This window comes from Micromonospora sp. DT63, assembly GCF_049841615.1.
Taxonomy (GTDB): domain Bacteria; phylum Actinomycetota; class Actinomycetes; order Mycobacteriales; family Micromonosporaceae; genus Micromonospora.
Genome location: NZ_JBNCKQ010000001.1, coordinates 1,073,221 through 1,130,891, shown reverse-complemented (window position 1 = coordinate 1,130,891; position 57,671 = coordinate 1,073,221). Strand labels below are relative to the sequence as shown.

At 70.4% G+C, this 57,671-nt stretch carries 45 protein-coding genes (2 of these 45 only partly in view); 17 read left to right on the top strand and 28 right to left on the bottom strand.

Features of this window, described 5'->3' with window-relative positions:
• Together ACLQ27_RS05170 and ACLQ27_RS05165 are read right to left on the bottom strand one after the other, a co-directional pair.
• A protein-coding gene (locus ACLQ27_RS05170; protein WP_357492563.1) for a hypothetical protein crosses the window boundary here: on the bottom strand, nucleotides 1-6 show its 5' end (the start). Its footprint begins 441 nt before the window's first position; only the first 6 of its 447 coding nucleotides appear in the window; it begins with the start codon at nucleotides 4-6; its stop codon lies beyond the left edge, outside the window.
• Nucleotides 7-210: 204 nt separating this feature from the next.
• Nucleotides 211-3,012 carry a M14 family zinc carboxypeptidase gene (locus ACLQ27_RS05165; RefSeq protein WP_425865792.1) on the bottom strand — a complete coding sequence of 934 codons (2,802 nt, stop codon included), beginning with the start codon at nucleotides 3,010-3,012 and terminating at the stop codon, nucleotides 211-213.
• Nucleotides 3,013-3,179: 167 nt separating this feature from the next.
• Here ACLQ27_RS05165 and ACLQ27_RS05160 point away from each other — a divergent pair, with 167 nt between their 5' ends.
• Nucleotides 3,180-3,551 carry an effector-associated constant component EACC1 gene (locus ACLQ27_RS05160; protein ID WP_425865791.1) on the top strand — a complete coding sequence of 124 codons (372 nt, stop codon included), beginning with the start codon at nucleotides 3,180-3,182 and terminating at the stop codon, nucleotides 3,549-3,551.
• 45 nt (nucleotides 3,552-3,596) lie between these two features.
• On the opposite strand, the gene ACLQ27_RS05155 is transcribed toward ACLQ27_RS05160, so the two are convergent.
• From ACLQ27_RS05155 to ACLQ27_RS05135, 5 genes are all read right to left on the bottom strand, one after another.
• Nucleotides 3,597-4,922 carry a glycoside hydrolase family 18 protein gene (locus ACLQ27_RS05155; RefSeq protein WP_425865790.1) on the bottom strand — a complete coding sequence of 442 codons (1,326 nt, stop codon included), beginning with the start codon at nucleotides 4,920-4,922 and terminating at the stop codon, nucleotides 3,597-3,599.
• A 120-nt stretch (nucleotides 4,923-5,042) separates the two neighbouring features.
• A complete protein-coding gene (locus ACLQ27_RS05150; RefSeq protein WP_234582764.1) occupies nucleotides 5,043-5,462 on the bottom strand; it encodes a PPOX class F420-dependent oxidoreductase in 420 nt (139 codons plus the stop codon).
• 101 nt (nucleotides 5,463-5,563) lie between these two features.
• Nucleotides 5,564-6,019, bottom strand: a complete 456-nt coding sequence (locus tag ACLQ27_RS05145) for a pyridoxamine 5'-phosphate oxidase family protein (protein ID WP_357574106.1) — start codon at nucleotides 6,017-6,019, stop codon at nucleotides 5,564-5,566.
• Nucleotides 5,991-6,164, bottom strand: a complete 174-nt coding sequence (locus tag ACLQ27_RS05140; RefSeq protein WP_357574105.1) for a hypothetical protein — start codon at nucleotides 6,162-6,164, stop codon at nucleotides 5,991-5,993. The genes ACLQ27_RS05145 and ACLQ27_RS05140 overlap by 29 nt, the downstream gene beginning before the upstream one ends.
• Before the next feature lie 3 nt (nucleotides 6,165-6,167).
• The gene (locus ACLQ27_RS05135; protein ID WP_357492550.1) at nucleotides 6,168-6,578 is read right to left on the bottom strand and encodes a VOC family protein; all 411 of its coding nucleotides are present in this window, start codon (nucleotides 6,576-6,578) and stop codon (nucleotides 6,168-6,170) included.
• A 119-nt stretch (nucleotides 6,579-6,697) separates the two neighbouring features.
• Between ACLQ27_RS05135 and ACLQ27_RS05130 the strand changes: the two genes are divergently transcribed.
• From ACLQ27_RS05130 to ACLQ27_RS05110, 5 genes are all read left to right on the top strand, one after another.
• Nucleotides 6,698-7,591: an NAD-dependent epimerase/dehydratase family protein gene (locus tag ACLQ27_RS05130; protein ID WP_357574104.1), complete on the top strand. Its 894-nt coding sequence runs from the start codon at nucleotides 6,698-6,700 to the stop codon at nucleotides 7,589-7,591.
• Between the two features lie 48 nt (nucleotides 7,592-7,639).
• On the top strand, nucleotides 7,640-9,022 hold the full coding sequence (locus ACLQ27_RS05125; protein WP_357574103.1) for a hypothetical protein: 1,383 nt from the start codon (nucleotides 7,640-7,642) through the stop codon (nucleotides 9,020-9,022).
• A 79-nt stretch (nucleotides 9,023-9,101) separates the two neighbouring features.
• Nucleotides 9,102-10,301, top strand: coding sequence for a low temperature requirement protein A (locus ACLQ27_RS05120; RefSeq protein WP_357492544.1), 1,200 nt, complete (start codon nucleotides 9,102-9,104; stop codon nucleotides 10,299-10,301).
• Between the two features lie 166 nt (nucleotides 10,302-10,467).
• On the top strand, nucleotides 10,468-11,364 hold the full coding sequence (locus ACLQ27_RS05115) for an acetyltransferase (protein ID WP_425865789.1): 897 nt from the start codon (nucleotides 10,468-10,470) through the stop codon (nucleotides 11,362-11,364).
• A gap of 79 nt (nucleotides 11,365-11,443) precedes the next feature.
• A complete protein-coding gene (locus ACLQ27_RS05110) occupies nucleotides 11,444-12,430 on the top strand; it encodes an alpha/beta hydrolase (protein ID WP_425865788.1) in 987 nt (328 codons plus the stop codon).
• A 72-nt stretch (nucleotides 12,431-12,502) separates the two neighbouring features.
• Here ACLQ27_RS05110 and ACLQ27_RS05105 read toward each other — a convergent pair whose 3' ends face one another.
• A complete protein-coding gene (locus tag ACLQ27_RS05105) occupies nucleotides 12,503-13,618 on the bottom strand; it encodes an aldo/keto reductase (RefSeq protein ID WP_357492538.1) in 1,116 nt (371 codons plus the stop codon).
• Nucleotides 13,619-13,727: 109 nt separating this feature from the next.
• On the opposite strand from ACLQ27_RS05105, the gene ACLQ27_RS05100 reads away from it, so the two are divergent.
• The 4 genes from ACLQ27_RS05100 (at nucleotide 13,728) to ACLQ27_RS05085 (ending at nucleotide 15,977) form a co-directional block, all read left to right on the top strand.
• On the top strand, nucleotides 13,728-14,342 hold the full coding sequence (locus tag ACLQ27_RS05100; RefSeq protein ID WP_425865787.1) for a TetR/AcrR family transcriptional regulator: 615 nt from the start codon (nucleotides 13,728-13,730) through the stop codon (nucleotides 14,340-14,342).
• 54 nt (nucleotides 14,343-14,396) lie between these two features.
• Nucleotides 14,397-14,576, top strand: a complete 180-nt coding sequence (locus ACLQ27_RS05095) for a hypothetical protein (protein ID WP_357574099.1) — start codon at nucleotides 14,397-14,399, stop codon at nucleotides 14,574-14,576.
• Nucleotides 14,577-14,688: 112 nt separating this feature from the next.
• Nucleotides 14,689-15,036 carry a PadR family transcriptional regulator gene (locus tag ACLQ27_RS05090; protein ID WP_425865786.1) on the top strand — a complete coding sequence of 116 codons (348 nt, stop codon included), beginning with the start codon at nucleotides 14,689-14,691 and terminating at the stop codon, nucleotides 15,034-15,036.
• A gap of 8 nt (nucleotides 15,037-15,044) precedes the next feature.
• Nucleotides 15,045-15,977 carry a hypothetical protein gene (locus ACLQ27_RS05085; protein ID WP_425865785.1) on the top strand — a complete coding sequence of 311 codons (933 nt, stop codon included), beginning with the start codon at nucleotides 15,045-15,047 and terminating at the stop codon, nucleotides 15,975-15,977.
• 112 nt (nucleotides 15,978-16,089) lie between these two features.
• On the opposite strand, the gene ACLQ27_RS05080 is transcribed toward ACLQ27_RS05085, so the two are convergent.
• The 3 genes from ACLQ27_RS05080 to ACLQ27_RS05070 form a co-directional block, all read right to left on the bottom strand.
• Nucleotides 16,090-16,698, bottom strand: a complete 609-nt coding sequence (locus tag ACLQ27_RS05080; RefSeq protein WP_425865784.1) for a DUF305 domain-containing protein — start codon at nucleotides 16,696-16,698, stop codon at nucleotides 16,090-16,092.
• Between the two features lie 73 nt (nucleotides 16,699-16,771).
• Nucleotides 16,772-17,665, bottom strand: a complete 894-nt coding sequence (locus ACLQ27_RS05075) for a DUF1996 domain-containing protein (protein ID WP_357492530.1) — start codon at nucleotides 17,663-17,665, stop codon at nucleotides 16,772-16,774.
• Nucleotides 17,666-17,898: 233 nt separating this feature from the next.
• A complete protein-coding gene (locus ACLQ27_RS05070; RefSeq protein WP_425865783.1) occupies nucleotides 17,899-19,782 on the bottom strand; it encodes a Xaa-Pro dipeptidyl-peptidase in 1,884 nt (627 codons plus the stop codon).
• A gap of 318 nt (nucleotides 19,783-20,100) precedes the next feature.
• Between ACLQ27_RS05070 and ACLQ27_RS05065 the strand changes: the two genes are divergently transcribed.
• Nucleotides 20,101-23,451, top strand: coding sequence for a S8 family peptidase (locus ACLQ27_RS05065; RefSeq protein WP_425865782.1), 3,351 nt, complete (start codon nucleotides 20,101-20,103; stop codon nucleotides 23,449-23,451).
• A gap of 51 nt (nucleotides 23,452-23,502) precedes the next feature.
• On the opposite strand, the gene ACLQ27_RS05060 is transcribed toward ACLQ27_RS05065, so the two are convergent.
• Nucleotides 23,503-23,988 (bottom strand): DUF2231 domain-containing protein, encoded by a 486-nt coding sequence (locus ACLQ27_RS05060; protein WP_357492524.1) that lies wholly within the window; start codon nucleotides 23,986-23,988, stop codon nucleotides 23,503-23,505.
• An 85-nt stretch (nucleotides 23,989-24,073) separates the two neighbouring features.
• Nucleotides 24,074-25,090: an SEC-C metal-binding domain-containing protein gene (locus ACLQ27_RS05055; protein WP_357492522.1), complete on the bottom strand. Its 1,017-nt coding sequence runs from the start codon at nucleotides 25,088-25,090 to the stop codon at nucleotides 24,074-24,076.
• A 117-nt stretch (nucleotides 25,091-25,207) separates the two neighbouring features.
• On the opposite strand from ACLQ27_RS05055, the gene ACLQ27_RS05050 reads away from it, so the two are divergent.
• Entirely contained in the window at nucleotides 25,208-27,277 is a 2,070-nt protein-coding gene (locus ACLQ27_RS05050; protein WP_357492520.1) for a phosphocholine-specific phospholipase C, read from the top strand.
• A 48-nt stretch (nucleotides 27,278-27,325) separates the two neighbouring features.
• On the opposite strand, the gene ACLQ27_RS05045 is transcribed toward ACLQ27_RS05050, so the two are convergent.
• From ACLQ27_RS05045 to ACLQ27_RS04980, 14 genes are all read right to left on the bottom strand, one after another.
• Nucleotides 27,326-27,817: a DUF2231 domain-containing protein gene (locus ACLQ27_RS05045; RefSeq protein WP_357492518.1), complete on the bottom strand. Its 492-nt coding sequence runs from the start codon at nucleotides 27,815-27,817 to the stop codon at nucleotides 27,326-27,328.
• Nucleotides 27,818-27,929: 112 nt separating this feature from the next.
• Entirely contained in the window at nucleotides 27,930-29,120 is a 1,191-nt protein-coding gene (locus tag ACLQ27_RS05040) for a sensor histidine kinase (protein ID WP_357492516.1), read from the bottom strand.
• A 4-nt stretch (nucleotides 29,121-29,124) separates the two neighbouring features.
• A complete protein-coding gene (locus ACLQ27_RS05035) occupies nucleotides 29,125-29,793 on the bottom strand; it encodes a response regulator transcription factor (RefSeq protein ID WP_425865781.1) in 669 nt (222 codons plus the stop codon).
• 41 nt (nucleotides 29,794-29,834) lie between these two features.
• The gene (locus tag ACLQ27_RS05030) at nucleotides 29,835-30,671 is read right to left on the bottom strand and encodes an aldo/keto reductase (RefSeq protein ID WP_357492512.1); all 837 of its coding nucleotides are present in this window, start codon (nucleotides 30,669-30,671) and stop codon (nucleotides 29,835-29,837) included.
• Between the two features lie 59 nt (nucleotides 30,672-30,730).
• Nucleotides 30,731-32,530, bottom strand: coding sequence for a glycoside hydrolase family 15 protein (locus ACLQ27_RS05025; RefSeq protein ID WP_357492510.1), 1,800 nt, complete (start codon nucleotides 32,528-32,530; stop codon nucleotides 30,731-30,733).
• 22 nt (nucleotides 32,531-32,552) lie between these two features.
• Nucleotides 32,553-33,029 (bottom strand): hypothetical protein, encoded by a 477-nt coding sequence (locus tag ACLQ27_RS05020; RefSeq protein ID WP_357492508.1) that lies wholly within the window; start codon nucleotides 33,027-33,029, stop codon nucleotides 32,553-32,555.
• Between the two features lie 233 nt (nucleotides 33,030-33,262).
• Nucleotides 33,263-33,949 carry a hypothetical protein gene (locus ACLQ27_RS05015; RefSeq protein ID WP_425865780.1) on the bottom strand — a complete coding sequence of 229 codons (687 nt, stop codon included), beginning with the start codon at nucleotides 33,947-33,949 and terminating at the stop codon, nucleotides 33,263-33,265.
• A gap of 62 nt (nucleotides 33,950-34,011) precedes the next feature.
• Entirely contained in the window at nucleotides 34,012-35,226 is a 1,215-nt protein-coding gene (locus tag ACLQ27_RS05010; RefSeq protein ID WP_425865779.1) for an exonuclease domain-containing protein, read from the bottom strand.
• A gap of 14 nt (nucleotides 35,227-35,240) precedes the next feature.
• Nucleotides 35,241-36,113 carry a DUF6218 family protein gene (locus ACLQ27_RS05005; RefSeq protein WP_425865778.1) on the bottom strand — a complete coding sequence of 291 codons (873 nt, stop codon included), beginning with the start codon at nucleotides 36,111-36,113 and terminating at the stop codon, nucleotides 35,241-35,243.
• A 3-nt stretch (nucleotides 36,114-36,116) separates the two neighbouring features.
• Entirely contained in the window at nucleotides 36,117-36,521 is a 405-nt protein-coding gene (locus tag ACLQ27_RS05000; RefSeq protein WP_425865777.1) for a hypothetical protein, read from the bottom strand.
• Nucleotides 36,518-38,959 (bottom strand): AAA family ATPase, encoded by a 2,442-nt coding sequence (locus ACLQ27_RS04995; RefSeq protein WP_425865776.1) that lies wholly within the window; start codon nucleotides 38,957-38,959, stop codon nucleotides 36,518-36,520. Before ACLQ27_RS04995 ends, ACLQ27_RS05000 begins: the two co-directional genes overlap by 4 nt.
• Before the next feature lie 81 nt (nucleotides 38,960-39,040).
• Nucleotides 39,041-39,919, bottom strand: coding sequence for a hypothetical protein (locus ACLQ27_RS04990; RefSeq protein WP_425865775.1), 879 nt, complete (start codon nucleotides 39,917-39,919; stop codon nucleotides 39,041-39,043).
• A 67-nt stretch (nucleotides 39,920-39,986) separates the two neighbouring features.
• Nucleotides 39,987-40,487: a hypothetical protein gene (locus ACLQ27_RS04985; protein ID WP_425865774.1), complete on the bottom strand. Its 501-nt coding sequence runs from the start codon at nucleotides 40,485-40,487 to the stop codon at nucleotides 39,987-39,989.
• An 82-nt stretch (nucleotides 40,488-40,569) separates the two neighbouring features.
• Complete coding sequence (locus ACLQ27_RS04980; protein WP_425865773.1) at nucleotides 40,570-41,130, bottom strand: DUF4352 domain-containing protein; 561 nt, start codon at nucleotides 41,128-41,130, stop codon at nucleotides 40,570-40,572.
• 84 nt (nucleotides 41,131-41,214) lie between these two features.
• Here ACLQ27_RS04980 and ACLQ27_RS04975 point away from each other — a divergent pair, with 84 nt between their 5' ends.
• From ACLQ27_RS04975 to ACLQ27_RS04960, 4 genes are all read left to right on the top strand, one after another.
• Nucleotides 41,215-43,125 carry an N-6 DNA methylase gene (locus tag ACLQ27_RS04975; RefSeq protein WP_425865772.1) on the top strand — a complete coding sequence of 637 codons (1,911 nt, stop codon included), beginning with the start codon at nucleotides 41,215-41,217 and terminating at the stop codon, nucleotides 43,123-43,125.
• Nucleotides 43,126-43,527: 402 nt separating this feature from the next.
• Nucleotides 43,528-49,767 (top strand): protein kinase domain-containing protein, encoded by a 6,240-nt coding sequence (locus ACLQ27_RS04970; RefSeq protein WP_425865771.1) that lies wholly within the window; start codon nucleotides 43,528-43,530, stop codon nucleotides 49,765-49,767.
• A gap of 51 nt (nucleotides 49,768-49,818) precedes the next feature.
• On the top strand, nucleotides 49,819-52,752 hold the full coding sequence (locus ACLQ27_RS04965; RefSeq protein ID WP_425865770.1) for a DEAD/DEAH box helicase: 2,934 nt from the start codon (nucleotides 49,819-49,821) through the stop codon (nucleotides 52,750-52,752).
• Complete coding sequence (locus tag ACLQ27_RS04960; protein WP_425865769.1) at nucleotides 52,752-56,876, top strand: Eco57I restriction-modification methylase domain-containing protein; 4,125 nt, start codon at nucleotides 52,752-52,754, stop codon at nucleotides 56,874-56,876. The genes ACLQ27_RS04965 and ACLQ27_RS04960 overlap by 1 nt, the downstream gene beginning before the upstream one ends.
• Nucleotides 56,877-56,940: 64 nt before the next feature.
• Here the strand turns inward: ACLQ27_RS04960 and ACLQ27_RS04955 are convergent, their stop codons facing one another.
• Nucleotides 56,941-57,141, bottom strand: coding sequence for a helix-turn-helix transcriptional regulator (locus tag ACLQ27_RS04955; RefSeq protein ID WP_357492485.1), 201 nt, complete (start codon nucleotides 57,139-57,141; stop codon nucleotides 56,941-56,943).
• A gap of 185 nt (nucleotides 57,142-57,326) precedes the next feature.
• Between ACLQ27_RS04955 and ACLQ27_RS04950 the strand changes: the two genes are divergently transcribed.
• On the top strand, nucleotides 57,327-57,671 hold the 5' portion of the coding sequence (locus ACLQ27_RS04950; protein ID WP_357492483.1) for a hypothetical protein. 132 nt of this gene lie beyond the right edge of the window; the window shows 345 of its 477 coding nt (coding positions 1-345); the start codon lies at nucleotides 57,327-57,329; its stop codon lies off the right edge, out of view.

The window sequence follows — 57,671 nt, the reverse complement described above, 5'->3', positions numbered from 1 at the left end:
CTGCATGTGCGACCTCCACGAGTGGTGCTGTCTGGCCGACGGATCCGCCGGCCCGACCCCACGGTATTGGCGCGCTTTGGCACGTTTCCAGAGTCGACGTCTGTTCCGCACGGGCCGCGTCTGTCCGCCCCGGTCAGGGGTGAGTTCGGTCCTGTCCCGAACAGGTCGTTCGGGACAGGACGTCGCTCGGCGGATCGTCGTGCGGGTCGGTCAGGCGACCACCGACCGCAGTGGCACTCCGGCGGCGCGCAGCGCGCGTACCAGATCGTTCGTGAAGGGATGTTCGTCGGCCTGGAGGCCCTGCGGGTTGGGGATCACGACGTACGCCGAGGTGCCCTTCGCGGACGTCCGGGCGTCGGTGGTGAAGCGTTCGACGATGGCCCGCGTGCGGGCCAGGTCCGTCGCCGCGACCTCGATGGTGATCGGCCGCCATCCGCCGCCCAGGTCCGCCGCGACCGGCGCTGCGGCGGCGCTGGCGCGCGCCGCGTCGGTGCCGGGCGTGCGTCGGGCGTCGGGTGCGCCCGGCGGGTAGAGCAGCGCGTTGGCCACCAGGTGCAGACCATTCTCGTTGTACGCGCGGAAGAGCGGGTTGAACGCGAACAGCACCGACCTGCCGGCGCCGGTTGGCTCGTCGACGACCGCCGCCGTGCCCTTGAGGATGTCCGCGCCGACGGTGTAGCCGTTGGCCCAGAACGTGTCGCCGGCCGGGTAGGTGAGCACGTTCGTCCCGGTGGTGCTGGGGTTGAGGATCGGATCGCTGTTGTTGAACTCGAAGTCCTCGGCAGGGCGGCCGAGGGCGACCGGGTTGTCGGTGTCGACGTCGACCCGCAGGTGCGAGCCGATCACCAGGTAGTCGGCCGGTTTGGTCTTCTCCGTGGTGGAGGTGAGCCCGGCGGCGCGGGCCAGCCGGGTGCCCTCGTTGCGCAGCCCGACGTAGGTGTGGCCCTGGGCGATCCAGTCGCGGAGGTTGGCCTGCCCGGCGGCGGTCAGACCGCCGGTGGCGTTGCTGCCGTCGGGGACCAGCAGCACCGTACGCCCGGTGAACGCCGCGGTGTTGTCGTTGATGTCGGCAGTGGTGACCGGTGTGAGGTCAAGTCTCCACCGCTTGCCGAGGACGTACCGGGCCTCGCCGTGCGAGCCGGACGTGGTGGAGATGCCGGTGCCCTGGAACAGCCCGACGTCGGGCAGGTCGAGGCGCGTCCCGGTGGGGCGCCCACCGGGGGTGAGGGTGACCCCGGCGGCCTCGGCCAGGTCGTCGACCGTACGGCTCAGCCGGCTCGCCGGGATCGCGACGCGGCTGGTGGCCAGGTCGCGCACGAGCGGCACGCCGCGGCCGAGCAGGGTGAAGGTGAACTCCGCGGCGGCTGCCGAGTCCAGCGGGTAAGTGTAGGAGCCCCACGGCCACGCCAGGCCGCTCCGACCGCCGGTGATCTCCCGGACGAGCTGGGCGTTCGGCCGGACGTCGTCGCCCGTGTAGATCGTGGACACGCCCATCAGCAGCGGGTTGCTCCAGGAGGACACGTCGTAGAAGTACGGGAACGGCACGTACGGGTCCTCGCCCATGATCGCCTGGATCCAGTGTTTCTGCGGCTGGTCCATCGGGATCCAGTACGCCCCCTTGGGCACCGTCACGTTTGTGGCGCTGCGGCCGCCGAAGACCCGGGCGGTGGGCACGCGGGTGGGCTTGCGCACCTCGTACACCTCGACGTCCATGCGGCGTAGCCGCTCGACGAGCCGGCGGACTTCGGCGAGCTGCCGGTCCGGCAGCAGGAAGTACGAGCGGATCGTGATGTCGGGCACCGGGAACTGGACCTCGTTGGTGGGCTGCACCACCTCGTTCGGCTCCAGGGCGCCGGCCCGGCCCTCGGCGAGCGCGTCGGTCCAGATGTCGAAGTAGCCGTCCAGCACCTCCCGCTTGTTGGCGGCGGCCCAGCCGAGCGTCGACCACTGGGTGTGGAACTGCTGCTGCACCCGGTCGGCGACGGCCGAGGCGCTGCCCTTCTCGTACGTCATGCCGGCCGCGCCGAATCCGGTGGTCGGCACGGTGTCGCCGTAGCCCATGAAGAACATGTCGTACGTGTCGTAGTTGAAGTAGCACTCGGTCGTGACGGTGTCGTCGCAGGCGCCGTTGTAGCCGAAGCCGGCCTTGTTGGCCTCGCCGATCCGGTTGATCCAGTCCACCGCCTCGCCGGCGATCTCGTGGTGGATCGGGTCGGCGTTGGGCGGGAAGAAGTACTGCCGGCCGCCCATCTCGTGCGCGTCGATGAAGACCTGCGGCGGGTAGCGGCGCAGTAGTTCGAGTTTGCCGCCCGTCTCCTGCTGGGTGCGGGCGAACCAGTCCCGGTTCAGGTCGAAGCCGTACTCGTTCTGCCGCCGGGTCGCGTCGCGGCCGTCCGGGTTCTGGGTCGGGACGATGATGGTGACCAGGTTGTCGTTGCGCCGCGCGACCTCGCAGGAGAGGCCGGCGGCCAACTCGTACAGCGTCTTGAGGGCCGCGTCGGTGCCGCTCTTCTCACCGCCGTGCACGTTGGCGGTGACCCAGACGATGGCGGGGCTGTCCTTCGCCGTCCGCGCGGCGGTCCGTGCGCTCGTCCGGCGGGGGTCACGCAGGTCGCGTACGTCGTCGGCGATCTTTCGCAGCGCGGACGGCCGCACGTGGCGCTCGTTGGACACCACCGCGTACGGCAGGGGCTGACCGAGCACGCTGGTGGCCGTCACGCCCGTGACGACGCGGTCGGAGGCCCGGTCCACGGCCCCGAGGTACGTGCGCACCTCGTCGTTGGTGACGACCCGATCCTGTCCCGTTCCGAGGGGGAAGCCGAGCACGGCCTCCGGGGTGGGTACGCCGCCCAGCCGTGCGCCCGGGTCGGTGCTGCACCGCGACGGTGGGGCGGCGCTCGCGGATGGTGTGCCGCCGAGCAGGGGAGTCGTGCCGAGCAGGAGCGCGATCGCGGCGACGCCTGCCAGCCGCCTGGGCGGGACCGTCCAGAACGGACGCGATGATGGGGCCATGTCTCGGGTTCCCTTCTTGGGGGAAAGCCTCGCAGTGGCCGGAGCCTATGAACGGCCGACACGGCGGTCAAGGTCTGATCGACACCGATGACTGCACGGGATGCCGGCTCCGGGAGCGACTGGCAGGATGGTGGTGTGACTCAGCGTCGTCCTGGAGGGAGCAGAACGTGCCGGAGGCGATCACGATCGCGGTTCGTCCGGATCTTCCGTCCGCCGATGTCCAGCGCTCGTTGGCGTCCTGGCTGCGCGCCGACGACCGCCTCCGGGACGGGGTCGCCCTGACGCCACCGGAGGGGACATCCGAGGGCGGCGCGGACGTGCTGCGGGTGGCGGTCGAGGACGCCGGCACCGCCATGGTGCTCGTGCAGGCGGTCGTCGGGTGGCTCACTAACCGCCGCGACGACGTGTCGGTGGGGTTCAGCCGGCGGGACGGCTGGTCGGCCGACCTGGACGTGCCCCGCGCGCGGGACATGACCCAGGTGACCGCGCTCATCGAGGCCACCGTGCGCGCGGTGACGCCGGAGGCACGACGCCCGTGACCCCGTGCGGCGCGGGCCGCATGTGATCACGGGCGTCGGGTACGCCTACCGGGTCGTCAGGCCGAGGTCGATCGTCCTGGTCAGGGTGGCGTTGTCGTCGTCGCCGTCGAGTGACCAGACCATCGCGCCGGCCAGGCCGGCCCGCCGGATGTAGAGCATCTTCTGCAACACGACGGCAGGGTCGTCGTACGTCCAGAAGGTCGTACCGTCGAAGAGCCAGGCGTGCCCGGCCCGCAGGTCGCGGTGCACTGTGTAGCCGTTGCCGGCCAGGGCCTTGAGGTTCTTGTAGTCCTCGTAGCCGGCCTCGAAGGTCGCCGGCGCGGGCCCGGCGGCCGGCTGGAACAGGCCGGTGCCGCCGCCGGTGACGCCGGTCCAGCCGCGACCGTAGTAGGGGATGCCCAGGACCAGCTTGCCGCGCGGCGCTCCACGGTCGATCCAGCCGTCGATGGCCACCTCGACAGAGAAGTCCGGGTTGTCCGGCGAGCCCGCCGGCACGCGCAGCGCGGACTGCTGGTTGGCCACGGCCTCCCAGCCGCCGTGGAAGTCGTACCCCTGCACGGTGGCGAAGTCGAGGTACGTGAAGATCTTGCGGCCCTCGTAGCCGGCGTCCATCGTGGCCGGGTTGGCCGGCAGGAAGGCCGTCAGCGGGTGGTGCGCACGGGTCGTGCGCCCGTACGCGTCGAGCTGCCGGCGGAACTCGGCCAGCAGCTTGGTGAAGTTCTCCCGGTCCTGCGGGCGGATGACGTTGCCGGGCTCGCCGTCCCAGTTCGGCCACTCCCAGTCGAGGTCGACGCCGTCGAAGACGCCCGCTGCCGCGCCGGGTGCGCCGGGCAGGTTGCCCTTGAGGTACAGGTCGATGCAGGACGCGACGAACGCCTTGCGGGAGGCGTCGGTGCGGGCGGCGTTGGAGAAGTACGTCGACCAGCTCCACCCGCCCAGCGAGATCAGCACCTTCAGGCCGGGGTGCTTGGCCTTGAGCTTGGCGAGCTGGCCGAAGTTGCCGTTGAGCGCCTGACCGGGGGCGTCGGCGACGCCGTCCACGCTCTCGTCGGCGGAAACCGGCCGTTGATAGTCGGCCCAGGCGTCGCCCTCGCCCGGCCCGCCGTCCACATAGCAGCGACCGTCCTCGCTGACGTTGCCGAAGGCATAGTTGAGGTGGGTGAGGCGGCTCGCGGCCCCCGAGGCGTCGAGCTTCTTGATCGTGAAGGCCCGGCCGTAGATGCCCCACTGGGTGAAGTAGCCGACCCGGTGGTAGCCGGGCTGGCGGTCGGGCCGGGCGGCGGCGCTCGCCGCGGTGGGCGGGGCGGCGGTGAGCAGCAGGGTCGCCACGGCGAGGACGGCGGTGAGGCGGCGGTGACGCAATTGTCGCATCGGCACTCCCACGAGGGATCAAGCAGAATTAGTAAAGACACTTATCTGATTGATGAAGTTAAGCCGATCACGCTCTGCGGTCAAGAGCCGCCGCTGTGCCGCCGTCCCCGCGTCGGACGGTCAGCCGACCTGGCTGTTGTCCTTGAGCGAGCCCCAACCGTGCCAGCGGTCGATCTCGATGAGGGCGCTGACCCGACCCCGCTCCCGCCGTGGGTAGGCATTGCCCGTGTAGTGCCGGGACAGCCTGTCGATGTCGGCGAGATCCTCATCGGCGCGCAGCTCGGCGACGTGCCCGATGATGCTGACGTGGGTGTACCAGCCGGCCTCGTCCAGCACCGTGAGCGACACCCGAGGATCGTTGCGGACGTGCTCCAACCGGCGGCGGCTCTCGTCCATGTTGACCAGGATCCGGCCGTCTTCCCACAGGTACCAGGTCGCGGCGGACACCGGCTGACCACCGTTGCGGAGCGTGGTCATGACGGCCGGGTTCGGCTTGCGCAGCATCTCGACCGCGGCCTCGGGAAGCGGTGGCTTGGACATGAAGGCTCCTCCTCGCATGAGCGTTTACCCCTGCACGGTACGCACCCGCCCGGCCCGCGCACGGCAGGACGCGGATCGCGGCGGGCAGGAGGCCGAAGGGCTCAGTCGAGCCAACTGCCGTCGCGCATGAGGACGCGTCCCCGCAGCTCGTTGGCCTCCCGCCAGGCCAGGATGCGCCGCGGCCGGATCACGAAGTACTGGTAGGGCTCGGCGATTCCGCTCGGGTCGAAACCGGTCCTGGTGGCGAACGCCGTACGCCTCTCGTCGCCCAGTTCGGCGGTGTCCACCGGCTCGGCGGCACCGTCGACGATGACGACGTCGCGCGTCGTCCCCAGGCTGAGCCGCACCCGACCGTCCCCGAGCAGGTTGCGGCCGGTGACCGAGGCGCGCGGCGTCGAGATGAGAAACACGCTCCCGTCCCAGAGGTAGGAGAGCGGGACGAGGTGCACGCCGTCCGGGGAGCCCGACGTGGCGACCCAGAGGTCGACGTCGTTCTCCAGTCTCGCGCGCGTGTCCCTCAGCCGCTCCTCACGCCCCCGCGGTGGCGTGCTCGCCACGTCTGCCCCCGTCGACCTCGTGCTCCCCGATCGGTTCGGTCGCCCCCGCCGCGACCAACGGCACGTCCGGCACGTGACGCAGCCGTGCGAGGTCGTTCAGGCTCTGCTCCTCGGCGCGTGCGCGCCCCCAGGCGGCGAGACACATGGCTCAGCGCACCTCCTGGATGCGGACCATGTTGCCGGCGGGATCGCGAAAGGCGCAGTCGCGGATGCCGTACGGCTGCTCGGTCGGCTCCTGGACGACCTCGGCGTCGCCGGACTGGATCTTCTCGAAGGTGCCGTCCAGGTCCCGGGTCGCCAGCAGGATCCACCCGTAGGTGCCCTTGGCCATCATCTCGGCGATGGTGCGCCGCTCGTCCTCGGTGATGCCGGGGTCGGCGGCCGGCGGGGCCAGCAGGATGGACGTGCCGGGCTGGTCGACGGGGCCGACGGTGATCCACCGCATCGTGCCCTTGCCGACGTCGCTGCGGACCTCGAAGCCGAGGACGTCGCGGTAGAAGGCCACCGAGGCGTCCGGGTCGACGTGCGGAAGAACTGTCGTGTGAATGGTGATGTCCATGCTGGCCATGCTAGGTAGGGCCGTTGGCGCGTACTTCTCGATTCCTGATCGATGCGGCGGTGCCGGGCGCGGATGCACCCGCCTGCGGCGTGCCCGAGCCGGCCGGAGAGGATGGGGTCATGACCGACCCCGTACTGCCCGGACGCGTCGTCGTCACCGGCGCCACCGGCAAGCTCGGCCGGGCCGTGGTCGCCCACCTGCGCGGCCTGGGCGTGGACGTGCTGGCGATGGACCGCGTCGGCGGGCGCGACCCCCGCGACGTCGACGGCGAGTTCCTCCTGTCCGACCTGACCGACTACGGGCAGGTGGTCGAGGCGTTCACCGGGGGCACCGACGAGCACGCCGGTGGCGTCGAGGCGGTCGTGCACCTGGCCGCGGTCCCGGCGCCCGGGCTGCTGTCCAACGCGGCCACGTTCGCGAACAACTCCGCCGCGACGTACAACGTCTTCGCCGCCGCCCGCGCGGCCGGCATCAAGCGGGTGGTGTGGGCGTCCAGCGAGACGGTGCTCGGGCTGCCGTTCGACACCCCGCCGCCGTACGCGCCTGTCGACGAGGAGTACGCGCCCCGGCCGGAGTCGACGTACTCGCTGAACAAGGCCCTCGAGGAGGAGATGGCGCGGCACTTCTGCCGGTGGGACCCGGAGCTGGTCATGGTGGGCCTGCGGTTCTCCAACGTGATGGACGTCGAGGACTACCTGCAGTTCCCCTCCTTCGACGCCGATCCGCGCTCGCGGCGGTGGAACCTGTGGGGCTACATCGACGCCCGCGACGGCGCCCAGGCGGTCGAGCGGGCCCTCGCGTACGACCAGCCCGGCGCGGAGGTGTTCATCATCGCCAACGCCGACACCGTCATGACCTCCTCGAGCGCCAGCCTGATGGCCGAGGTGTATCCGGGTGTCGAGATCCGCAAGGAGCTGGGCGAGCACGAGACCCTGCTCAGCATCGACAAGGCGCGGCGGCTGCTGGGCTACGACCCCCGGCACTCGTGGCGCGACCACGTCGACCAGTTGTAGGCCGTCTCAGCACGTAACCCGGTTGTGCCGCACGGTCAGAATGTATGCGTGAGCCTCGATATCGATCACGTGTACGTGCCGGTCAAGTTCGACCTCGGCGGCACGGTGCAGGACGTGGAACCAGCGCTCCCGCTGCTGGCCAGACTGGGTGCCACCTCCGTCGATGTCGTCCAGCACGAGGAGACCCGGGCCTACAACATCTCCTACCTGGCCACCCATCCGCCGGTGTTGCAGATCTCCCTCGGCACGTCGGCGGTCCGCATCGGCCGTACGACGTGGGCGACCAGCACCCAGATCGTCATCTACCCGGCGCTCGGCGTGATCTCGGTGGACCTGCGGTTCGCCGCGCCGGAGCCCGCCGTCAGCACGGAGGACATCTGCCGGTTCTACGACGACCTCGTCCGCGAGAACACCCTCGACTACTTCCGGCACCTGCGCGACCTGGACACCTTCCCGCCGAACCTGGCCGGGCACCTGAGCATGATCGAGGCCGAGCCCCGGGAGCACGGCGGGCTGACGGTGTCCGCCCACGTCCAGGCGGTGCGCGCCATCCTGCGCGAGTCGGCCGGCTTCGAACCCCGCGAGCGCCGCTACCCGTTCCAGAACATGCGTCAGTTCTTCGTCCTGCGCGGTCCCGAACGGTCCGAGAACGACCCGCTCGTGGAGTCGCTGCTGCGGCTCTCCGCCCTGCCGGTGACCGCGGGCGCGGCCGCCGACGACGGGCCGCTGCGCCTGCCCGGCCTGCTGGTCCGCACCACCGGCTGGTCCACCGTGGCGGTCCTGCACGACGGGGTACGGGGAGCGTCGGCGGCGGCCCGCATGGTCCAGGACATGTACGGCCAGATCCACGCCCAGTGGTTCTTCTGCCAACTGTGGGTGGGTGTGGACCCGAACGACCGCGACGAACTCGTCGGGCCGGGTCACTCGCTCGGCGCGCGCATCACCCAGCTGGCCCGGGTGCAGTTGCAACTGAGTCGAGGGCTGGCCGAGGTCGGCAACGTGGACCTCATGTACCGCGACCCCATGCGCATCGCGGTGGCCACGTTCCTCATCGACGGGCTGCGGGTTCCCCGGCACCTGCAGGCCGCCCGGCAGCGCCTCGAACTGCTGCGCAGCAATCTGAGCCAGCTCTTCGGGTTGCAGACGGCGCTGTTCCAGCAGCGCCTCCAGTGGTTGTTCTCGGTCACCGCGGTCGCTGGCGTCGCGGCGCTGCTGCCCGAGATGCTCCAGGTCAACAGCATGCGCTGGCGGATCGTGACCATCGCCCTGTTCGGCACGCTGGCGCTGTTCTGCTGGCTGCTGATCCGGCTGCTCGGCCGCGCCGGCCTGCGCGCCGACCGGCGGGCCCGGCGGACCCGGACGAGGCGGCGGACCGCCCGAACGAGGCGCTGGGGACGCGGCGCCGACAGTCCTCCAGGCGATCCGGCATAACCACCGGGCGTACCGACAGACCGGGATAAAGTCCCCTCAACGGGTACGAGGCGGGACCGGTCGGCGAGGGGGTGCGGCCATGCTGACGCGCACCTGGATGCGCGGGCTGGCCGACAGCAGGAGCCCACGCTCGGCGACCGTCCTGGAACTGCTCTTCGACATCGTGTACGTCTTCGCGCTCGCCCGCCTCGCCGGGCGGGTCGCGGACGACCTGACCATCGTCCGGCACACGCTGCTGTCCGAGGCGGGCCAGACGCTGCTGTTCTTCACGGCGATGTGGATGATCTGGTCGCTGAACGCGTTGCTGGCAAGCACCTACGACCCGCGCCGGGTCGAAATCCAGGTCGTCCTTCTCGCCACCATGTTCGGCACCCTGGTGCTGGCGGTCTCGCTGCCGCAGGCGTTCGGCCAACGCGGCATGATCTTCGCCTGCACGTACGTCGTCATCCAGCTCGGCAGACCGCTCTACCTGGCGTTCGCCCTGCGGGGTCACCCGGCCCAGATGTTCTCGTACCGGGTGTTGGCCTGGCACACGGTCTCCGGCGTGTTCTGGATCAGTGGCGGCATCGACGGCGGGCTCGGCCGTGGCGTTCTCTGGACGCTCGCGCTCGCCATCGAGCTCGTCGGCGCGGCCTCCGACTGGCCGGTGCCGCGTATCGGCCGGGTGCCGCTGGCCAACCTGGTCACGGTCTCCGAGGTGCACCTCGCGGAGCGGTACAACCAGTTCTTCATGATCGCGCTGGCCGAGGTGGTGCTCGAAACCGGCGCCGCCGTCAGCTTTCCGGGCTTCTCGACCGAGCGGACCATCACCCTCGTGGCCGCCTTCGTGGCCGTGGTCTCGTTCTGGCGGATCTACTTCTACCACGTGGGGCCGGGCCGCCAGGCCACCGGCAGCGCCGGCGGTGAGGGCCTGCAACTGTCCCGGTGGGCGAGCTACAGCCTGCTGCTCATCGTCGGCGGCATCATCTGCACCGCAGTCGGCTTCGGGCAGGTCATCGAGGATCCCCACCCGCCCATCGACTGGGCTCTGGTGGCCATCATCTTCGGCGGCCCGGTGCTGTTCCTGATCGGGCGGAGCTACCTGGAGCGGACGCACCGCTCCGCGCCGCGCTGCTGGATGTTGTTCGTCGGCGCGCTGGCGCTGGTCGTGGCGGCCCTGCCCAGCGTCCTTCTCCCGCCGGTCGCCGTGACCGCCGCGGCGGCGCTGATCCTGGCCGGGATCGCCCTCGCCGACGGGCGGCTCCACCAACGCGGCGCGGAGACCAACCCGACGTTGTGAGCCGGGCCCCGCGCAACGTTGTGGGACTGCCGGCGCTTCGCGTAGGTTGGCGGGCACGCCGTCGAGCCGAGAGGAGGTCAGAACAATGTCCGATGTTCTGCGCCCCCTCCGCGCACCGGCGTCCACGCGGATCTGACCCGGGGCGCTCGCTTTCCGGAGGTCCGCCATGACCAGTCTCGTCATCCGCCCGCTCTCCGCGGGCGAGGAAAACCTGTTCGACTCCATGACCGACCCGCTGCCCCAACTGCGGCAGATCGCGTACGCCGACGGCATCACCGGCGGCGGCTACCGACCCGAGAACACCTGGATCGCCCTGCGCGACGGCCGGGTGGTCGGGCGGGCGGCCTGGCTCCTCCCGCCCGGAGCGGTGGGCGCTCCCTGGCTGGAGCGGTTCGACCTGGCCGCCGAGCCGCAGGTCGGGGCCGCGCTGCTGCACGCCGCCCACGAGGCGCTGGGAGGTCCCGGTCGGTACTACGCGGCCCTGCCCGCGCACTGGCGGCGTCGACCCGAGGTGCTGGCCGTGGTCACCGCGCCGATGGAGGCGGCCCGACTCGCCGGCCTGGTCGAGGTGGGTGAGCGGCTGCGGTGCTCGTGGACGGGCACGCCGCTGCCGACGACCTCCGGCCGGTACACGTTCCGACCGCCCGTCGACGTGGCGGAGATCAACGCCCTGGTCGCCCGGGTCGCCCAACCGGACGTGCTGACCGGCGCGGAGATCGCGCGCGCCGTCAGCGGCGTCGACCTGGCCACCGATCCGTTGGCCTGGCTGGGGGAGTCGACCGACCAGTGGCGCGTCGGCGTGGCGGGCGGGCAGCCGGTCGGCCTGGTCGGCACGGCCGGCGACGCCTGCTACCCACTGCTGGCGTACCTCGGCCTGCTCGACGACGCGGCGCGCGGTGAGCTGCTGGCCGAGGCGGTCCGGGTGCTCGCCGCCGGAGGCGCCCGGGAGGTGATCGCCGACGTGGACGCCCACCGCGTCGCGGTGCTTGCCGAGTTGGAGCGGACCGGGTTCCGGCAGCTCCGCTCGCGCGTGCTGTTCGCGCCGCCGGCCGACAAGGCGTAGCCCGTCGGGGTGCGCCCCGCGTCACCCGGGGCGCACCCCGCACCGGCGGCACCGCCGGCTCCTGCCAGGATCTGTGCCCATGCCGGAGATCATCGCCCTCATCGTCGGCGGATCGGCGCTGGTCGTGGCGGCGGTCGCCGGGCTCTACCTCTGGCCGCTGCGCCGCCGTGAGCTGCGGCTCGCACCGGGCGATCCGCTGGACTTCGCCGCCGCCACCCGCATCGCCGAGACCATCAGGGCGGCGGAGACCGCCGATCCGGAGATCCGGCCGGAGTCGCGCAGCCGCCTGCTGAGCCACGGCTCCCGTACCGGCAGGGCCGTGCTGCTGCTGCACGGATACACCCTTGCGCCGGAGCAGCACGACGCGTTGGCCGAGGTGTTCTTCGCCCGGGGCTACAACGTGTGGATTCCGCGGGCCCCGCACCACGGCACCGTCGACCCGCGGGCCCACCACCAGGTCGAGGCCGCCGAGCTGACGACGTACGCCGCCCAGGCCGTGACCGTCGCGGCGGGCCTGGGGGACGAGGTGGGTGTCGTGGGCATCTCCGGCGGCGCGGTGCTCGCCGCGTGGCTGGCCCAGGTCCGTGGTGACGTCGTCCGGCGGCTGTTGCTGCTGTCGCCGTTCTTCGGCCCGGATCCCCGCCAGGCGCCGGCCTTCGCGGTCCGACCACTCATCACGCTGTACGGGCGCCGCCTCCTGCGCGACCGCGTCAACTCGCGGGGATACTCGTTCTCGGCCGTCACCCAGTACCTGACGATCGCACGGACGCTGCCGCGTCCGCCACGGCGCACCGGCCTGCTGAGCGCGGCCGTGGCGATCAGCCCGCTCGACGCGGTGGTGGACCCCGCCGCGGCGGTGCGGGTGCCGCGCCGCATCGCGCGGGCGAACGGCGTCGCGCTGCGGGTCTGCGCGCTGCCGCAGGCGTGGGGTGTCCGCCACAACACCCTCGACCTCACCGCACTCGGCACCGACGCCGACGAACTGCTCCGGCTGTACGTCGACCTCTACGAGGGCGGTCCGGCGTCGACGTCCGAGCTCGTCGGGACCGTCAGCGTCGGCGGCTGAACGCGATCGTCGCCCGGCGGCGCACCGCGGAGTCGTCCACCTGCCTCCGCGGCGCACCGCCGTCCGCGGCGACTACCGCGCCGCCGCCTGTCCCGCTTCCCGGGCACCGTTGAACACCGGCGGGGCGTAACCGGCGGGCTTGTCGCCGACGCCGAGGCCGGGGCTCACCACCCAGGACTGGTACTGCGGGGTGAACATGCCGTAGGGCGGCCCGAGGGTCGGGGCGCTGGCCTCGTCGAGCCGGCGGCGGGCGTCGGCCGGGATCTCGAAGTCGAGCGCGCCGAAGTTGCCGCCGACCTGCTCCGGGCTGCTCGCCCCGATGATCACCGAGCCGACGGCGGGCTGGGTGACCACCCAGTTGATCGCGACCTGCGCCATGCTGCGACCCAGGTCGGCGGCCACGCTCTCCAACGCGTCGATGACCTTCCAGTCGTTGGGGCTGATCTCCCGACCCGCGGCGTTGGGGGTGGTCAACCGTCCGGTACCGCTCAGGCCCTCGCTGGTGCGCCGGTACTTGCCGCTGAGCAGGCCGCCGCCGATCGGGCTGAACGCGGTGATGCCCATCCCCAGGGTCTGGGCCATCGACACGAACTCCGCCTCGATGTCCCGCATGACCAGGGAGTACGGCAGCTGCACGTTGATCATCGGGGCGAGCCCGTGCGCCTCGGCGTAGCTCTGCGCGCGGGCCGCGTACCAGGCCGGCACGTCGGAGAGGCCGGCGTACCGGATCTTGCCGGAGCGCACCAGGTCGTCGAGTGTGTGCACGACCTCCTCGACCGGGGTGATCCGGTCCCAGGTGTGCAGCAGGTACAGGTCGATGTAGTCGGTGCCGAGCCGGCGCAGCGACGCCTCCACGGCCCGCATGACGTGTTTGCGGCCGTTGCCGCTGGCGTTCGGGTCGGTCGGGTCGACGGTGTTGGTGGCCTTGCTGGTGAGCACGAGTCGTTCGCGGACGCCTGCCTTGTCGATGAGGCGGCCGAGGATCTTCTCGCTCTCCCCAGCGGTGTAGAAGTCCGCCGTGTCGATGAGGTTCCCGCCCGCCTCCAGGTACCGCCGGAAGATCGGCTCGGCCTCCTCCTCGGTCTTGCCGTACGCGGCGTGGAACCCGTCGACGCCGAAGTTCATGGTGCCCAGCGCCAGTCGGCTCACCCGCAGGCCCGACCGTCCGAGCAGGTAGTAGTGGTTCATTGTGGTGCCCTCTCGATCGTGATGGGGGCGCGGAGCGGACCGCCCGGACCCGACCTTTGCTCGCCAAAAATGGACCTGCAAGTCCAAAACCCGCGCTACGGTGGGGGCCATGACACGCGCGTTGACCCGCAAGGGTGCGGCGACCCGGGCGCGGATCGTCGCCGGCGCCGCAGCCGAGATCCGCAAGCGCGGCGTCGACGAGGTACGCCTCGAAGACGTGATGGCCCACACCGGCACCAGCAAGGGCCAGCTCTTTCACTACTTCCCGGACGGCAAGGAGGAGTTGCTGCTCGCGGTCGCCCAGCACGAGGCCGACCAGGTGCTCACCGACCAGGAGCCGATGCTCAGCAACCTGACGTCCTGGCCGGCCTGGCAGGCGTGGCGCGACCGGCTCATCGAGCGCTACCTCGCGCAGGGCGTGAAGTGCCCGCTCAACGGCCTGCTCGGCCAGACCGGCCGACGGGCGCCGGGCGCGCAGGCCATCGTGACCGGGCTCATGTGGCGGTGGCAGGAGGCGATCGCCGTGGGCATCCGGCACATGCAGTCGACAGGTGACATCGCCCCGGACGTGGACGCCGACCGCGCCTCGGCGGCGTTGCTGGCCGGCATCCAGGGCGGCGTCCTGCTGCTGCTCTCCACCGGCAGGATCGACCACCTGGAGGCCGCCCTCGACCTCACCATCGACTCCCTGCGGGCCGGCGGCGACAGCCCTTCCCGCGCCTGACGGGAGGGTGGGACGATCGCCCGTCTGCCGGTCTGCTGAGTGTGGAGGTCGAGGATGTCGATGGGAACGATGGCGGCGCTGCTGGGCGGCGGAATCGTGCTCGGTGCGGCGCTCCTGCTGACGATCATCGGGGTGCTGGGCCGTCGCGCACGCGCGGGACGACTCGCGGGTCGCTACACCTCACGCCGGGGCAACTCGTCGGACAACAGTTCGTCGAGCATGGGCGGAAGTTGAGCCTCCTGCTGCCGCGGAGACCGCCCCGGGGCCGACCTCTGGCACGTCGAGGAGTACGGGTGCGCGCGAGGAGGGCATTGCTATATATATCGTGGTGCGATATATATAGCCGATGGACATCAGCGAACAGACGTTCCTGATCCTTTCCGCCCTCGCCGACCAACCCCGTCATGGCTACGCCGTGGTGACAGAGGTCGACGAGATGACCGACGGCAGGATCCGGCTACGCGCTGGCACCCTCTACGGGGCCCTCGATCGCCTCGTCACCCAGGGGCTCATCGCCCCCGACCACGACGAGGTGGAGAAGGGTCGGCTACGCCGCTTCTACCGCCTGACCGACTCCGGCGCAGACGCCATCCGCGCGGAGAGCCGCCGGATGGCCACCGCGGTCCGGCTCGCCGAGGAGCGCCTCAACAAGCGTGCCGCCCGCAACGCCCCACGCCTTGGGACCAGCGGATGAAGCCGGGAATGAGCCCCCTGGAGCGACGATATCGACGGCTGCTGCGCCTACTGCCAGCCACGCATCGCAACGCCCGCGGCGAGGAACTGCTCGGACTCCTGCTGGACCTCGACCACGGCCGCCAGCACCCGAGTCGGCACGAGGCGCTGAACATCATCGCCCTGGCGATCCGGCTGCGACTCACGACGCCTCTCACCGCCGCGGCCCTCACCACCGGACTCAGTGCCCTGCTGGTCGCCGTCGGCACCCAGCCCGCCGGTCAGACCCTGGACCTGTTCACCGGCGCCGTCCTCGCCACCGACATGCCGGCCATCACCGCCAGTTGGCCGCAGATAGTCGGTCTCGGCCTGCTGCCTCTCGCGCCGCTGATCGCCTGGCTGTGCGGCGGGACCCGGACCGCCCTCGCAATCCAAGCAATGTTCGTGCTGGTCAACGTCGGTTGGTTCGCCATCGACGTGTTCAGCGGTTCCGGCATGGGGTTCGACCCCGGTCAACAACTCTTCGCGTACGCCCCACCGGTCCTGACCTTCGTCCTGCTCGCGATCGCCGGCCGCCAGCGGTGGACCGCGCCGCAGCCGCGCCTGTTCTGGTGGGCCCTCGTCCCACTCGGGATCCTCGCTTGGAAAGGCACCGGCGAATGGGGACGGCACGGCGTCGACGTTCCCGACGCCGTGCCGACGGCCCTCGGGATCCTCACCGCCGCCATCGCCGCTGCCGTGGCCGCCTTCGCAGTCCGCCGCCACCGGCCCGCCGTCGTCGTCGGCGTCGGACTCACCGGCTTCGTCGCCGGATGGCTCATCCCCGACCCGCTGCTCTCCAACACGACGATGCGGCATTTCGACGGTCAGCCGCTACCGCTGGCAATCCTCATCACGGTCATCGCTGCCACCATGACTGGCATCAATCACCTCGTCCGTCGTCACAGGCCCGAGGTGCGCTGAACGCCAGCTCTGGGGCAGACGAGCGGCTCACCCGCACCGCACGCCCACCGATCCGCCGGTGATCAAGAGGTTCGCGTCACGACACGCCGCTGGGATGACGCGAACCTCTTGATCACCGAGCCGGGGCGGGGGAGGTGGGGGTGGGGGACAGGTTGTTCAGGTTTTGCTGGTGGGTGGTGTTGGATCGGATCACCGTGGCGGCCAGTGTGGTGGTGGCGGGGTGGACGCCGCTTTTCTGCTCGGCGGTAGCGACCCGGACGGTCTGCGTGAGGTACGCGCGCAGGTGCGCGGCGAGCAGGCGGTGGAACGTCTCCCCGGTGGCCGACCGCAGCGCGGTCAGCTCGTCCGTGGTGATCATGCCCGGCATGTCGTGGCCCTCGTGCGGGTTGGTCGTCGGCGCTCCCGCCTCGCGCAGCAGTTGGCGGGACCGGCTCAGGTCGGCCCGGTTGCTGGCCCGCACGTCGGCGGCCAGCCGTCGCCAGGCGGGGTCGGTGGTCCGGGTCGGCACCAGGTCCAGCACCGGCAGCAGCCGGTCCGTCATCGCGGCGGTCAGTTGCAGCCAGGCGATGTCGGTGGGGCTGAAGGAGCCCGCCGATCCGACGCTCGACGATGTGGACGCGGCCGGCGCGACAGTGGGTGGCCCGGCGCTGTCCGCGGGTGTCCCGCCGGCGCAGCCGGCGAGGAGCACCGCCGTCGTGAGCAGCGCGGCGCGGGCGCGCATACGGCCTCCTTCCGCCCGCGGCGGGCGGGCCCGGCGTGACCGGACCCGCCCCCTCGGGTGCGACGGTGTCGGCTCAGATCGGTCGGCCGTCGTGCCCGCACTTGATGACCGGCCGGATGCAGTCCTGGACCCGGCGGGCCATCTCCGCTGTCGGCCAGGCGTTGAAGAAGTCGCCGTGCATGGTGTAGCCCGGCCCGGAGGCGAGCCGGAAGTGCGACGGGTCGCCGTTGACCGGGTACCGCAGCACCTGCCGCAACTTCGGCACGTGCACCGGGTGGGTGCTCGGGCAGGCCTGGTTCACCGGGTACGCCAGGTGGCTCTTGTGGTCCGGCGAGTCCAGGTCCCGACCGTTCCAGCACTGCGGGAAGTCCAGGTACGACTCCAGCATCGTGCCGGCGGGGCAGGTGACGAAGTCCTTCGACGGGGGCACCTGCCCGGCGTGCAGGCAGGACCAGCGGGCGATGCTGTCGTTCGGCCCGGTGGCCTTCGCGTTGCCCGCGACGAGTCGCAGGCCCTGCGGGATCGGTTGGGTGTTGGCGACGACGTCGGCGCGGACACCTTCACCGAGGTAGTAGAAGGTGGCGATGGCCGGTTCCACCGCGACGTTGTCGCGGTAGAGGGTCGGCACCCAGTACGACGAGACGTCCACCGCCGGGTTGCAGGTGCTGGTGGATTTCACCAGGTCGGGAAGCGTGGTGTTGCCGTTCGTCACCGTGCTGCCGAAGAAGCTGTGCATGTGTGAGGCCCCGGGCAGCCCGGGAAAGACGATCGGGTCGTCGGGCAGCCGGTGGCTGTACGCGCAGTCGGCGGGGAATTCGGCGACCCGGATGACGTTGGCGACCGGGGCGGCGTCGGCCCGGTCGGTGGTCCAGGCCAGGTACGTGCCGAGGAGCGTCAGCAGGGCGCCGATCGCCGTGGCGAGGCGTAGCCGGCGGGGGACGTGGGAGAGGGGTGCGGCCCTGTCCATCTCGTGACTCCTGTCGGGGACGGGTCAGGGACAGCTCCGACGCCGCCGCCGAAAGACGTCGGAGGGTGTCCTGGCCGAAAGGGGATGGTGGCCCGGGAACCGGGGCGAGAGAGCGCTCTCACCACATCAGACTGTGCTCCGCGTCGACGGTTGTCAATACGTACGCGGTTGGTGGAAAACGCCAGAAGGGGCGGTCCGACGTGTCGGACCGCCCCTTTCGTGAGACGAGGACGTCAGAAACCGAGGACGCCCCGCCCGCCGACCACGGGCAGCCGCACCTCGCTGTCGTTCGGAGCGACCCGCAGCTCGGTGCCACCCAACGGCAGCAACGTGTACTCCTGGTCGCTGGAGAAGACGACCACGCCGATCCGGTGCCCCGCCGGGAAGATGTAGTCCTTCGGCTCCATCGTCCACCGGTAGTCGTACAGCTTGCCCTGCTTGACCGGCTCGGTGCGCGCGGCGCTCTTGCGGTTCTGCGGGTCCATCCAACCCCGGGTCACCACGGTCGGCGCGGCGCTCGACCCGGCCGGGCCGTAGTCCACCAGGTACGCGGTCAGGTTCGCGTCGGGCTTGTTGTCGATGGCCATCCGCAGCCGCACCTCCGGTCGGCCCGAGATGCGCACGCTCTGGGTCAGCTCGGGGGAGCGGTACGCGAGCCGGTTGGGGCTGGCCGTGTCCGGATCGGCCACCAGGGTGTCCGGGTGGATGGTCCGGCCCTCGTCGACGAAGCTCTGCTCGATCTTGGCCTTCGGCGGCTTGCCAGTGGTCAGAGCGCCCGGCGCGGTGGCGTCGGTCGCCGCGAACCGCAGCCCGACCTCACGCGCGGCGGGGTCGGGCCAGTTGGCGTACGTGGTGTAGGCCCGGTCCTCGCGCTGGAGCACCGCGGTCGGCTCGTCCATGATGCCGTTGCGCACGTTCCACAGCCAGAAGTCGAACCAGCGGTTCTCGGTCTGCTTGTAGGTCCAGGTGTGGCCGTCCGGCAGGGTCACCGAGGCGTTGCTGCCCGGACCGCCGTGCCCACCCTGGTGCAGCCAGATCTTGCGCGGCACGTCGCGCTTCGCGAGCTCGTCCCACCAGCCGGCGAAGTGCTCGGTCTTGACGTTCCAGTCGTTGAGGCCGTGCACGACGAAGACGCTGGCCTTGACGTCGCGCGCGTCCAGGTAGTCGCGGTCCTTCCAGAACGTCGAGTAGTCGCCGGTGACCCGGTCCTGCTCCTTCGTGATCGTCGCGAGTTCGTCGGCGCACTGCCCCTCGGCGCGCGCCTGCCCGGCCGTGTACTGGGCCAGGATGTCCAGGTCCTCGCCCTGGAACGTCCCGGGCGCGACCACCAGGCCGTTGGCCCGGTAGTAGTCGTACCAGCTGCTGATCGCGGAGACCGGCACGATGGTCTTGAGGCCCTTGACCCCGGTGGTGGCCACCTGGTTGGGCAGCGTCCCGTTGTAGGAGACGCCGGTCATGCCGACCGCGCCGGTGGTCCAGCCGGCGGTGACCGGGGCGCCGTTCACGTCGTACGCCCTGGCCCGCCCGTTGAGCCAGTCGATGACCGCCTTGGTGCCGAGCGTCTCGGCCTGGTCGCCGCTGGTCGGGCAGCCGTCCGAGTCGCCGGTGCCGACACTCTGGCCGAGCACCACCGCGTATCCGCGGGGCACGTAGTAGTCGTCCAGTGAGCCGGGCAGGTTGGCCTTCGCCTCGGCCCGCTGGATACCCATGTCGAGCGCCCGCCGCCCGGAGCGGTCGGTCTGGCCGTTCTGCGGCAGGTCGTCGACCAGCACGCTCGGGTACGGCACGTCACCCCAGGTGTCCTTACGGTACGGGCTGTGCTCGAAGATGACCGGCACCTTGAAGCCCTGGGTGGCGGTCTCCCGGGGGCGGGAGATGTCGATCGCCACCCGGTCGGGGCGGCCGTCGTGGTCGGTGTCCACCGGGGTCTGGACGTACACCCGCTCCTCGATGGCGTCCGCGAGCGAGAACACCGGCTGGGTCATGCCGTCGGCCACCACGATGCCGGTGGGCGTGGCAGGCGCGGGCGGCGCGGCCGTCGCGGTGGGGGCTGCGCTCAGCACCAGGGCGCCGGACACGCCGACGCTGAGAAGTGCGAGATGGCGGGGTCGACGCATGTGCGTCTCCCTTCGGTCGGGCTGGCTGCCGGGTCTCGGCACGGACCAATCGCGAAGATCCATTCGTCGCCATGCTAGGTGCGGGTGGGCGTCGCGTCGATCCCCTCGGGTGGTCACCGCCGGCCGTTTTCCGGGCCGGGGAGGCGGTCGCAATCGAACCGACATCGAACCGGGCGCGGTGCCGACACACGGCGGAAACCCTTGCCAGGTGGGAAGAAAAAGTGCTCGTCGCAGGCTGCCGAAGATCGCGTACCGAGACATATGATCTTGCAAAAGTCGCCCAAGAGGCGCATTTGTCCACATGAGACAGGGAGCGAAATGCTCAGAAGAACACGCTGGCTGCTGGCCGTCGCCGTCACGGCCACGGCGCTGACCGCCGTGCCCGGCGGCACCGCCACAGCCGGTCCCGGCGCAGGAGTCCTGCCGGGCACACCCGGCGCCTCCGCCACCTCGAAGACCCACACCGTCACCCTGCTCACCGGGGACGTGGTGACCGTCCGAAGCACCGGCTCGGGGTGCCCGCAGGCCACGGTACGGCCCGTCGACGCGAACACCGTGCTCCGCCAGACCTGCGGCCCGGACGGCCACCTGCACGTCCTTCCCGCCCGCGTCGAGTCCCAGATCGGCTCGACCCTCGACCCCGACCTCTTCGACGTCACCGCGCTGATCGCCGACGGGTACGACGACGAGAGCACCTCCACGCTGCCCGTCATCGTGCAGCCCGCCACCGCCTCGGCGCGGGTGGCCGCACTCGGCGACGTGCGCTCCCTGCCCAGCATCGGCGCGGTGGCCGGCCACGTACCCAAGAAGAGCCCGGCCTCCGCGAAGCTCGCGACCAACTCGCTGCTCGCCGGCGCGAAGAAGGTCTGGCTCGACCGCAAGGTCCGCGCCACCGCGCTGACCGGCGGCGCGAAGCCCGCCGGTCTGGACCGCAACCTCGACCAGATCGACGCGCCGCAGGCGTGGAAGGCCGGCTACACCGGCAAGGGCGTCCGGGTCGCGGTCCTCGACACCGGCGCCGACTTCACCCACCCCGACCTCGCCGGCCGGGTCGTCGAACGGGCCGACTTCACCGCCGAGGGCGGTGACGCCGTCGACCACAACGGCCACGGTACGCACGTCGCGTCGACAATCGCCGGCACCGGCGCGGCCGCCCACGGTCAGCGTCGCGGTGTGGCGCCGGACGCCGGGCTGGTGATCGGCAAGGTCCTCGACGACCACGGCTCCGGCGCCGACTCCGGCATCATCGCCGCCATGGAGTGGGCCTCCACCCGGGCCGACGTCATCAACATGAGCCTCGGCGGCAGCGAGGCCGACGACGGCAGCGACCCGCTCTCGCTGGCCGTGGACCGGCTCAGCACGTCCACCGGCGTCCTCTTCGTCATCGCGGCGGGCAACAGCGGCGCGCAGATCTCCTCGCCCGGGTCCGCCGCCAGCGCGCTCACCGTCGGCGCCGTCGACCGCGACGACAAGCTCGCCGACTTCTCCAGCCGCGGACCGCTGGTGAACAGCCACGCGGCCAAGCCGGAGATGGTCGCGCCCGGCGTCGACATCGTCGCCGCCCGTGCCGCCGGCACCAACCTCCAGGACCCGATCGACAGGTACTACGAGGGCCTCAGCGGCACCTCGATGGCCACGCCGCACGTCGCCGGTGCCGCCGCGCTGCTCGCCCAGCGTCACCCCGACTGGACCGGCGCGAAGCTCAAGGCGGCGCTCGTCGGTGCCGCCGACCCGCTCAGCGGCGTCGACGCGTACGCCGTGGGGGCCGGCCGGCTCAACGCGGCCCGGGCCCTCGGCGGCCCGACCAGCGACCAGCCGGTGGTCAACCTCGGCACCTTCGCGTACCCGCAGTCCGGCAGCAGCACCACGACGCTGAGCTGGACCGGCGGCGCCACCCCGGCCACGACGGTCCTCGACCTCGACGTGTCGGTCGTCAACCACGACGGCCAGCCGGTGCCGCGCGGCGCGGCGTCGCTGTCGACGAGCCGGGTGACGCCCAGGCGCGGAGCGACGGCGGAAGCGACACTGCGGATCAACCGCGCGGCGTTGGCCAGCCGGCCGGGCTTCTACCTGGCCACCGTCACCGCCCGCACCGGGCGCACCGTCGTCGCGGTCACCCCGGTGAGCTTCTACGTCGAGCCTCCCAGCTACGACCTGACGATCAACACGAAGCCGCTGCCGGGTCTGCGGGACGGCGCGGAGACCTGGATCAACCTCATGGTCGCCAACCTCACCGACCCCCAGATCTACTACGGCGGCGGGTCCGGCACTCCCGGCGAGACCTTCACCCTGCGGGTTCCGGCCGGCCGGTACTCGGTGCTCGGTGCCTCCGTCGCCTACTACGTCGACAGTGACGTGCTGGAGACGACTCTCACCGCCGACGCCGACCTGGACGTACGGGCCGCCCGGACCGTCACCCTCGACCCGGCGAAGGCCAAACCGGTGACGGCCACTGTCGACGGGGTTCCCACCACGCCCACCCGGGTCGACTTCACCAATTTCCAGACCGCGGCGAACGGCCTGTCCTGGTGGCACCAGATCAGCGGCTTCGGCAAGCTGACGACGGTCCGCAGCACCGCGCTGCCGCAGCCCTCGATCGGGTCGCGGCGGACCTGGGCGGCAGTCAACCTGGACTCGCCCGCCGGCACGGCCGAGCCGTACCGCTACAACCTCGTGCACGAGTACGCGGGCGGCGTGCCGGCCGACCCGACGTACCGGGTGACCAGGGCGGAGCAGGCCAGGCTGGCCCGCATCGACGAGCGGTTCCACCAGACCGACTCACCGGAGATGTTCACCCAGCTGGTGCGACTCGGGTCCACGGTCGACGGTGTACCGGTGACCCAGACCTACGAGGGGCCGCTGCCGCCGACGCGCACCGACTACCTGACACCCGAGATCGTCTGGGCCGACGAGGGTCTCTACGGAGGGTTGGCGGCCCAGGAGGCGCCCCGCAGCTACCAGCCGGGCAGTCGACAGAGCAAGGTCTGGGCGCGGCAGCCGCTGCACTCGGACTGGTACGACGACCCGGCGGGCGTCGACTCCAGCTGCGCCACCGCACCGGCCCGGACGCGGGGCAACCTGCACCTCGACCTCGTGTCGTTGACCGACCAGCACCAGCGGGCCGACTGCCTGCGGGGCGAGGCGATCGGTGTGAAGCGCACGCTGTCGCTGTACCGCGACGGCAAGCTTGTCGAGCAGCGGCAGGGCCCGTTCGGCGACTTCACGGTGCCGCAGGCGATGGCCGACTACCGGGTGACCCTCGACGTCGACACGAGCCTGATCCTGCCGATCTCGACCCGGGCCACCACCTCGTGGACGTTCCGGTCCGCCGGGCCGGACGGGACGCAGAGCGTGCCACTGCCGCTGCTCGCTGTCGACTACGCCCTGCCCATGGACCACGACAACCACCCGGTCGGCGGAACGGCCGAGCTGACCGTCCGCCAGGCGCACGGCGTGCGGGCGCAGAAGGTGACGTCGATGCAGGTCTGGACGTCGACCGACGACGGCGCCACCTGGAAGGCCGCCCGGGTCACCGGCAGCGGCGACACCTACCGCGTCGACCTGCCGAAGGTCGCCTCCGGGCAGGCCGTCTCGCTGCGGGTCAAGGCCGCCGCCAACGGCGGTAGTGGCATCGACCAGACCATCATCCGGGCGTACCACGCCGGCTGACGGTCACCGCGCGGGTGCGGTCCGGCTCCGGCCGGGCCGCGCCCGCGCTCGTCACTGGCCCTCCCAGACCGCCTTCGCGCCGGAGTCGCCGGTACGGACCACGTAGTACACGGCGATGCCGGCGGCCACCACCGACAGCACCTGCAACGCCAGCGTCAGCGCCCGACCGGCGCGCGCGCCTTCGGCGCCGCGCGGCGCGACGAACCAGACCAGCGCCAGCGCCACGACGCCCAGCCCGATCGCGGCGTAGAGGGTGAGGTCGCCAAAATCCTGGTGCGCCTCCAGCTTCGGCACGAACTCGGGCGTGACGCGGTTCGCCGAGCGCATCCGCGCGAAGAACGCGTCGCCGGTGAGCTTCGCCAGCAGGGCGGCGACCGGTGCGCCCACGGCGAGCAGGCCCAGCACCCAGCGCGTGTGCGGCCGGATCGGCGCGACCAGCGCGTACGCGATTGTCAGAAGGGCCAGCAGCGGCACGAACACGACAGCGGCGTGCAGCACGAGAGGGTGAGCGGGGATGCCCAGGAACTCTTCGAACATTCGGCGACTCCTCCGGCCAGAGCGGATCTCGATGATCCAGGCTTGGAGGCTATCGGTACCGACTGAGCGTGCCCAGAGCCAACTGTCAGCTCCGCGACCGCGGGAGACAGTCCTTCTTGTACTTCAGGCCGGAGCCGCACCAGCACGGATCGTTGCGCTCCGGTGGCCAGGGCACCCGCGAGCTGGGTCGCGCCGACACCTCGGCCGCGTAACCGGCGCGGATCGCCGCGTTGGTCGGGCCGCCGTCGTGTCGACCGGCGAACGCGTCCAGGCCGGCCACCGTCGCCCTGAACACGCCCAGCCCGGTCCGGCCGTCAGCCGTCAGCCGTACCAGCTCCTTCTCCAGTCGGGCCCGGTGCGCGTCCCAGTCCGGCCCGTACACGTCGGTCAGCTCGGGGTGCGCGGCGAGCAGACTGTCGAACTCGTCCCGAGGCCAGAGCAGCAGATCGGTATCACCGCCCTGACGCTCCGCCGCGCGGCGGACGAGCTGGTTCTCCAGGCGGTCGGCCAGATCGTCCTGCCGGTCGTGGGTCAGGTTGAGATTCCGGCGTACCCGGTGGCGCTGTTGCAGCAGGAGGAAGAGCACCCCGGGCGCGTCCGGCGGACCGACCTCCGGATCGGCCGTCACTCCGGTCCGGTCACCCAGCAGACTGTCGACCGCCTCGCTCAGCCACGTCTCGGCGATCGCCGAACGGCCTGCCGCGTCCAGCGCCGCGCTGAGGTAGGCGGGCGCGTCGGGCTGAGTGAGCAGCAGCGGCCGCAGCGCGGTCAGCTCCGCCATCGCCTCGTCGTCGCGGTCGCCGGCCTGGAACATCACCCGGGCCCGCAGCGCGCGGACGACGCCGGCCCGGGGATCGTCGGCGGACGGGTACGCCGCGAGCGCCTCGTCCGCGTACCGCATCGCGGCGTCGGGCCTGGCCCGGATCTGGGCGATCTCGGCGGCCAGGGTCAGCGCGTCCCCGGCGTCGTCCGGATCCTCCAGCCGGCCCTGCCGGGCCGCCTCGGCGACGTCGGCGGCGACACCGAGCGGGTCGGCCGTCCCGAGCACCGAACGGCGGAGTTCGGCGAGGTCAGCCTTGGTGAGTACGTCTCTCGTCGGCACGACCTCACGGTACGTCGGCGTGCTTCCGCCCGGCCGAATTATGGCCATCTGCCGTCAACCAGACCTCGATAGCGTCCGGTCGCCAGTTTCTCGACCAGATCGCGCAAAGGCGGAGTTATGGGCACGGTGGATCGCCGTACGTTCCTCAAGGCAATGGGTGTTCCCGCGATCGGTGCGGCGCTCCCGCTGGACCTCAGCAAGGCGCTCGCCATCCCGGCGAACAACCGGACCGGCTCGATCAACGACGTCGAGCACGTGATCATCCTGATGCAGGAGAACCGGTCCTTCGACCACTACTTCGGCACCATGCGCGGCGTACGCGGCTTCGGCGACCCGCATCCGGCGACACTGCCGTCCGGCAAGGACGTGTGGCACCAGCCCAACGGCGCCGACGAGCTGCTGCCCTTCCGCCCCGAGGTGAAGGACCTCGGCCAGACCTTCCTGCCGGACCCGCCGCACGGCTGGAACGACGGGCACGCCGCCTGGAACGACGGTCGGTTCGACGGGTGGGTGCCCAACAAGGGCGTCACGGCGATGACGTACCACACCCGCCAGGATCTGCCCTACCACTACGCGCTCGCCGACGCCTTCACCGTCTGCGACAGCTACCACTGCTCCCTGATCGGCCCGACTGACCCGAACCGCTACCACATGTGGAGCGGCTGGGTCGGCAACGACGGCAAGGGCGGCGGCCCGGTCATCACCAACGCGGAGGCCGGCTACGACTGGTCGACGTACCCGGAGCGGCTGGAGCGCAACGGCATCTCCTGGAAGATCTACCAGGACGTCGGCACCGGCCTCAACGCCGCCGGATCCTGGGGCTGGACGAACGACCCGTACATCGGCAACTACGGCGACAACTCGCTGCTCTACTTCCACCAGTACCAGAACGCGCAGCCCGGAACGCCGCTCGCGGACAAGGCCAAGACGGGCACCGAGATCCGCACCCAGGGCCGCGACCCGGAGGCGCTGCTCGCCGACTTCCGGGCGGACGTGGAGGCGGGACGCCTGCCGCAGGTCTCCTGGATCACCGCTCCCGAGGCGTACACCGAGCACCCGAACTGGGAGCCGGCGTACGGCTCCTGGTACATCTCGCAGGTCATCGACATCCTCGCCGCGAACCCCGAGGTGTGGAGCAAGATGGCGCTCTTCATCACGTACGACGAGGAGGGTGGCTTCTTCGACCACGTGGTGCCGCCGACGCCTGCGCAGACGCGCGAGCACGGGCAGTCGACAGTGCCCACCACCAACGAGATCTTCCCCGGCGACGCCGACCACCCGGCGGGCCCGTACGGCCTGGGCATCCGCGTCCCGATGATCATCGTGTCGCCGTGGACCCGCGGTGGCTACGTCAACTCCCAGGTCTTCGACCACACCTCGCTGATCAAGTTCCTGGAGACGCGGTTCGGGCACGGCCGGCCCGACCTGGTCGAGAAGAACATCACCCCGTGGCGGCGGGCCGTCGTCGGTGACCTGACCACGGCCTTCGACTTCCGGCACCCGAACCGGTCGCGCGAGGTCAAGCTGCCGGACACGGACGACTTCAAGCCCGACGACCTGGTCCGGCACCCCGACGAGGTGCCGGTGCCCCCGGCGAAGGGGCGGCTGCCGAAGCAGGAGCGCGGCGTGCGCCCGGCGCGGCCGATCCCGTACACCCTGCACGCCGACGGCCAGGTCACCGACGGCGCGTTCCGGATCGACTTCCGCAACACCGGTGGGGCTGGCGCGGTCTTCCAGGTCCGCCAGGCGGGCAGCACGGCGGCGCCGCGCAGCTACACCGTCGAGCCGGGCAAGCGCCTCACGGACACCTGGGCGATCGAGTCCTCCTACGACCTGTCGGTGCACGGGCCGAACGGCTTCTACCGCCGGTTCACCGGCGGCCGGTCACAGCTCGACGTCACCGCCGCGTACGACGAGCACGACCACAAGATCGTCCTCACGCTGGGCAACCGGGGCGCGAAGCGGGTCGAGGTGACCGTCCAGGACGGCTACCACTCCCGTCCGGTGACGCTGGCGCTGCGGCCCGGCCAGGCGGAGCGGGCGACGTGGGAGCTCACCCGCACCCACGGCTGGTACGACCTGGCGCTCACCGTCGCGGGTGACGCCGGCTTCGAGCGCCGGTACGCCGGTCACGTCGAGAACGGCAAGGACAGCATCAGCGACCCGGCCCTCGGCGGGCTCGTCTGACCGGCGCCGCGCCACCCGGGTCGTTACCGGCCCGGGTGGCGCGGCGTTTCAGTCGTCGTCGCCGTGCCCGGCGGAGGCGGCCGGGGTGTTGCCCCACACGGCCTTGGCCCCGGAGTCACCCACCCGGTAGACCTGCACCAGGTTCGCGACCGCCACGACCACGGCCAGCACCGCGACCACCACCGCGAGCCCTCTCGGCGTTCGTCGGGAGCCGCCCGGGCGGGTGTCGCGGCGGTGCAGCCAGACCAGCGCGACGGCGGCGATCAGCAGGGGCAGGGCGAACCAGAGCAGCGTGTCACCGAGTTCGGCGTGCTCGCCCGGGTCGCCGACCCGGTGCTCCAGGCTCTCCCCGCTGGAGGTGGCGAGCGGGATCGCGGCCGTCGCCAGCGCGGTGATCAGGACGACGAGAACGCCGTAGCGGCCCCGCCACGACGGTCGGACGGCCAGCGCGACGACACCGAGCGCGGCCAGCGGCAGGAGGACCACCACCGCGTGCACGACGAGTGGGTGCAGCGGCAGTCCGTTGACGGTGTCGGGCACGGGGTCTCCTCGGCGCTCGGGATGTCACTGCCCGTCACCATATTGCCGATTTCTTGCGAAGTTCTTGCGGTATCGAACGTCATCCGACCCAGCGACCGCGTCGGTGGGTCGCTCAGGCTGCCGGCAGCAGCAGCGTGAACGTGGCACCCGCACCTGGAGCGCCGGCCACCGTGATCGACCCCTGGTGCGCGTGCGCGACCTGCTGCACCAGCGCCAGGCCCAGCCCGAACCGGCGGCCCGCCCCGGCCGTGCCGTGCGCGAAGCGCTCGAAGAGCCGGTCCGCCTCGGCCGGGTCGAGGCCCACACCGTCGTCGGTGACCTCGACGGACACCTGACCGGCGTGCCGTCGCACGGTCACGGCGACGTGCCCGCCAGCGGCCACGTGCCCGATCGCGTTGTCCACCAGGGCGGTCGTCGCTCGGCGCAGCGCCGTGCGCGCTCCGCGGACCGGGGTTTCGCCGGAGGCCTCCACGCGCAGCTCGACCGTCCGCTCCCGGGCGTACTCCTGCATGCTCGCGACCACTTCGCGGGCCACCTCGCTCAGATCGACGACCGCGGCCGGTGGTGGCTGATGCTCGGCAGCGGCGGACACCAGCAGGTCCTCGACCACGTCGCCGAGCGCCCGGGTGTCCGCCACGAGCTGGTCGAGCTGGTCGGTGAGTCGCGCCGCCGGCTCCGTCTGGGATCGTCGGGCCAGCACCTGCGCACGGGTGTGCAACACGGTGAGCGGAGTGCGCAATTCGTGCGAGGCGTCGGCGACAAAGCGCCGTTGCAAAGTCAGCGCGGTGGCCAGGGGCGCGACCGCCCGCCGGGCGAGCAGCGCCGCGGCCACCACCGCACCTGTCAGGCCGGCCAGTTCGGCAACCAGCAGCGCGATGCCGAGCTGCCCCTGGCGTTGACGCAGCGGCGCGAGGTCGGCGGCGACGGCCCACCGGCTGCCGTCCGCTCGGTCGGCGACCAACACCCGGACCCGCTGGTCGTCTCCCGCATCCGTGTCGAAGCGCCCCGGCTGCCGTTCCAGCGCATCGCCGAGGACCCGGGTCAGCTCCGGCGAGGCGCTCTCGGTCACCTCGACGGCACCGGAGCCGGCCGCCCGCTGGGCCAGGAACTCGCCGGGCGGCGGGTCGTCGGTGTCCTCGGCCATCGTGAGCACCTGCGCCAGTTCGGTGTTCAGCGCCCGCGATTCCTGCCGACTGGTGAGGACGAACATCAGCGCACCGACCAGCAGCAGCACCACGCCGATCGCCCCGGCGGTCTGCGCCACACTGCGCCGTCGGGCCTGAACCAGTCGGGCCTCGTCCACGCCGTCAGACCGCGCCGATCCGGTAGCCGAGACCGTGCACCGTACGGATCGCCCCCCGACCCAGTTTGCGACGCAGGTGGTGCACGCAGGCGTCGACGCTGCCCGGCGCGGCGGCGTGGTCGAACGCGCTGCTCAGCAGCTCGGCACGCGTGAAGACCTTCGTCGGCCGGCCGGCGAGGGCGCGCAGTACGGCGAACTCGCGGGCGGAGAGCGGAATCTCCTCGTCCTCGTCGAGCACCTGTCGGTTTCCCACGTCCAGCCACCGTCGCCGCCCCAGCGGCAACCGGCCCGCCGCGTCCTGGTGTCGACGGCGCAGTGCCCGCAGTCTGGCCAGCAGTTCAGGAACCTCGAAGGGCTTGACGAGGTAGTCCTCGGCACCCGCGTCGAGCCCTTGCACCCGGTCGTCCAGGGTGCCCCGGGCGGTGAGCAGCAACACCGGGCACGTCACACCCCGCGCCCGCAACCGGGTGACCAACCCCAGCCCGTCCAGCACGGGCAGCCCTCGGTCGACCACCAGCACGTCGTAGTCGCGGGCCAGGGCGCGGTGCAGGCCGCTCTGCCCGTCTCCGGCCACCTCGACCTCGTACCCCTCCTCGGTGAGCAGGTCGGTGAGCAGCGCGCTCAGCGCGCCGTCGTCCTCGACCAGCAGCAGGCGCGGGCGGTCAATCTCCACCCGCCCAGTATTCCCCCTGGCCACGATCCCGCTTGGGAGGCTCAGAACTCCTCGTACACCGCCGGGTCCTGGTCCGCGAGCCGCCCGTCCGGGCGGCCCAGCGCGGTGATGGCCTCGACCTGCGCGTCGCTGAGTGTGATGTCGAAGACGTCCAGGTTCTCGATCTGCCGCTGCGGCGACGCGGCCTTGGGCAGCGGGATCACCTGGCGGGCCACGTGCCAGGCGAGGATGGTCTGCGCCGGGCTGACGCCGTGGGCGTTCGCGATCTCGGTGATGACGGGATGCCGCTGCAGGTCGTTGCCGTGGCCGAGCGGGCTCCAACCCTGCACGAGGATCCCGTGCTCCCGGTGGTAGGCGAGCGCCTCCCGCTGCGGGAAGTACGGATGCACCTCGATCTGGTTGACCACCGGAGCGACCCCGGTCTCGGCCACCAGCCGGTCGATGTGCTCGGGCAGGAAGTTCGACAGACCGATGTGTCTCACCAGCCCGCGCTCCCGTGCCTCGATGAGCGCGCGCCACGCCTGCACGTACCTGTCGACACTGGGGTTCGGCCAGTGGATCAGGTACAGGTCGATCCGGTCGAGGCCGGTGCGGAACACACTCTCCTCGATCGTCGTCAGCGCCTCGTCGAAGCCGTGGTGCCGCCCCGGCAGCTTCGAGGTGACCACCAGTTCACCGCGTACGTCGCCCGCCGCGCGAGCGGCCCGACCCACCGCGCCCTCGTTCTCGTAGTTCACCGCCGAGTCGAGCAACCGGTAGCCCGCCCGGATCGCCTGCCCGATCGCGTCGACACCCGCCGAGCCGTTCAGCCGGTACGTGCCGAGCCCGATCGCCGGCAGTGTGGTGCCGTCGGCGGCCGTCAGGTGCGGAATCGTCATGATCGAAACCCTACCCGCGCGAGCCGCCCGTGGGCCGTGCCTCCCGCCCGGACGATCCCTCAGGCCGACCTGTCACCAGTGGGGGAGTCTCGGATGGCGAGCGCGGCCTGGATGAGGGCGGCGTGGGTCAGCGTCTGGGGGTAGTTGCCGAGGTGGGCGCCCGTCGCGGGGTCCACCTCCTCGGGATAGAGGCCGAGTGGGCTGGCGTAATCAACAACGGCCTGGAACAGCTCGACGGCCTCGCCGCGACGCCCGGTGCGGGCAAGTCCCTGAACGAGCCAGAACGAGCAGGGCAGGAACGCGCCCTCGGTGCCGGGGAGGCCGTCCCGGCCGGGCGGATAGCGGTAGAGCAGCGGACCGCCGGCGGACAGCCGACCCCGGATGGCGTCGATGGTGCCCCGTACCCGGGGTGACCCGGTCCCGTCCAGGCCGAGCAGCGGCAGGACGAGCAGCGCCGCGTCGAGGTCCTGCGACCCGTAGCTGCGGACGTAGCTGCCGGCCGTCGGGTCGAAGCCGCGCGTGCGGACCTCGGCGGCGATGGCGTCTCGGGCCTCCTGCCAGCGTCGACGTTGGCGGTCCGGCAGGCGGTGCGTGTCGGCGATGGCCAGGGCGCGGTCCAGCGCGAGCCAGCCCATGAGCTTGGAATGGACGTGGTGGGCGGGCTCGCGTACCTCCCAGATGCCGGCGTCCGGCTCCTGCCAACGACCGGCGACGACGTCGGCGAAACCGCGCACCGCCCGCCACGTCTCGGGATAGAGGCGGTGCCCGGCCTGGGCGAACGCCCAGGCGGCGTCGATCACCCAGCCGTAGCCGTCGAGCTGGTGTTGGCCGGCGGCGCCGTTGCCGATCCGCACCGGACGGCTGTCGAGGTAGCCGGGCCAACCCACCAGTTCCCGTTCCGCCGGCACGTGCCGGCCGTGCAGGGTGAGCAGCGCCGGCAGGCGTGGCCGTTGCAACCGGCTGGCGTGCAACAGCCACGCGAGGAAACCTCGGGCCTCGTCGGTCTTGCCGACGCTGAGGAAGGCGCTCACGCCGATGCTGGCGTCACGGGGCCAGACGTAGCGGTAGTCCCAGTTGCGTACCCCACCGGGGTCCTCGGGCAGTGACGTGGTGGGCGCCGCCACCGGCGCTCCCGACGGCGAGTAGGTCAACAGCCGCAAGGTGAGCAGGCTTCGTGCGACGTGTTCGCGGAACGGCAGCCGGTCGTCGATCTCCGCCGTCCAGGATCGCCACCGGGCTTCGTCTGCGACGAGCAGTTCCCAGGCGACAGTTGGCTCGACGTGGATCACCGGTTCGCGGTGCGCCACGGCCAGCACGAGGGTGACCGGCCGCCCGGGCCGGACCGTGATCGAGGTGGGCCGACCCGGTTCGATCCGGAACCTGGGCGTGCTGTCCAGCGCGACCGCGAGCGCCCCCCACTCACACACGAGGCCCTGGCGTCGGTGGTGGACCCGGGGCCGGCGGCGCCGTGCGCCAAGGCGGGGATCGAACTCCACCACCGCGTCGACCGCCGACTGCTCGGCCGACAGCCGTCGCACGATCAGTGTCGTGGGCAGCAGACGACCGCTGACCTCGGCCACCATCGCCTCCGTGAGGCGGAGCCGGCCGCCGCCCACCGCCCAGGTCGTCTCCAGGGTGGCGGTGTGCTGCCGGTACCGCCGCTCGACGACAGTGGCCGGCCCGGCCGGGCCGACCCGGAACGTTCCCGCGTCCGGGCCCCCGACCAGCCTGCCGAACAGGGGATCGCCGTCGAAGCGGGGCACACAGAGCCAGTCCATGCCGCCGTCACTCGCGACCAGGGCGGCCGTACGCGTGTCACCCAGCAGGCCGTAGTCGCTGATCGGCGGCTTACCAGTCACGGAGATCGCTCCGGGGTGAGGGTCACCGGGCTTGGAGGAGCAACCCGAGGAAGACCCCGTAGACGACGTGGACGACAGCAGTGACCACGGGGGTCTGGATGCCGTAGTTGACGGCGAACAGACCGGGCGGCTCCAACACCGCCGTGCTGGCCGGCCCCGCCCGCTGCGAGGCCATCCGCGGGTGCACACCGGGAAGCAGCGGCAGAATCACCGTCAGCGCGATCCCGACGTGCACAATCCCGAACAGCGCGCCGATCCACCAGGTGGCCCGGTGCAGCAGCGCGAATGCGGCCGCGTAACCGAGGGCGAAACCCTGACCGGCGCAGAGGTGCAGGAAGAACCCGACGACCCGCGCCCGATCGGGATCCTCGGTGACGAAGGTCCCGAGCACCAGGGGAAGGTCGAGCCGCGTGAGGCCGGCCAGTTGAGCGGTGATCATCGCCGCGGTGAGTGCCGCGGTGGCCACCAACCCGAACAACGCCCATCCGGCCCAGTCCATCTCAGCAGTCGACGACGTCGCGGGCGTTCTCGGTCATCGGTCCACCCTCCGGCTGAGCAGCGTGAATCCCACGGCCCGGACCGGACACCCGCCCACCGGGTGCCCGGTTTCTCACCATAAGCCACCGCAGGGGTCGCCCTGACCCGCTCCCGCAGACGTCCCTTCGACGAGTTGGCGGCGGGACGGCAGTGCCCTGACCCCTCTGCACTCACGTTTGCGGTTTTGCGTGCCGGTCAGGGCCAGGACGGCGGAGGCGGGCCGAACGCGCGACGGCCGGCCCGCACGGCCAGGGTGGCGAGGGCGGCGTTGGCGCCACCACCGATCACCATGCCGATACCGAACGGCGCCACTCGACCGAGAACGATGATGCCCTGCTTGGTTCCGTACTTTGTGATGAAGTTTTTCCCCAGGATCTTGTTGATCTGACGCAGCGTTTCCAGGGGCACCTTGGCGACAATCTGACGTCCCCAGTGTTGCCCCGTACGCTCGGCGACCTTGGTGATGGTGGCGGAGCCGGACCCGCCGAGCATGATTCCCATCACGATCGTTCGACGGCGCTCTATCTCGTCGATGCGGACTCCGTGGACTTCGGCGATCGAGAGCGCGAACAGGGCGCTCATCTCGAGTGATGACAGGGCCTCGCCGGCGGACAGTGCCAGTGCGATGCCGGTGCCGACGCCGGGTGCCGCCGCGGCTCCTCCCACCGCGGCGCCCGTTCCGGTCAGGGCGCTGACGTACATTCGCTCCAGACTGCGGATCACCTCTGCTGGTGTCGCCTCTGGATTTCGCTGGCGGGAGCGAGCGATGTTTTTCTGCACCAGCGGGTTCTGGATGGCGATTGCCTTGTCCAGGAGGTCGAGGACCCGCTGTCCACTTACGGCTTGCTCCGGACCCGGTTTGTCAACGGCGTCTGTCGCCATGCCTTGAACTCCTTGCGTCGTCAGGTCTTCACTGAGTTGCGAGCTCGTCTGCCGAGTTGCGCCTATCGAGTGAGGTCGGCGAGCATGCGCTGGTACGCGATGGGATGCACGACCGGGACGCCGTACTGCCGGGCCTTCTTGGCCTTGCCGGACATCGAATCGGGGTCGGCAGCCACCAGGAGGCGGGTCTTCTTGGTGACGTTGTCGCCAACCTGCAGCCCCGCGGTCCGAGCGTCCTCTTCCCAGGACCAGCGTGGTGGTTCCATAGCCCCGGTGAAGACGACGACGTCGCCGGGCTGGAGCCGCCAACCGTTGGTGTGCGGTCGGGCCACGTCGGCGTCACGAGCGGTCTTGAGGACATGGTCGACGTCGGAGGCCTGCAGCCCGAGCAACGAGGCAACCTGGTCCAGATCGTGGCGTTCGGCCGACGTGAGGACGTTGTCCTCCAACGCCACGGCCGCCAGACTCGCCAGATAGGTGCGGTGCAGGTGGTCGACGTCGACTCGTGCGAGGCCGAGATCTTCGGCCGTGGCGACGAGCGCGTCCGCCTCACTGTCGGAGATGTGCCGGTCAAGCAGTGCCCGGTCGAGCAGGTCCAGGTACGCGTCACCCTGCGGTTCGCGAAGCCGCGGAAGCCGGTCCACCAGACGGGCCAGGAAGTGCTCTTCCCGGTGCCCCAGTTCGCGGCGCTGCACCGGCACCACTGCTTCGGCAGCCAAGGGCGGCCAGGGGGCAGCCGCAGCGGCGTCGATGACGGACGTCCACGGCGGTGGCGTTCCCGCGTCCCGCAGGTAGCGGGCCAGAAGCTGCGCGGCTGCCCGCGCGTCGTGCAGAGCGGAGTGTGCCTGGTGCGGTGGCAGTCCCGCCGCGCGACAGCAGTCGTGCAGGCTGCGGCCGGCCGACGGGAGGAAGTGCGCGGCCAGCCGCATGGTGCACAAGCCCTCGCCGGGGCTGATCGGCGGTTCAATCTGCAGCCGGCGGTACTCGGCGAGGAGGAAAGCAGCGTCGAAGTGCAGGTTGTGGGCGACCAGCACCCTCTCGCGAAGGAGACCGGCGAGGTGACCTGCGAGCCGGCTGAACTGCGGTGCGCGCCGTGCCTCGGCGGCCGAGATGCCGTGGATGAGTTGCGGGCCGAGGTCCCGGTCGGGGTTGACCAGGCTGCACCACTCGTGGGTCACCTGCCCCGCGTTGTCGAGTTGGATGACGGCGACCTCGACCACCCGGTCGTGCCAACTGGTGCGCAGGCCCGTCGTCTCCAGGTCGATAACTGCGTACACGTCGAGTCGACTCCTTAGATCGTGGCCGGAGCGGAGTTGTCGGCGGCCGCGCGCAGCCAGGCCAGCCACCGTGCGGGCAACGGTTGCGGCTCGCCCAGAGCACGCAGGTACCTTCGGCGATACCGCGCCTGCTCGGTGTCCTGCCAGAGCTGAGCGGTCATGGCGACAGCCGATGTCAGGGCCAGCGCGGTCCCCGCGACCGGCGACGCGGCGCGGGGCTGCACGGCGAGCCGGACCGCCAGATCCTCGTGATCCGGCACTTCGGTGTGCCAAGCGAGTGGGGCGAGCTTCGACGTGGACACGGCACGCTGCCGGTCGACCGCTTCGGCGTATGCGGACCGGTGCTCAGTGATCTCCGTGAGGAGCTCAGGAATGGTCAGCACGTACCCCCGCAGCGTGCTGATCAGTTCCTGTGGCAGTACGTCGGCGAGCCTGTCCAGAATCACGACCGGCGTCTCCCGGTCCCACCCCACCAGGCATCGCCCCTGCAACATCCACATGATTGGAGTGAGCTGGTCGTCCTGCGTGACTTCATCGAGGCGTACCACCCACGCCCCGCCGGCACGTCCGGTCGGGCTGAGCCGCCACACTCCCAGGGACTCTGCGCCGTCCGTGTCGGGGCCGACGGCGAGAACGGCGTGACCGCGCGCACCGGGCACGTAGTCAACGGGTATGGAGAGTTCGTTCTCTGCTTCCTCAGGTGCTGCCATTCCGAATCCTCCATGATCGACGACGGGAGCATCACAGTAGGTGTCAACGTGGTCACACCGGCTCAACCGGAGCGGCACCTCATCGCGCGCAGTGTCCAGATGCAGGTGACTGAAAAGATCACGCGTGGGGTGCGAGCGGGTCAGGACGTCGCGGTGACCGGCGGCTGCTGTGCTCATGGGTCAGTTTGTGGAGCCAGCGGTCGCCTGGAGGTGCGCGAGCAGGACGCTCACCTCGGTGTGCAGACGTCGCAGCTCCACCGCAGTGGGGGCCAGCTCGTAGCAGTGGTGGTGCGTGGCGGCGGAGAGCGTCACCCAGGCGAATGCCACCCGGCGGGCGGTTTCAGTGCCCGGCCCGAGTCGGCCACGCAGCATCAACTGCTTCGCGCGGCCCTGCCGGCAGGCCGCCACGGCCGGCTTGACCCGCTGCCAGTAGCCGTCGATGCCGCCTTCCAGGGCGAGCCGGATCAGGCAGGCACAGGCCCGCGGCCACCAACCGGCGCTCACCGCCGCAGCACCGAGCAGACCGGACCCGCGCAGCAACTGGTCGGCCGCCGCCAGGCAGCGCTGCGGCGTTGGCGCGGTCACGACAGCGCCGCCGCGAGGAGGCGGGCGTCCGCGACCAGGCCGGGCAGGTCCGCCAGGTACGCGCCGTGCACGCCTTCCCGGCACGCCTGGTACGCGTTCACCGCACGCCTCCCGTGCCGGCGCAGCAGCTCGTCGCGCACGTGACCGCCCCGATCGGGGTCGTCAAACAGCGCCATCGCGACGATGGTGGCCAGCCGACGCGACGCCGCCTCGATGGCCGCCTCGATGTCGTCGTGGGGGACACCTCGGCCCACCCGTGCCCGCCAGACCGCCCGGTGGCAGGCTGCCTCCACCGCCGAGCGGCACAGCTCCGCGACCACCGGCCCGCGTACCTCGGCGGTGATCTCCTCGTTGCGGGCCAGCGCGTGGGCGTCGTCCAGGTAGCGGGTCACCGGGTCGGAGCCGGGCCGCAGCGTCACCACCGACCTCTCCGCCCGGGTCACCTCGATGATCCGCGCCTTGCCCAGGTCGAGCCGGCGCACCGCGTCCGGCAACCGCGTGTCGTGAGTGAAGACCACCACCTGCCGCTGCTCGGCCAGCTCGGCGAGCACCCGGGCGAGACCGTCCACCTTCGACGGGTCCATGCTCTGCACCGGATCGTCGACGACGATGAACCGAAATGGGCTCTCCGGGGCGCAGCTGCGCGGCAGGAACGTAGCGAGCCCGAGCGCCTGCATCTCACCCTGACTCATCACGCCGAGGGCCGTGCCGTTGTCGGCGCCATCCACGCTGACCGGGAAGACGACACGCCGCCGGGTGTTCACCCCTTCCAGCGTCATCGCACCCAACTCGACGTTGCTCTCCTGCCGCAGCTGCGCCCAGATCTGCTGGGAGTGCTCCGCGAACGGCGCGACCCGCTCGTTGCGGATCTGCGCACCGGCGTCCTTCAGCCAGGCGCGCGCGGCCTTCAACCGGGTCAGGGTCGCCTCCCGCGCTGGCAGCCCGCCGACGACGGCCACCCACTCGCGCACGTCGGCCGCTGCGGCCCGCCAACCGGTGTCACACTGCCGAAGGAACCCCTCGGCGTACGCGCGGGCCGCGTCGGCCGCCGTCACCACCGCCGGGTACCGCGCGGCCAGGTGGTCGGCCAGGTCGGCCGGCTCCCCGGGTACGCGCCGCAGCGTGGCCACGGCGTCCCGCAGCGCCCCGACCGTCGGCTCCGACCCGGGGCCGTCGGGCACCGCGAAGTCGTCGATCAGGTGGTGCGTCTGCCGCAGCAGAGCCGTCAGCCGGGTCGTCGCCGTCTGAGCGGCGACGCTGCGCTGCCGCAGCTCGGTGAGCGACTGCGCGGCGGCGGCACGCCAGCCGCCGTCCAGGGTGCCGGTGGCGCACACCGGGCACGACCCATCGCCCTCGTCGTCGTGGTGTTCGAGGGCGAGGCGGAGCAGCTCGGCGGTGCGCAGCGCGGCCCGGGACCGGCCACCGTCGTACCGCAGAGCCTCGTTCGCCGCCTCCCGCAGCTGACCGGCCAGCCGGGTCACCTCGTCGACCGGCGGCGGGGCGAGGGCGGCGAGTTCCCGGCAGAGAAGAACGTCCCGGTCGGTGGTCGCCTCGTCCGGCTCGTCGAGGATCGCTGTCACCGCGCCGAGGTCGACCGCGCCCCGCCCGCGCAGCAGCGCGGCGGTCCGCCGGGCCCGGTCGTCGCCGATCCCCGCGAGCGCGTCGGCCAAGGCGGTGCGCTGTGCGCGTACCTCCTTGATTGTCGTGTCGTACGGCCGGGCGGCGCGCAGCAGATGCTGGTCGGCGTCGGTGAGCGCGTCCAGGCCGAGGATCGCGAAGAGCGCGTCGAAGAGCTGGCTCTGTGTGCCAGCGGCGAGCTTGCCCAGCTCGGCGGCGGTGAGGAACGGCCGGTACAGCTCCAGTGGGCGGGCCAGACCCAGCTCGGAGAGGCCGGTGTGCCTCCCCTGGGCGCTGGTGACTGTCACCTCGGCGTCGGCCAGCTCGGCCCTGACCGGCCAGTTGCGGTGGACCCGGGTCGGCGTGGCCACCCCGTCGACGCGCAGCTCGACGTCCACCCAGCACGGGTCCGGGTTGTGCAGGTTGCGCCATCCCGTACGCCAGACGCTGGTCTTGTCGGCCCACCGGGCACTGTCACCGGTGAGGGCGAGCTCGACGGCCTCGGCGAAGCTGGACTTGCCGGAGCCGTTGCGGCCCACGACCAGGGTGAGGCCCGGGCCCGGGTCGACCTGGAGGGTCCGCTCCGGGCCGACGCCGCGGAACCCGGCGACGGTCACCGACTTCAGCCAGATCCGTTCCGTTGGACCGTCGCCGGTGGGGGAGCGGGGGTCGAGCCGGGTCGGGGTGCCGGCGAGGGCAGCGGTCAGATCGTCCTCGCTGCTGAGGGCGGCGAGGACCAGTTCGGCGGTTTCGGTCGGTACGTCAGCGGCGGCGAGCCGGTCGAAGATCAGCTCGATCAGGGGCGTGGTGGGCGGGTTCATAGTCGTCTCCAGGCGTGTGGTGTCCGCGGCCGACGGCTCGTCGGTCCGCCCGGGATGAGCGGTGGAAGTTGGTGCTCTGGGTCAGCGCGCGGGGCGCCACTCGCCGCAGTTCTGGGAGCTGAAGGCGTAGTCGGAGGAGCGGATGGTCACCTGGACCCGACGGGCGCTGTTGGTGAAGTAGTTGGCGATGGTGTCGCCGGAGCTGTTCTGCCGCTCCCAGTAGCAGCCGTCGACGTCCGTGGTGACGTACGTGCCGGGCTTGATCTCCTTACCGACGCGGAACGTGCCCTCGCCGAAGATCCGACCCTGGGCTGTCAGGTCCGCGTCGGCCTGCCCGCGCTTCACCGCCTCGCGCCACTTCTTCGCGTACGGGTAGGTGGGACAGAGCAGGAGAGCCGCGTTGATCTCCGGGATCTGCTCGCTACTGGCCGCGTAGTCGGCCTCCAGATACGTGTCCTCAGGGTCGACGGCGGCGCACATCTCGTACAGCGTCGTGATGGTGCCGTCCTCGTACTTGGACGTTTTCAGCGCGGCCTTCTCGGTGTCGGTCACGGGATAGATCTCCGCCTGGGCGTCGCAGGCCGTCGGCTTCGCCGCCCACACCTCACTGAAGTCCGGCCGGCCGTCCTTGCCGGGCTGGACCGTAAGCAGCGACTTCCAGTCGTTACCCGTGTCGCATTCGAGGCTGACCACGGGCTGCTGCGGAGTGTTCTTGGGGTCGTCGGGGTAGGTGTCGCTTGAGTCGGGGATACCGTCGCCGTCCCGGTCCCGCGACGGGGTCGCAGTCGGCGACGCGCTGGCGGACGCGGCCATGCTCGGGGAGGCCGTCGTCGGTGTGGCGGTGGGGCTCTGCTCGTCGCCGCAGCCGGCGAGCGTCGTCGCCAGTAGGGCGGTGGTGAGCAGGGCGCCAGTGGTGCGGACGGCCGGACGCTTGGTGGCGTGCGAGTGGGGGAGGGCCATCGTCGTCTCCAGGGCGTGGGAGGGACAGCGGTGCGGCCGAGTGCGAACCGCGACGAAGGGCAACGAGTCAGTCCGAGAGGGTGATGATCATTTGGAGGCCGTCGTCCGGGTGGTAGGTCCACGAGGCGCTCATGTCCTCCCACTCGCCGGACTGGCGTCCGTCCAGCGCACGCGTGCCTTCGATCTCCGCAATGACGGCGTCGGGCACTTTCAGCTCGGTCCAGTAGCACTGCAACTGCTCCAGCTTCAGGCCGCTTCGCTCCTTGCCGACGCTGCGCAGGGTGAGGGAGTTGCCGTCGTCGCCCACCATCGCCCAGTCGTCCCTGCCGGCACCGCAGGCTTGTCGGGCCTCCTCCAACGGCGAATCGCGCTGCGTCAGAAAGAGGATGCTCGTGGCCGCGGCCAGCAGAATCATCACGGCCGACGCCACGACCAGGTAGCGACGTCTGCCGGCCAGCGCTGTGCTCGCACTGGAGGCGCCACCCTCAGGGCTGCTGGCCGAGGCGCCAGCGGTCGACTGGGGATGCTCGGGGCTCTCGTTCGGATCTGGAGCGGTCAGGTCGGTCATCACCCGGTTCCTTCTGTGAACAGGCTGGCTGTGAACAGCCGGGGCGGGCGTGGGCTGCCCGCCCCGGTCGGTGGGGGAGAGGTCAGCCCAAGGTGACGTCGACGCCGCCGGAGAACATCGAGTCGTGCAGCTCGAGCTTGGTGAGCTTGACGTTCTTCGGGATGTCGAAGACCACGACGCCGGTCACCTGGTTGCCGGGGTTGATGTCGTTGAGGAACGTCTCGGCGTTCTTGTTCGCGTAGATCGCCGCGCCGGTGTCGGCGGAATACTCGGTGCCGTCGGCCGCGTACGCCTTCTGGCTGCTGCCGTCGAACATCTGCGCTTCCTTGCCGATGTTCTTCACGTTGACCGTGACCAGGCAGAACTGGCCCTGCGCCTTCTGGCCGAGCACGTCGCTGCCGATCTTGGCGACGCCGCACTTGGACGACTTGACCGTGAACTCGAACTTCCCGTCCCGGGCCGGCTGCCCGATCTTGGCGGTCTTCGCGGGCTTCTCCTCGGCCTTGGCATCGCCTTCGTCGCCGCTCGAGCTGCTCGCCTTGTTGTCGCCGCTGGAGCCGCTCGCCTTGTCGGCGGCGCCGGAGCCGCAGCCCAGGGCGATGAGGCCGGTGGCGAGCAGAGCGAGAGTGGTGGTCTTGCGCATCGTTGTCCTCCTAAGGTGAGCGTTGCGGGGTCAATAAGAACATCGTCTGACAACACTGTCAACGGATAATCTCATGCTTGACAGATGTGCGAGACTTTCGGCGTGCAGGAGAACCCGACCATCACGGCAGCGGAGATCGCCCGGCTCGCCGGTGTCGGTCGCGCTGCGGTCAGCAACTGGCGTAAACGGCACCCCGACTTCCCCGCGCCAGTGGGCGGGACGACGGCGAGCCCCGAGTTCGACCTGATCCAGGTCGAGCAGTGGTTACGCGCCCAGGGCAAGCTCCCCGAGCTGGCCGCCGCTGACCGGCTCTGGCGACACCTCGCCGCGGCCAGCGACACCCCGGCCGCCGGCCTCGCCGCCGTCGGCGCTTTCCTGCTGGCCCGTCAGCGCGGCTCCCGCAGCGGCAACCCCGACGCGCAGATAGCACCGCTACTGCCCGACGTCGACGCCCTCGCCGACGAGCTGGGCCCGCAGGGCGCGTTCGACGAGCTGTGGCAGCGGTTCTCCGCACCAGGCCCCGGCCGTCCCTTCGCCACCCCCGACGACCTCGCCGACCTGATGGTCGGGCTCGCCAACGTCGGCGGCGGCTCAGTGCTCGACCCCGCCGCCGGCTCCGGCGCCATCCTGCGAGCCGCCGTCCGCGCCGGCAGCACCTCCGTGTACGGGCAGGAACTCGACGAGGACCTGGCCCGGCTCGCCGGCCTGTGGCTGGCCCTGCACGACGTACCCGGCGAAGTCTGCGCCGGCGACACCCTGCGCGCCGAGGCCTTCGCCGGCCGTGCCGTCGACGCCGTCGTCTGCCACCCACCGTTCGGTGCCACCAACTGGGGCGACGAGGAACTCGGCCACGACCCCCGCTGGATCGTCGGCAACACACCCCGCACCGAACCCGAGCTGGCCTGGGCGCAACACGCCCTGGCCCACCTGCGGGTCGGCGGGCACGCCGTCCTGCTAATGCCACCCACGGTCGCCAGCCGCCGCGCTGGCAAACGGATCCGCGGCGAGCTGCTGCGCCGAGGCCACCTGCGCGCCGTCATCGCGCTCCCACCGGGGGTGGCGGCGCCGCACGGCGTACCGCTGCATCTGTGGGTGCTGCGACGCGCTGCGACGGACGCGCCGCCACCGGCGAGGGCGCTGCTGATCGACGCCGCCAGTGGCGACCTGGCCGACACCGCGCCGCGCGTGCTGGCCGCCTGGCGGGCCTTCTCCACCGCCCCGGACGGCGACGTCGAGGAGGCCGGGTTCGCCCGCGCGGTCCCGGTCATCGAACTGCTCGACGAGGAGATCGACCTCACCCCCGCACGCCGGCAGCCGGCCGTCGTGGGCGAGGCTTCCGGCGAGCATCTGGTACGCACCAGAGAACGACTGGCCGCCATCGTCGGTGAGCTACCGGCGCTGTTGCCGCAGGTCATGCCCGCGCCCGACGGGCCGGACGGCCTTTTCCTCACGGTCGGGGAGCTGGCGAAGACCGGGGCACTCCAACTGATCGGCCCGGTCCGCGCCGGCACGTCCACACCCGCACCGGACGGGTCACCAGTGCTCACCGTTCAGGACGTGCTCGCCGGGGTGGCGGCGTCCGGGCGGGTCGACGACCGCTTCGGGCAGGAGATCCCCCTCGCGGTGGGGGACGTGGTGGTGCCGATGATTGCCCGGCAGCTCACCGCACGGGTGGTCACCACCGATGGGGTGCTTTTGGGGCGCAACCTGTACCTGCTGCGACCCAACCCGGCGGCGCTGGATCCGTGGTTCCTGGCCGGTCAGCTGCGCACGTCGGCGAACGAGAAGCAGTCGTCGAGTCTCTCGGGGACGATGCGGTTCGACATTCGACGGGCGCAGGTGCGGCGACTGCCGCTCGACGAGCAACGCGCGCACGGGGACGCATTCCGCCGCTTGGACGCCATGGAGTCGGCTATCCGACAAGCGGCAGAGATCGGGGACGCGTTGGTGAAGCTCATGGTGGACGGACTCGCCCGCGGGCTCCTGCAGCCCTGATCATTACTGCCGCGGGCGCAGCTTCTGGCCGAATCCGATGAGCCGCCAATATCGACTCCGAACGACAAATGGCTGCTCAGGCCAGATCTGCGCCTCGGCGTGGCAGTCGATGATCTACCGATAGCAGCATAGATCGAGTGAGATGCGGCCCAAGTGGACGGCTTGGGCGCGTTGTCAAGCCCTCAACTATCGGTTGATCATTTCCGCCGACTGGAGGATTTTCCGCTGGCCACGGCCAGCGATACTCCACGGACGGCATCGCAACGAACCTTCGCATTCACGTATCGGGGCGAGTCCTTCAGGTGGGACCGTGGTGGGCTGAGTGGGCAGCCGACGTCTCGGTAGAAGGTGGCAGCGCGTTCGCCGTCGACAACAAGTCGGGGGGCGTTGAGGGTGACGGGGATGAACGACTGGGTGGCCGGCCGGTTCCGGCTGCTGAGTGCCATCGGTAAGGGCAACATGGGCGAGGTCCACCGGGCTGAGGACATGGCCGCAGCGGAGGGCTCCACCGACCGCATGGTTGCGCTGAAGCTGATCCTCCGTAGCCGCTCCGGGGCTCTCATCGACACGTCTGCCGACAACAAGGCCAGGCAACGGTTTGAGCGTGAGGTGCGCATCATGCGCAAGCTCCGCCACGCTCACCTACCGCGCATCATCGCCGGAGCGGCGGGTGCCGACGAACTGCCGTATATCGCGATGGAACTCCTCGACGGAGAGACCCTGCGGGATCTGGTGTCTGAGCATCCACAGCTGCCCATCGCGTGGGTTGCCGCGGTAGGTGCCCAGATCGCCGACGGACTGTCGGCGGCGCACGGCGCCGGCGTCGTCCACCGTGACCTCAAACCCTCAAACGTGATGCTGCTGCGGACCGGCGCCATCAAGGTTCTCGACTTCGGCATGGGCCGGATTCTCGAAGACGGCGAGGCCGGCAAGGTGACCAGCACCGGCGTCACCGTCGGCACCGCTCGCTACATGGCGCCCGAGCAGTTCCTCGCCGCAGCCGTCACCCAGGCAGCCGACTTGTACGCGCTGGGTTGCGTGCTCTTCGAGCTGCTGACGGGAGTGCCGCCCTTTTTGAGCGAGTCCGCTCACGAGCTGTACCAGAAGCACCTCGAGGAGCCGGTGCCATCGATCCGGCTGATGCGCTCGGATGTGCCGGACGACATGGCGAGGCTGATCGGCCGCCTGCTGGCCAAGGACCCTGTAGACCGTCCGGCGGACGCGGTGAGCGTCCGCGAGGCGCTTCTGCTCTTTGCCAAGGGCGCCGATACGGTGCCGGGCTGGGAGATCTTCAACCCGGTGCGGTACCTGACGGAGGTGCGTGGCGGCACCGACGCCGCCGTGCTGCCGGCCCCTGCCGAGGAGGACGCGCGCGTTGACACGACCGGCGCCGGCATGGACGTCTTCGGGGTGCACGAGCGACTCATCAAGGACTACCGTGCATTCACCGAGGGCGGCACGATCATCCGGGACGACCGGATCGCCGCCTTTGTCGAGGACGACCTGGACGCCAAATCGCAGTGGCCCGACCCGTGGGTGTCGCTCAACCCGTTCTTCGCCTCGGGCGGCTCCATCCTGGAACTCGTCAGCCAGGGTGTGCTACACGAGGAGTGCGCGCGGATCTTCCAGGCCAGGAAGACCGAGGGCGGCACGACCTGTGACGGCCGTTCGCTGACCCTGCACCAGCACCAACGCGAGGCGATCGCCAAAGCACAGTCCGGCGCCTCCTACGTCCTGACCACCGGCACCGGCTCCGGCAAGTCGCTGTCGTACATCGTGCCGATCGTCGACAAGGTGCTCAAGGCGCGCCAGCAGGAGAGGCCCAAACCCGCAAAGCGGGTGCGGGCGGTCATCGTCTACCCGATGAACGCGCTCGCCAACAGCCAGCTCAAAGAACTCGACAAGTACCTCCAGGACGGGTACGGGCCTGGCCGGGAGCCGGTTACCTACGCCCGGTACACGGGTCAAGAGAGCGACGAGCGGCGTAAGGAGATCCGCGACAATCCGCCGGACATCCTGCTCACCAACTACGTGATGCTGGAACTGATGCTCACCCGCCCCGACGACCGGCGGTCGCTGATCAAGATGGCGAAGGGGCTGGAGTTCCTCGTCTTCGACGAGCTCCACACCTACCGGGGCCGTCAGGGCGCCGACGTCGCCCTGCTCATCCGCCGAGTACGTGAGGCCTGCCAGGCGGAAAAGCTGCAGTGCATCGGAACCTCCGCCACCATCTCCAGCGAAGGCACCATCGACGACCAGCGGGTGGTCGTCGCGCGGGTCGCCAGCACCCTGTTCGGCGTCGAGGTCACGCCGGCGAACGTCATCGGCGAGACGCTCGTCCGCGCCACGGCCGCCGCACCCGAAACGGTGCCGGTGGATCGGTTGCGGGCACCCGGCGCACCACGGGCCTACCGAGACCTGGTCAACGATCCGCTGGCCCGCTGGATCGAGACGCGTTTTGGTCTCGCTGTGGACGCCGTAGGGCATCTCGTGCGCCAGAAGCCTGCCAAGATCGAGGATGCCGCGGTCGAACTGGCCGAGGCCAGCGGCCTGACTGCTGCGGAGTGCGCGCAGGCGATCCGGCGCACCCTGAAGGCCGGCTCCGAGGCGCGACACCCGGTCACCGAGCGGCCGCTGTTCGCCTTCCGGTTGCACCAGTTCCTCTCCAAGGGCGACACGGTCCACGTGACCCTTGAGGACGAGCTCACCCGCCACCTCACCCGGGACTACCAGCTCGTCCTACCCGGCTCGGACGGGAAGATCCTGCTGCCGCTCGCCTTCTGCCGCGAATGCGGCCAGGAGTATCTGACGGTCTGGCGCACCACTCGGGACGGCAACGTCGTCTACGAACCGCGCCGGGACATCGTCGCCACGGGCGGGAAGGCCACCGACGGCTACCTCTACATCGACACGGACCGGCCGTGGCCGAACACGCGTGAGGAGGCCATTGAGGGCCGGCGCATCCCGGAGTCCTGGCTCGAGATCGACGACAACGGGCAGGAGGCCGTCCGCAGTTCCCACCGGGAGCGGCTGCCGGTCGCGGTCACCGTCGACCCGTACGGATACGAGGGTCGGGGAACACTGAAGGCGGCGTTTATCCCCTCGCCGTTCCTCTTTTGTGCCCACTGCGGTGTGAGCTACGAGCAGACTCGGGGCAAGGACTTCGCCAAGCTCGCCACCCTCGATCAGGAGGGGCGCTCCTCGGCGACCTCGCTGGTCTCCGCCTCGATCGTGCGCTCCCTGATGAGCGCGCCGCCGGAGGCACTCGACAAGAAGGCCCGCAAGCTGCTGACCTTCGTCGACAACCGACAGGACGCCTCGCTGCAGGCCGGCCACTTCAACGACTTCGTGCAGATCACCCAATTGCGGGGAGCGCTGTACAAGGCGGCGCTGGACGCTGGTGAGGAGGGCATCAACCACGAGGACCTGGCTTCCGACGTAACTACGGCCCTGTGTCTCCAGGTCGCGGACTACGCACGGGGTGACGACCTCCCGCCCTCGATGGCGCGCAATGCCGCGAAGACGCTGCGTGATGTCGTCGCCTTCCGCCTCTATCTGGACCTTGAGCGGGGTTGGCGCATCACCATGCCCAACCTGGAGCAGACCGGCCTGCTGGAGATCGACTACCAGGACCTCGACTGGCTTGCGCAGAACCAGGAGCGCTGGTCGAAGAGCCACAACGTCCTTCGCGAGGCGGAGCCTGGCCAGCGCGTCGAGATCATTCGGGCGTTGCTGAACGAGATGCGTCGGTCGCTCGCCATCGACGTGCAGTATTTCCGGGATGATTTCGACTCGCTGCAGCGCGCGAGCGAGGAACGTCTGATCGACCCGTGGGTGCTGTCCGCGAGCGACGCTCCCAAGGTTGGCACCGCGTACCCGCAGCCGTCGCGGCCGGGCATGGACCGCTCGGGGCTGTTCCTCTCCGGCCGGGGCAAGTTCGGCAAGTACCTGCGACGGGTGCACTTCGGCAAGAAGCTCGGCTTCGACGACGCGCAGCAGGTGATCGTCGATCTCCTGGAGGTGTTGGCGAACGCCAGCGTGATCACCAGGATCGACGCCGCGCCGCAGCGGGCCGGTCGTTTCCGTCGGCCGGCCGGCGCCAGTGCCACCGGCTACCGCGTCTCGGCTGCCTCCCTCATCTGGCGGGCCGGCTCCGGCGAGATTGGCACCCACGACCCGCTGACCCGCACCTACGCCAGCGGCGACGGCCCCCGGGTCAACACCTTCTTCCGCGACCTCTACCAAGAGGCCGCCGGGACCCTCGCCGGCCTGACCGCCCGCGAGCACACCGCCCAGGTCGACCCGGCCGAGCGGGAAAGGCGCGAGGAGGCCTTCCGCAAGGCGGAGCTCAAGCTGCTCTACTGCTCGCCGACGATGGAGCTCGGGGTCGACATCTCCGAGCTCAACGCCGTCATGATGCGCAACGTTCCGCCCACGCCCGCGAACTACGCGCAGCGCAGCGGCCGCGCCGGCCGGTCGGGTCAGCCGGCGCTGGTCACCACCTACTGCGCCACCGGAAACAGCCACGACCAGTACTACTTCCGCCGCTCGGCCCGGATGGTCGCCGGCGCGGTGGCGCCACCGCGCCTGGATCTGGCCAACGAGGACCTCGTCCGGTCCCACGTGCAGGCCATCTGGCTCGCCGAGGCGGGGATCAAGCTGGGGCGTGCCATACCCGAGACCATCGACATCAGCTACCCGGAGGATTCCCGCCGGCCGAACCCGGCCCTGGCGTTGCACGACCACATGACGGCCGCGCTGCACGACAGCCGGTCGCAGGAGCGGGCGGCCGCCGCCGCACGCACGGTTTTCGCCGGCCTGCTGTCCGAGTACGCCCAGTCGAGTTGGTGGGACGACCAGTGGATCGAGGACACCGTTCGGACCACGTCCGAGCGGTTCGACCGGGCTTTCGACCGCTGGCGGGACCTGTTCAAGGCCGCTCTCGTCGACCAGGCCGAGCAGAACCGGCGGGTCCTCGACCACACCCTGTCCGAACGCGATCGCCGGATCGCCGTCGGCCGCCGCAAGGAGGCCGAGACCCAGCTCAACCTGCTCAAGAACGAGAGCGTCGATAGCAAGTCGGTGCTGTCGGACTTCAACCCGTACCGCTACTTGGCCAGCGAGGGATTCCTCCCCGGCTACTCGTTCCCGCGGCTGCCGCTCGCCGCCTACGTACCCACCATCGGCCGCAAGTTCGGTGACGGCGACTATCTGCAGCGACCACGATTCCTCGCCATCCGCGAGTTCGGCCCGGGCGCCCTGATCTACCACGAGGGTGCGCGCTATCAAGTCACCCGGATCCAGTTGCCCCCGGACGCGGCCGGCGACGTGGTGACCGGCGAGGCGCGTCGGTGCCACCACTGCGGCTACCACCACGACATCAAGGAGAACGCCGACCGCTGTCAGATGTGCGGTGAGGTGCTGGGCGAGCGGACCACCGGCCTGCTGCATCTGCACACCGTCTACACCAAGCGCCGTGAGCGCATCTCCTCCGACGAGGAGGAGCGACGCCGGGCCGGCTTCCGGCTGGTCACCTCGTACCGCTTCCACGACCACGGCGCACGCCCCGGCCGCCGGGACGCCATTGTCTCGGATGCCGTCGGCGGCCTGGCAGTCCTCTCCTACGGCGACTCGGCCACCGTCCGTATCACCAACATCGGCCGGGTCCGGTCCAAGACGGACGAGCCGGACGGCTTCTGGCTCGACCCGGCCGACGGGCGGTGGATGAACGAGCGCGACGCTGGCGAGGCCTCCGGCGACTCCAGCGAGATGCCCCTCATCGACACCGACGGCAACGAGAAGCGCCGTAAGAAGCGGGTCATCCCGTACGTGGAGGACCGGCGCAACATCCTGGTCCTCAAGCTCGACGAGCCGCTCGACGAAGCGGTCGCGCTCTCCCTGATGTATGCGCTGGAGCGCGGCATCGAGGCGGCCTTCGAGCTGGAGGACTCCGAGTTGACCACGGAACTCCTGCCACCGAACGACGGGCCGCGCGAGCGGATGCTGTTCACCGAAGCGGCCGAGGGCGGCGCCGGTGTGCTGCGGCTCATGCAGTCGGACCCGACCGCCCTGGCGCGGGCGGCCGCCGAGGCGCTGGCGATCTGCCACTTCGAGCCCGACGGCACTGACACGGGCGGCCCGCACCCCGATCGTCCCTGCGCTCAGGGCTGCTACGAGTGCCTGCTGACCTACGGCAACCAGCTCAACCACCGGTCGATCAACCGGCACCTGGTGCGCGACCTGCTGTTGCGCATCGCTGCAGCCAAGGCTGCACCCACCGGTCAGGGTGAGTCGCGGACCGAGCAGCTCGAGCGTCTCACCGCGCAGTCGGACACCGCGCTGGAGTCGAAGCTCATCACCTGGCTCAAGCAGCGGGGCCTGCGCCTGCCGGACGAGGCGCAGACCTTCGTCACCGAGGCGCTGGCCCGGCCCGACTACGTCTACCGGCTGCCCGGTGCCAACGTGGCCGTCTTCGTGGACGGGCCGGTCCACGACCACGCCGCGGTCGCCGAACGCGACACCGAGGCGCAGGAACGGCTCTACGACCGGGGCTGGGACGTCGTCCGCTTTCCCCACAACGGCGACTGGGCCGCCATCGCGGCGAAACACGCCAACTATTTCGGAACCAAAGCCAGCGGCTGACCCCCCACTCCGCACTGACAACAGAACACCACGACGCGCAAGGAACCCCTCATGACCACCCCCTTCAGCGCCGGCTCCCTCGTCACGGCCCGCGGCCGTGACTGGGTCGTACTGCCGGATAGCGCCCCCGCCCTGCTCGTTCTGCGCCCCCTTGGCGGCGCGGACGACGACATCGCGGCCGTCTTCCCGAGCTTCGAAACCGTCAGCAGCGCCGAGTTCGCGCACCCGTCGCCGGCCGACCTCGGCGACGCCCAGGCGGCGGGCCTGCTCCGGTCCGCGCTGCGGATCGGCTTCCGCTCCGGCGCCGGACCATTCCGATCCCTCGCCGGCATCGCCGTGGAGCCGCGGGCGTACCAGCTGGTGCCGCTGATGATGGCGCTGCGCCAGAAGACCGTCCGCATGCTGATCTCCGACGACGTGGGCATCGGCAAGACGGTCGAGGCCGGCCTCATCGCCAGCGAGCTGTTGGCGCAGGGCAGCGCGAGCGGGCTCGCCGTGCTCTGCTCACCGGCACTGGCCGAGCAGTGGCAGGCGGAGCTGCGTACCAAGTTCGGCATCGACGCCGAACTGGTCCTCGCCTCCACGGTTTCCCGGCTGGAGCGCGGTCTGGACCTGGGTCAGTCCCTGTTCGACAAGCACCCACACGTGATCGTCTCCACGGATTTCATCAAGTCGACCCGGCACCGTGACGACTTCGTCCGGCACTGCCCGGACCTGGTCATCGTCGACGAGGCGCACACCTGCGTCGCCGCCGACGACAACACCTCGTCGCAGAATCAGCTCCGCTTCGAGCTCCTGCAACGCGTGGCCGCCGACCCCGAGCGGCACCTGCTGCTGGTGACCGCCACCCCGCACAGCGGGAAGGAGAGCGCCTTCCGGAACCTGCTGGGCCTGGTCAAGCCGGAACTCGCGACGGTCGACCTCGGCTCGGACGCGGGCCGCCGGATGCTTGCCCCGTACTTCGTGCACCGCAAGCGCGCCGACGTCCGCCAGTACCTGACCCGGGAGGACGGGCTGGCCGACGACAGCCTCGCCGAGGAGACGTCGTTCCCCGCCGACCGGCACTTCAAGGACGAGACCTACCGGCTGTCTCCGGCCTACCGTGCCCTGCTCGACGACGCCATCGCGTACGCCAGTGAGCGGGTGAGTGCCGCCGACAAGCAGGGCCGGAGGGAGGCCCGGATCGCCTGGTGGTCGGCGATCGCCCTTTTGCGCTCGCTGGTGTCCTCGCCGCGCGCCGCCGCGCAGACCCTGCGTACCCGATCAGCGACCGCGACGGCCGGCACCGCCGAGGAAGCCGACCGCCTCGGCGCCCCGCTCACCAGCGACTTCTCCGACAGCGACGCCCTGGAAGGCCTCGACGTGGCCCCCGGCGCGGAGACCGGCGGCGTGGCCGACGCCGGTGCGCGGCTCGCCGAGCTGGCCGACCAGGCGGCCCAGTTGGAGGGGCCGACCGAGGACCGGAAGCTGGCCGCCCTGGTCACCCACCTCAAGGCGCTGCTCAAGGAGGGGTACCACCCGATTGTCTTCTGCCGCTACATCCCCACCGCCGAGTACGTCGCCGAGCACTTGGACGGCAAACTCGGCAAGAAGGCCGTGGTGCATGCCGTCACCGGCACTCTCTCGCCGCAGCAGCGCATCCAGCGCATTGAGGAGTTCGCCGAGGCGGCCGGCGACGATCCTGGCGCCCGCCGAGTGCTGATCGCGACCGACTGCCTCTCCGAGGGCGTGAACCTCCAGCATCACTTCGACGCCGTCGTCCACTACGACCTGGCCTGGAACCCCACCCGCCACGACCAGCGGGAAGGCCGGGTCGACCGGTACGGCCAGAAGCGCAGCGTCGTCCGAGTCATCACCCTCTACGGCAGCGACAACGGCATCGACGGCAAGGTTCTCGACGTCCTCATCAAGAAGCATCGGCAGATCCGCAAGGACCTCGGCATCTCCGTCTCCGTCCCCGACGCCGCCTCATCCGGGGTGACCGACGCGATCGTCGAGTGGCTGCTGCTGCGCGGCCGCGACGGCGAGCAGGACAGCCTCTTCGACGTCGACGAGTACAAGGCGATCGACAAGAAGGCCGCCGCCCTGGCCGCGGACTGGCAGTCCGCCGCGGAACGCGAGAAGACGTCCCGCTCCCGGTTCGCCCAGCATTCCATCCGCCCGGAGGAGGTGGCCCGCGAGGTCGCCGCGGTCCGCGACACGCTCGGCCGGGCAGCGGAGGTCCGCGGTTTCGTACGCCAGTCACTGCGCGCCCTCGACGGCGTGCTGCGCGACGACCCAGGTGGTTCCGGGGACTTCACCGCGGAGCTGAGCGGCACGCCCGCCGGGCTCCGCGACGGCCTCGCCCCAGCGCTCGGCGGCGACGTCGTCGAGCTGGGCCGCCCGGTCCCGTTCCGCAGTACGGCAGCCGTCGCGCGCGGCGAGGCCGCCCTGGTACGCACCGACCCGGCCGTGGTCGCCCTCGCCGGCTACGTCCTCAACGCCGCCCTGGACGAGAAGGTCGCCGGCCCCCGCCCGGCTCGCCGCTGCGGCGTGATCCGGACCCGGGCCGTCACCGGCCGCACCACGCTGCTGCTGGTCCGCTACCGCTTCCACCTCACCCTGCCGTCCCGGGCCGGCGTACGGCAGCTCGTCGCCGAGGACGCCCGGCTACTCGCCTTCGCCGGCGCACCCACCAACGCCACCTGGCTGCCCACCGAGGACGCGCTGAGGCTGCTCGACGCGACCGCCGACGAGAACACCGACCGCGACTTCGGCGAGCGCACGATGAGCCGAATCCTCGACGGCCTGCCCGCCGCCACCGACCACCTCGAGGAGTACGGCGAGGAGCTTGCCGCCGAACTCCTCGCCTCGCACCGCCGGGTGCGTAGCGCCGCCGGCGAGATCGTCCGCGGCCTGACCGTCACCGCGCAGAAACCCGCCGACATCCTCGGCGCGTACGTCTATCTGCCGGCTTCCACCCCCGCCGCCGGAGGAGTCGCCTGATGCCCGCCACCGCCCGCAACCAGGTCTTTTCCGCCGTCCACACGATCGGCGGGCTGATCCCCGCCGACATGCTGCTTCGGATCGCGGAGGGTAAGGACGTCACCGGCTCTAAGCCCGCCGACTACCGCGTGGTGGGCTCCCGGTCGGTACGCGACGACGCCGAACGGCACTGGGACTACCTCAAGTCGATCTGGAAGGACCTGCGCGACAAGCTCCTCGTCGCCCCGGAGGCGGAGACCCCCGCCGATCCCACCGGCCTGGCGGTTACGCAGTGGCTCGAACCGCTCTTCGACGAGCTTGGCTTCGGCCGGCTGACCGCGCTGGGCGCCGCCGGCATCACCGCCGATGACGGCGGCAAGACCTTCGCGATCAGCCACCGCTGGAACCACGTGCCGGTCCACCTGGCCGGGTGGAACGCCACGCTGGACAAGCGACCCGGCGGCGCCGGCACCGTGCCGCCGCAGTCGCTGGTGCAGGAGTGCCTGAACCGCTCAGAGGCCCACCTGTGGGGTGTGCTCACCAATGGTCGGCAGCTGCGGCTGCTGCGCGACTCCAGCGCGATGGCCACCGCCGCGTACGTCGAGTTCGACCTGGAGGCGATCTTCGACGGCGAGCTGTTCAGCGAGTTCGTGCTGCTGTACCGGCTGCTGCACGTCTCCCGCTTCGACGTGGCCGACGGCGCGGCGCCGTCGAGCTGCTGGCTGGAGAAATGGCGGACGGAGGCGATCGCCGCCGGCACCCGCGCCCTGGACCAGCTCCGCAAGGGCGTCCAGAACGCGATCACCGCGCTCGGCACCGGCTTCCTGCGCCACCCGAACAACGGCGCGCTGCGAGAGGACGTCGACCCGCAGGCCCTGCACAACGCCCTGCTGCGCCTGGTCTACCGGCTGCTTTTCCTCTTCGTCGCCGAGGACCGCGACGCGCTGCACCACCCCGACGCCGACGAGCAGGCCCGCGAGCGGTACGCCGGCTACTTTTCGTCCGCCCGGCTGCGGACGCGGGCGCGGCGCCGCCGCGGCACCGGGCACAGCGACCTCTACCAGGCGCTGCGAATCGTTCTCGACGCGCTCGGCGACGAGAACGGTCGCCCGGAGCTGGGCCTGCCCGGCCTCGGTGGCCTCTTCGACTACAACGAGGCCGACGCCCCGCTGCACGGCCTGGCCCTGTCGAACGACTCCCTGCTGACCGCCATCCGGCACCTGTCGCTGGTGCGGGACAGCAGCTCGCGGCGCTGGCGGTCGGTCGACTACCGCAACCTGGACGCCGAAGAGCTGGGCTCGATCTACGAGTCCCTGCTGGAGCTGGTGCCGAAGCACAGCGCGGTGGACCGTACCTTCGAACTTGTCGAACTCGCCGGCAACACCCGCAAGACCACCGGCTCGTACTACACGCCGTCCTCGCTGATCGACTGCCTACTCGACTCGGCACTCGACCCGGTGATCGACGATGCGGTGAAGCGCGGCGAGATGGCCGCCACGGCGGCCGGGCAGCCCGACCCGTCCGACGCGATCGTCTCCGAGTTGCTGTCGCTCACCGTCTGCGACCCGGCTTGCGGCTCCGGCCACTTTCTGGTCGCGGCGGCTCGCCGGATCGCCAAGCGGGTCGCGGCGGTCCGCGAACGCAACCCCGAGCCGACGGTCGACGCCGTACGCCACGCCCTGCACGAGGTCGTCGCCGGCTGCATCTACGGCGTCGACCTCAACCCGATGGCCGTCGAACTGGCCAAGGTTTCCCTCTGGATGGAGGCGCTGGAGCCGGGCAAGCCGCTGAGCTTCCTGGACGCACACATCAAGTGCGGCAATTCTTTGATCGGGGCCACTCCGAAGCTCCTCCGGGACGGCATTCCCAGTGCTGCCTTCGAGGCAACGGAGGGCGACGATCGGGCATACGCCAAGGCTCTGCAGATGCAAAACGCTACGGAGCGGGTGGGACAGGGGAGTCTCTTCGACCTGAATGGTGAAGTAATGGTCGCCAACACGACATTCGCACAAGGTCTTAGGCGCATCGCGGCGGCCCCCTCCGGCACGCTTCGTAATGTTCGCAGGCAGGCGTCCGCGTATCATGAGTGGGAAATCGCGGCTGAATATGCCCATGCGAAGCAGGTCGCCGACGCCTGGTGTGCTTCATTCATGTGGAAGAAGACTAAGGGATCGCCGCAAGCCGTCACCCATGGTGTGTTCCGTGCTATTGAGGGTTCCAACGCGGCTGCCGTATCGCAAGCTACTCACGACGAAGTCATCCGACTGCGTCGCCAGCACCTGTTCTTTCATTGGCATCTTGAGTTTCCCGACGTCTTCCGAGTCCCTGAGTCCGCGGCCGAAATCGAGACGGATCTGGGGTGGGCTGGAGGCTTCGACTGCGTCATCGGCAACCCACCTTGGGACACAGTGGATATTAAGGAGCAAGAGTTTTTTGCCCAACTCTTACCGGATGTGGCCGCCGCTACGAAGGCATCCGACCGGAAGAGCCTAGTTGCTTCTCTCCGAGAGGACCCTGGCACACGGCACCTCTTCGAGGAGTTCGAGTTGGCGAAACACGAGAGCTACAAGCAGAGTCATTTCTTGCGCCGTTCTGGTCACCTACCCTTGACCGGGCAGGGCAATCTGAACACTTACTCCGTCTTCACAGAAACGGTTCGGAACCTTGTGGGCGCCAGCGGCCGGGCGGCCCTTGTAGTCCCCACCGGTATCGCCACGGATGCGAGGACCCAGTACTTCTTCACTGATCTTGTGCGAACTGGATCGTTGGCGGCGTTGTATGATTTTGAGAACCGTCGCGGCTTGTTTCCGGACGTTGACTCTCGTGCCAGGTTCAGTATCTTGTCTCTGACTGGCGCCGGGCTAAGTGAGTCAGCCGCGCAGTTCGCGTTCTTCCTGTATGACCCAGCGGACCTCGAAATATTTGAGAAGAAGTTTTCCCTGACACCTGCGGAGATCAGACTCCTCAATCCGAATACTGGCACTTGCCCTGTATTTCGAACGCGTCGCGATGCCACGCTGACGATGGACATTTACCGGCGGGTGCCTGTCTTGGTTAAGGATGGGGATCCTAACGGCAATCCTTGGCAGCTTAGATCGTCGCAGGGTCTATTCAACATGTCCCATGACTCAAACATGTTCAAGTCGCGGCAAGAGCTTGAGGCTGAGGGATGGGGTCTCATCGGAAACGCCTTTATGAAGGACACCGCAAAGATGCTCCCGCTGTACGAAGCAAAGATGGTAAGCTTCTTCGACCATCGAGCGGCGGACGTGGTAAAGAGCCAAACCGCTGTGAAACGTCAGAATCAGCCCAATTATCTCGTGGCCGAAGAGCACGATTCCCCCGGCCGGCTTGCCCAGCCAAACCTTTGGGTTGCAGAGACCGATGTGGCGAAGAAACTCAATGCCTTGCAATGGGATCGGGACTGGCTTGTCAGCTATCGCGATGTCACGAGCGCAACCAATGCGAGAACGGCAATTCCGGCTTTCGTCCCCCGTGTAGCGGTGGGCCACAAGCTACCTCTTATATATCCACGTCTTTCAGCCGCGCTGGCCGCAGCGCTCGTGGCAGGTCAGAGTTCGCTGGTTTTTGACTACGTGAGCCGGCAAAAAATCGGCGGCGTCAGCATGGCGCTCTTCATCTGGAAGCAGCTTCCGGTGCCCACTCCGACAATGTTGGAGCCGCACACACCATTCTTCACGCCACGCGTCCTGGAACTCGTCTACACGGCCTACGACATGGCGGGGCTCGCCCGCGACCTCGGCGACTCAGGCGCTCCGTTTCGATGGGATGAAAGCCGCCGTGCCCAGCTTCGCGCCGAGTTGGACGCATACTTCTTCCATCTCTACGGGATTTCTCGTCCCGATGCGGATTACATCCTCGAGACCTTTCAGACTGACAACGGTGGCCTGAAGTACAACGAAATCGCAAGGTATGGCATTTACCGGACCAAGGGCTTGGTCCTCGCCGAGTACGACCGGATGGCCGCTGCCGGTGTCAGCCTGACCAGCCCGCTGATCGACGGCGAGACCTACACGTCAACCCTCACCCCGCCGCCCGGACACGGTCCCCGTCACTCGGCAGCCCCAACCATTCCTCGGCAGCGGTCGAGGGAGCACGACGCTCAACGAGCAAGCCAGGTTTGATCTGGCTAGACGGCACTGACGAGAGGGCATCCAGGGCGGAGCGCTACCTGGGTGCCCTCTGTGTTCACTCTTCCGTGTCCTGCAGATCCCGCCGGTGGTCTTTGATCCACCGCTCCACGTCCTCTGCCCGCCATATTCGCCCGACGGACAGGACGGCCGCTGGATCGGGAAAGGACTTCGAGTTGGTGATCTGGTAGGCGCGCGTGCGCGAGACGCCCAGCATCTCCTGAATCTCCTGGCTCGCGACCAGCCGAAGTTCTCCCACGTGCTGACGGTAAGAGCACACGAACTGAACACACGCTCTCTGTGCGAGTGCTCTCTTCACATGCGCCCTAAGCGTGTAGGCTGTGCATCTGTTCACCTCGGGGAAGTTGTTGGGGCGGTCAGCAGGGGAGGCGTGGCGGAAGCATGGGCAGGCGGTGGAAGTGGTTCTTGCGGCCTCGGGAGGTCGTGATCGATCTGACCGGGCAGGCGGTGCCGGACGGCGACGTGCCGGGGCGCTCCCGGCGGCTGGTGGTCGAGCACGTCGTACCGGGGCCGCGGGTGACCTCGCGGTGCGACGGCGGGTTCGTCTACGAGCGGCCCGAGGAACGGGCGGCGGGGTCTGCTGCGCGGAATCAGCGCGCGGGTCGTTACGCCCCGGATCGGCACGGCGAGCGGAACCGGGGGAGGTTTGCGACGCCGGACGGCGATGCGCCGGCCGGCGGCGAGCCAGTCGAGCCCGTGCTGCCGGACGCGGGCGGCGACTTCTTCGTCACTCCCACCCAGCTCGCGCGGGCGAACGGGCTGGTTGAC

Bases quoted from the DNA above. Each gene is read 5' to 3' on its own strand.
- ACLQ27_RS05165 (WP_425865792.1), bottom strand. From the start codon at position 3,012: ATGGCCCCATCATCGCGTCCGTTCTGGACGGTCCCGCCCAGGCGGCTG.
- ACLQ27_RS05155 (WP_425865790.1), bottom strand. From the start codon at position 4,922: ATGCGACAATTGCGTCACCGCCGCCTCACCGCCGTCCTCGCCGTGGCG.
- ACLQ27_RS05150 (WP_234582764.1), bottom strand. From the start codon at position 5,462: ATGTCCAAGCCACCGCTTCCCGAGGCCGCGGTCGAGATGCTGCGCAAG.
- ACLQ27_RS05140 (WP_357574105.1), bottom strand. From the start codon at position 6,164: ATGTGTCTCGCCGCCTGGGGGCGCGCACGCGCCGAGGAGCAGAGCCTG.
- ACLQ27_RS05135 (WP_357492550.1), bottom strand. From the start codon at position 6,578: ATGGACATCACCATTCACACGACAGTTCTTCCGCACGTCGACCCGGAC.
- ACLQ27_RS05130 (WP_357574104.1), top strand. From the start codon at position 6,698: ATGACCGACCCCGTACTGCCCGGACGCGTCGTCGTCACCGGCGCCACC.
- ACLQ27_RS05120 (WP_357492544.1), top strand. From the start codon at position 9,102: ATGCTGACGCGCACCTGGATGCGCGGGCTGGCCGACAGCAGGAGCCCA.
- ACLQ27_RS05115 (WP_425865789.1), top strand. From the start codon at position 10,468: ATGACCAGTCTCGTCATCCGCCCGCTCTCCGCGGGCGAGGAAAACCTG.
- ACLQ27_RS05110 (WP_425865788.1), top strand. From the start codon at position 11,444: ATGCCGGAGATCATCGCCCTCATCGTCGGCGGATCGGCGCTGGTCGTG.
- ACLQ27_RS05105 (WP_357492538.1), bottom strand. From the start codon at position 13,618: ATGAACCACTACTACCTGCTCGGACGGTCGGGCCTGCGGGTGAGCCGA.
- ACLQ27_RS05100 (WP_425865787.1), top strand. From the start codon at position 13,728: ATGACACGCGCGTTGACCCGCAAGGGTGCGGCGACCCGGGCGCGGATC.
- ACLQ27_RS05095 (WP_357574099.1), top strand. From the start codon at position 14,397: ATGTCGATGGGAACGATGGCGGCGCTGCTGGGCGGCGGAATCGTGCTC.
- ACLQ27_RS05090 (WP_425865786.1), top strand. From the start codon at position 14,689: ATGGACATCAGCGAACAGACGTTCCTGATCCTTTCCGCCCTCGCCGAC.
- ACLQ27_RS05085 (WP_425865785.1), top strand. From the start codon at position 15,045: ATGAGCCCCCTGGAGCGACGATATCGACGGCTGCTGCGCCTACTGCCA.
- ACLQ27_RS05080 (WP_425865784.1), bottom strand. From the start codon at position 16,698: ATGCGCGCCCGCGCCGCGCTGCTCACGACGGCGGTGCTCCTCGCCGGC.
- ACLQ27_RS05075 (WP_357492530.1), bottom strand. From the start codon at position 17,665: ATGGACAGGGCCGCACCCCTCTCCCACGTCCCCCGCCGGCTACGCCTC.
- ACLQ27_RS05070 (WP_425865783.1), bottom strand. From the start codon at position 19,782: ATGCGTCGACCCCGCCATCTCGCACTTCTCAGCGTCGGCGTGTCCGGC.
- ACLQ27_RS05065 (WP_425865782.1), top strand. From the start codon at position 20,101: ATGCTCAGAAGAACACGCTGGCTGCTGGCCGTCGCCGTCACGGCCACG.
- ACLQ27_RS05060 (WP_357492524.1), bottom strand. From the start codon at position 23,988: ATGTTCGAAGAGTTCCTGGGCATCCCCGCTCACCCTCTCGTGCTGCAC.
- ACLQ27_RS05050 (WP_357492520.1), top strand. From the start codon at position 25,208: ATGGGCACGGTGGATCGCCGTACGTTCCTCAAGGCAATGGGTGTTCCC.
- ACLQ27_RS05030 (WP_357492512.1), bottom strand. From the start codon at position 30,671: ATGACGATTCCGCACCTGACGGCCGCCGACGGCACCACACTGCCGGCG.
- ACLQ27_RS05020 (WP_357492508.1), bottom strand. From the start codon at position 33,029: ATGGACTGGGCCGGATGGGCGTTGTTCGGGTTGGTGGCCACCGCGGCA.
- ACLQ27_RS05015 (WP_425865780.1), bottom strand. From the start codon at position 33,949: ATGGCGACAGACGCCGTTGACAAACCGGGTCCGGAGCAAGCCGTAAGT.
- ACLQ27_RS05005 (WP_425865778.1), bottom strand. From the start codon at position 36,113: ATGAGCACAGCAGCCGCCGGTCACCGCGACGTCCTGACCCGCTCGCAC.
- ACLQ27_RS04995 (WP_425865776.1), bottom strand. From the start codon at position 38,959: ATGAACCCGCCCACCACGCCCCTGATCGAGCTGATCTTCGACCGGCTC.
- ACLQ27_RS04990 (WP_425865775.1), bottom strand. From the start codon at position 39,919: ATGGCCCTCCCCCACTCGCACGCCACCAAGCGTCCGGCCGTCCGCACC.
- ACLQ27_RS04985 (WP_425865774.1), bottom strand. From the start codon at position 40,487: ATGACCGACCTGACCGCTCCAGATCCGAACGAGAGCCCCGAGCATCCC.
- ACLQ27_RS04980 (WP_425865773.1), bottom strand. From the start codon at position 41,130: ATGCGCAAGACCACCACTCTCGCTCTGCTCGCCACCGGCCTCATCGCC.
- ACLQ27_RS04975 (WP_425865772.1), top strand. From the start codon at position 41,215: ATGTGCGAGACTTTCGGCGTGCAGGAGAACCCGACCATCACGGCAGCG.
- ACLQ27_RS04970 (WP_425865771.1), top strand. From the start codon at position 43,528: ATGAACGACTGGGTGGCCGGCCGGTTCCGGCTGCTGAGTGCCATCGGT.
- ACLQ27_RS04965 (WP_425865770.1), top strand. From the start codon at position 49,819: ATGACCACCCCCTTCAGCGCCGGCTCCCTCGTCACGGCCCGCGGCCGT.
- ACLQ27_RS04960 (WP_425865769.1), top strand. From the start codon at position 52,752: ATGCCCGCCACCGCCCGCAACCAGGTCTTTTCCGCCGTCCACACGATC.